Below are 57,671 nucleotides of genomic sequence, written 5' to 3'. Positions count from 1 at the left end.
AGTGGCATATGCATACCTTTGGGCAGGCGTTGAAAATGTAAAAGTTTTAAATGGTGGACTTGATGCTTGGAAAAAAGCAGGTTACGAAACAGAAACTAAAATAGAAAAAGCAACACCAGCAAAAGATTTTGGGACAACTGTTCCAGCACATCCGGAATATTGGATATCAATAGACAAAGTTCAAGAGAAATTAAAAAATGATTCAAACTTCCGTTTAGTAAGTATAAGAAGTAAAGAAGAGTTTGATGGTAAAACAAGCGGATATACTTATATAGACAGAGCTGGTGAACCTAAAGGTGCAGTTTGGGGACATGCAGGAAGTGATCCATATAATATGCAAGATTATATACACAAAGATGGAACTGTTATAACTGCTGAAGAAATGGAAAAGTTATGGTCAGATTCTGATATTACTAAAAAGAATGAACTTTCATTCTATTGTGGAACTGGTTGGAGAGCTTCAGTTCCTTGGTTAATTGGTTATGACGCAGGATGGGAAGGAATGACTGTTTATGATGGTGGTTGGAATGAATGGCAAATGAATAATAAACTTCCTGTACAAGTAGGAGATCCAAAGAGTGGTAATAGTGAATATACTACAGTAGATAAACTACCAACAGATAAAGCTTCAAAATAAATTATAGAATATAAGCACTGTATTAATTGCAGTGCTTATATTAAATTATAGGCAATGAGGTTGATATTTATATGGAAAAAGCAAAAAAGATTTTTTATATAGTAACTACGGTATTAGAGGTTTTGATGTTAATTGGAGCGTATATGGTAAATTACTTTACACAGAAGAAAATGGGAATGTTACGACATGTCGTGCATAAGAATTATGTTTGGGAAGAGCAATATCCTATAGCGAATATACAATATGCATCTATAATAGGACTTACTATACTAATGTTATTAGTACTAATACTTTATATGAAAAGAAAGAATATGTTAAAAAAAATAGTAACTACTATGAATATTACGATGGTTATACTAGTATTTTCTTTTACAGGATTTATATTAATATATTCAGCGGAAGAAATAAGAGCATTTTATTATATAACTGCTATATTTGGGTTAATTACATTGATTCAGATCATAAAAACCTTTATAGGAGTTATTTGGTATAAGAATGAAAAGTTATAAAAAAGCTATATGTCGGTGGAGAATTTATAATTACAGATGAAGGAATAAATTTTTTAGAGCAAAATGAATAAACTATAATGAATCATGCAAATGTGTTCGATGGAATAAAATGTTGATCTATATAAAATAAAATTATATATCTCAAAATAAAAATTTCACTTACATTAAAATTTTATAATATGATTATACAGAGGGTAGTTTTGATAACGTAAGCCCAGTTGTCAAAGCTACTTTTTTATTTTATTAAGGATGGCGAGGGTTTAATGTTTAAGGTTGATGATTATATAATGTATGGTATTACAGGGGTATGTAAGATTTTAGATATAACTAACAAGAAATTTATAAATGATGAGCGAAGAAAATATTATGAAAGAAGCTAAAAGATTATTAAATTAAGAGTTTGCAGTTATTTTAAGTATCTCTCTAGATTAAGTAACTTCATATATTTCAAGTCATATACCTAAATAAAGTATTTTAAACTATGTAGATATAATTGGAAGACTTTCAATTGATTTTGAGATAAGTTATCAGTTTAAGTCTGAAATATATTTGGTATATATTTAATAAATACGAATCGGAGGAGTAAAAATATGTTAGATGCAGGAATAAAAGCACCAGAAATTAAATTACAAGATAAAGAAGGAAACACAGTAAGTCTATCAGACTTTAAAAATAAAAAAGTAGTATTATACTTCTATCCAAAAGATAGTACACCAGGATGCACTAAACAAGCATGTTCATTTAGAGATAACTATGAAGTATTCAAGTCAAAAGATGTTGTGGTAATAGGAATTAGTAAAGATAGTATAAAATCACACGAAAGATTTGCACAAAAAAATGAATTACCATTTATACTATTATCGGATCCTGAACTTGAATCTATAAAAGCTTATGATGTATGGCAAGAAAAAAAACTATATGGAAAAGTAGGATTTGGGGTTGTTAGAACTACCTATATTATAGATGAAAATGGAATTATAGAAAAAGTATATGATAAAGTTAAAACTGATAAAAATGTAGGCGAGATACTAGAGTACTTAGGATAGATAACTTTTAATAAGGTAAATTAAAAATTTATGAGTACAATATTAAATATAGTCTTGGGTATGATTTTATGAATTTTATCTAATATTAAAATAAATTAAAAGGCATTGATTGAAATCAATGTCTTTTTTATTTTGAATAATCTAATTAGAAATTGAAAATTAAAGTGAGAAAAGTATTAACATATGTATTAAAATATATTTATACACTTTAACACATATAAATACAATTATAAAACAATTAAATTTTATTAAATGCATTCTATCCAATAAAATACAATTTATATATATAATAAACAATAAAATACAATTCTAAAATGAAAATTAATCAAATTCAATAAAAAAAGAGATAAAAAATATAAATTAAAATATGGCACAGATATTGCTTATATAAAAATACAGAAATATAAATGAAAAAATGGAGGGAGAAAACGATGGAGGCACTTTTTAATAGCGTAAACCAGTTTTTCGAATTTATAGTACCGATAGCAGATTTTTTATGGGATTTTCCAACTAATTTTGAATGGTATAAAAATATACCGATATTAGGTAATTTTGCATTTTCAATATTGTTTTTATTAGGTACAGGAGTTTTTTATACATTTAAGACAGGATTTGTGCAATGTAAATACTTTAAATCAGGAATAAAATCATTAGTATCAAGTAAATCATCTGATAAAGGTGTAAGTCCATTAGCATCATTCTTACTAAGCTCTGCTATGAGAATAGGTCCTGGTAATATAATGGGGGTAACAGGGGCAATATCAGTTGGAGGACCAGGAGCAGTATTTTGGATGTGGATATCGGCATTCTTTGGTATGGCAACATCTTTCTCTGAAGCAGTTTTATCTCAGATATTTAAAGAACAAGAAGGTGACAACTATGTAGGTGGACTTGCTTTCTATGGAAAGAAGATATTAGGTGATAAACGTATAGTAGGAATAATTATATCTTGTGTATTTATAATGTATGCCTTATTTAGCATCCCTGGGCAAACGTTTCACATGATAACTGGACTTGTTTCTCTAGCAGAAGGAGTAGCAGGTCAAACATTTGATAGACAATCTATAGTTTATTATGTAGTAGGTATAGCAGTAATAGTTACAGTTTTATGTGCGGTTATAGGCGGGATACATGGTGTTACAAATGTAACAGATAAGTTAGTTCCTGTTATGGCAGTTATATATAGCCTACTTATATTTGGATTAATTTTATTAAATATACCATTAATACCTAGATTTTTCACAGAAGTATTTGGTGGAGCATTTACTCCAAAGGCTGTATTTGGTGGGGCTTTTGGTATAGTTTTAGCTCAAGGTATTAAGAGAGGGCTTATGTCAAATGAAGCTGGACAAGGTTCAGTAACTCCAGCTGCGGCTATAGCAGAATGTAATCATCCATGTGAGCAAGGATTTGTACAATCATTAGGAGTATTTTTAGATACTATGGTAATTTGTACGATGACAGCGTTTGTTGTAGTTGTAGCACAAATATGGTCAGGAGATTCAGGAGTAGTATGGGAATCAATAAGAGAATCTAAGCTTACTGTATTTTTAACATCTGTACAACACTTAGTTCCAGGTGTAACTTTTGATAATATGGTTGCATCAGTAGTTTCTTTATGTTATGGGTTGTTCTCATTTACAACTATAATAGGGTTAATATTATTTGCAGAAGTATCAGCAAACTCTATAAGTAAGAATAGAACTTTTATAAAGATTATAAGACTTATAGGAGCATTATTCTTCGTTCCATTTGGAGTTTTAACAGTATTAGGTGGATTTGAGTTAGGAAACCTATGGTATATATCTGACTTTGTTGCTATAGTAATGGTTATGTGTAACGTACCTGCATTATTAATAGGAAGTAAGGTAGTATTAAAAGCACTTAAAAACTATGAAAATTCTAATGGAAATAGATTTGTCTCTACTGATATAGGTATAGAAACAGAATGTTGGAGAGTTAGTGAAGTGCTTGATAAGATAGGAAATGAGTAATTACATAAAAATAATAAGGATGCCTAATAGGGTATCCTTATTATTTTTTATTCAGTGTTATATAGTATAATTAAGATATATATTAGAACACTTGGAGGAAATATGAAAAAAGTTGTAGTAATAACTAATTTTGATAAAGTGGCAAATTTTCATAAGGATGTTTTAGAATATTTATTTGAAGGGAAAATAGAGGTTGAAACTTATTCATATGATAAAGGGTATATAGATTTTGAAATAGAAGCAGATTTATACTTAATATCAATATATTCTATATATGTAGAAGTAAAAAAATACATAAATCCAAGAGGTAAAGTTATAATAATTGGAACAACTATTAATGAGAAACAGTATGAAAAAATCAAGAAGATACCTAAAAATTCTAAAATAATGGTAGTAAACTATAGCCCAGAAATGACTATGGAAACAATTGCACTATTTAGACAAGTTGGATTAGATGAATATGATTTTGTGCCATATTATTTAGGGAAGGTAAATACTGTCCAAACTGATTTTGTGCTTACAACAGGAGAGGCGCATGTAGCACCACACTGGGTAGAAGATATTATAGATATAGATGATAGAACATTAGATATGAGTACAATTATAGATACAGCTATAAGTATAGAACAAGAAGATATTTTAAAGAGTAAAAAAATTATAAACCATTTTAAAAAATTAAAAAAACCATCAATAGGTATATCTAAGTTAATAAATGATACAAATGTGCTTGAAAGTAGATTTTTAGAGTTAATAAATGTTATAGATGAAGGTATTATAGTTACAGATGTTTACGGTCATATTTATACTATAAATGAAAAAGCAAAATCTATACTAAATCTAGGAAAAATGGATTTTGATAGAATGAATATAAGTGAGATAATAAATCACATATCTATAACTAGAGCAATAAAGAAGAAGAGATCTTTAGATGTTGAGTTAATTAAAATAAATAACTGTAATATATCATTTAAGGCAGTACCGGTGGAAACTGTGGGAGAAATTACTGGAATTATAATGATATTTGAAAGATTTGAAGAAAAAGAAAAAAGCCAACATAATTTAAGAAAACAATTAGTGAAAAAAGGATATGTAGCAAAGTACAATTTTGAAGATATAAAAGGTAGCTCAAAAGCAATCGAGGATATAAAAAAGAGAGCTAATAAAATGGCTAAATCAGATTTATCTATATTAATAACAGGAGAATCAGGGGTTGGAAAAGAGCTTTTTGCCCAATCTATTCATAATGCTTCATATAGGAAAGATTATCAGTTTGTTGCTATAAACTGTGCTGCTATACCGGAAAATTTACTAGAAAGTGAACTTTTCGGATATGATGAAGGTGCATTTACTGGTGCAAAAAAAGGTGGAAGAATGGGATTATTTGAAATTGCTCATAATGGAACGATATTTTTAGATGAAATTGGTGAAATGCCACTACATCTACAAACAAGGCTATTGAGGGTAATACAAGAAAGAGAAGTAATGAGGATATGCGGAGATAGAGTTATACATGTAGACATAAGGATTATAGCGGCTACTCATAGAAACTTAAAAGAATTAAGTAAACAAGGAAAGTTTAGAAGTGACTTATATTACAGATTAAATGTATTACCATTAAAAATTCCACCTTTAAGAGATAGAGGGAATGATATTTTAATATTATTTAATCATATCAAAGCTAACAAAGGATTAGTATATGAGTTAAGTAAAGAATCAGAAGCATTTTTATTAAATTATAAGTGGGAAGGGAATTTAAGAGAACTTATAAATTGTATAGAGTTTTTGAATTATATAGATAAAGATGTAATAGAGTTAGAAGATTTACAAGAATACTTTTTAGAAGATGAAGATTTAATAAAAGAATATAATGAAAATACAATAGCTTATTATGATGAAAATAGTAGTTTTGATGAAGGAAAAAAATTTATTCTAAGATGTATGAAAGAAGCTATGCTTCAGTTAAGAGGTATTGGTAGACCAGCTATATTAAAAAAAGCTAGGGAAGAAAATATATATATTAGTGAAGTTGAAATAAGAAAGATATTATTGGAATTAGAGTTAGATGGTATTGTTGCGATAGGTAAAGGACGAGGTGGAACAAAACTTACTCAAAAGGGAATAGAAACAATTAAATCAATGAAAGATATATTATAAAACAATATAATACAATTAATACATAAAAATACAATTAAATAATTAAAAACATAAGAAACATGCATAAAAATAAATTCTAAATTGAATTATTAAATATGGCATGTTTTTTGCTTGTAATAAATTATAGAAAATTAAATATTATGGAGGTATTTATAATGAGATACAATTTTGATAAAAAGGTAGATAGAATAAAAAATAACTCGGCTAAATGGGATGAGATGGGAAAAAACTTTGGTTGTAATGAATTACTTCCTATGTGGATAGCTGATATGGACTTTGAAACAGCACCAGAAATATTAGAAGAAATGAAAAATAAATTAGATCAAAAAATATTTGGATATGTATCAAGACCAGATTCATACTATCAAAGTGCAATAGACTGGACAAAGAAAAGATATAACTATGATATAGATTTATCTACAATAATACACTCTCCAGGTGTTATACCAACTATATCTATAATATTAAAATACTTTACAAAAGATACAGATAAAATAATGATACAAACACCTGTGTACCCACCATTTGCAGGAACTGTAAAAAATAGTGATAAGATATTAGTTGAAAATGAATTAGTACAAGATACTGATGGAAACTGGCATATAGACTTTGAAGATTTTGAGGCTAAGGCAAAGGATAAGAATTTAAAGTGGTTTATATTATGCAATCCTCATAATCCAGTAGGTAGAGTTTGGAAAAAAGAAGAGTTACAAAAAATGGCTAATATATGCTTGAAATATAATGTAAGAGTTATAGCAGATGAGATATGGAGAGATTTAGTTTATAAAGGACATGAGTTTATAGCATTTACTTCATTATCTAAAGAAGTAGAAGATATAACAATTACATGTTTTTCAGCGACCAAAACATTTAATATAGCTGGATTACAAGCATCATTTGCAGTATTCCCAAGAAAAGAAGAATTAAGTTTATTTGATGCTAAGTTAGCAGCATTAGATATAAGACGAAATAATCCGTTTAGCTTAGTTGCTATGGAGGCTGCATTTAACAAAGGTGAAGCATGGCTATGTGAGTTATTAGAGTACTTAGAAGATAATGTTAACTTAGTTATGGAGTATGTAAATGAGAATATGCCAGAAGTAAAAATAACAAAGCCAGAGGGAACATACCTAGTATGGTTAGATTTTAGGGGATTAAATTTAAGTAATGAAGAAATATCAAAAGCTCTTATAGAAGAAGGAAAGGTTGCATTAAATGGAGGCAGTTTATTTGGAAATACAGGTTCAGGATTCTTTAGAATGAATATAGCTTGTTCAAAGGACATGGTACAAGATGCTTTAGAAAGAGTAAATAAGGCTGTTAAATATATTAATAAATAAGTATGTGGAATATTTTTTAATGAAGCAAAAAAGGAATTATTAACTTCTAGAAGTTAATAATTCCTTTTTATATTTAAATAACATAACTTAAACACAGAAACAAATTAATAGCATTATTTATACTTATATATTCTTATAATTTATTAAAAATATTATTGGCATTTGACAATAACTACTAGTAATGCTACTATTTAATTAGCATATGCTAATAATAAGGGGTGGGAGATGAAGTTATGGCTAATTGTAATACATGTCCATCAAATGAAAAATGTTCAAGGGACAAAGAAAGTTGTATGATAGAGAATAACGAATTAAATAACGTAAAGAAAATTATTGGTGTTATGAGTGGAAAAGGTGGAGTTGGGAAATCATCAATTTGTTCACTTATTGCAAAATCACTAAAACGTAAAGGATATAGTGTAGGTGTACTAGATGCAGATATAACAGGTCCAAGTATTCCAAGGTTATTAGGAGTTAGGGATAAAAAAGTATCTTATATAGATGAAAATATTTTACCTGTTGAAAATCATGACGGTATAAAAGTAATGTCATTGAATTTAATGACAGATAATGAAGATGATCCAGTAATATGGAGAGGTCCTATGATATCAGGTGTAGTAAAACAATTTTGGACAGATGTTATTTGGGGGGATTTAGATTATTTACTTATTGATATGCCTCCAGGGACAAGTGATGTTGCATTAACTGTAATGCAATCAATACCTATAGACGGAATAGTTATGGTATCTATACCACAAGACCTTGTATCTATGATAGTTTCAAAGGCTGTAAATATGGCAAGGAAAATGGACATAAACATTTTAGGTGTTATTGAAAATATGAGTTATATAAATTGTGAAGACTGTGGGAAAAAAATAAAATTATTTAACGGAGAAAGTACAAATAAATTCTTAAATGAAATGAATTTAAAACTTTTAGGAGAACTTCCTATGCTAAATAGTATAAGCAACTTAAGTGAAAATAAAACTGAAGATGAAGAACTTAAGTCAATTTTTGATCTAATATCAACAATTATAATAGATGATTTAAAACAATAAATAGGAGATGAGGGTGTTATATGAAAATAGCAATTTCAGCAAAGGGAAAAATTAATGAAAATACATCAGATACAAGGTTTGGCAGATGTGAATATTTTAAAATTTATGATACAAATAACAAACAAGTTAAAACAATCAGTAATAAAGGACAAAGTGCTAGTGGTGGGGCAGGGATAGCTACATCTAATCAATTAATAGAAGAAAATATAGATGTGATTATAACAGGAAGTCTTGGACCGAATGCTTTTAATCTTGTTGAAGGGGCTGGAATAAAAGCATATAAGTGTCAGTCTATATCTATAGATTTAGCTCTTGAAAAATATAATAATGGAGAACTTGAAGAAATAAAATCATGCAAAGCCTCACACCAAGGATAAAGTTATTAGATTGGAGATGAATAGATATTGAACATAGCTGTGCTTAGTGGAAAAGGTGGTACAGGAAAGACAACAGTATCGACTAATCTAGCACTTGCATTAAAAGCAAATTATATAGATTGCGATGTAGAAGAGCCAAATGGGTTTATATTTTTGAAGCCTACTATAAATAAAGAAGAAAAGGTCATGGTTGAATATCCTATTATAGAAAAAAATAAGTGTACACATTGTGGCAAATGTGCAGATGTATGTCAATTCAATGCTTTAGCAAAAGTAAGAGATAATATTATTTTGTTTGAGAAGCTGTGTCATAGTTGTGGGTCTTGCTCGATTTCATGTAAGTATGATGCTATAACTTATGATAAAAGAGAAATTGGAAAAATAGAAATTGGTACAACAAATAATACAGATTGTAGTAGAGGGACTTTAAACATAGGAGAGCCAATGGCAGTACCTATTATAAAAAAGCTTTTAAAGAATCTACATAAAGGAGTTAATTTAATTGATTGCCCTCCAGGAACTTCATGTAATGTCGTTAATACTTTAAGTTTTGCTGATGTTGCTATACTTGTAACAGAGCCATCACAATTTGGGTTACATGACTTAAAAATGGCTATAGAACTGGTTAAAAATTATAATATACCTTTTGGAATAGTTATAAATAAAGATGATGGAAAAGACAATATAGTAAAAAAATACAGTGAGAAAGAAAATATTAACATAATAGGAACAATACCATATAACAAAAATACAGCTAGGTTATATTCTAAAGGAGAAAGATTATATGATGACTTAAATCATAAAGTAATTTTTGATAATCTTTCAGATAGAATAAGTGAGGTGTTATCTTGGAATTAGTTGTTTTAAGTGGAAAAGGTGGAACAGGTAAGACGACGATTGCAACAGCGCTAGGAGAACTTTCAAAAGATGTAGTAAGAGTAGATTGCGATGTAGATGCACCTAATTTTTACCTGTTTTATGAAGGTAAAGATATAAAAAAAGAAGCTTTTGTTGTTGGAAAAAAGGCTTTAATAGATAATCGTATATGTAAAAAGTGTGGAAGATGTGAAGTAGTATGCAAATTTTCGGCAATAGAGGATTATAAAATAAATCAATTTCTTTGTGAAGGCTGCGGAGCTTGTACATTAGTTTGTACATATGATGCAATACAATTAAAAGATGAAAAGGTTGCAGATATATTTTTGACTGAATTAAATGAAGGTATAATTTCAAGAGCACAGATGGAAATAGGAAGTGACGGCTCAGGAAAATTGATTACACAATTAAGAAAAAATGGAAATAGTGCTAATGAAGATGGAAAGTTAACTATAGTCGACGGTTCACCTGGAATAGGATGTTCAGTTATATCATCTATAACTGGAAGTGATGCAGTATTAATTGTTACAGAGCCAACAAAGTCAGGACTTAAAGACTTAAAGAGAGTAGTAAAATTATGTGAACACTTTGATATCTACACTATGGTGTGTATAAATAAATATGATATTAATAATGAAGTATCTATAAAGATAGAAGATTTTACAATATACAAAGGTTTAAAATTGGTTGGTAAAATTCCATATGACAATATAGTTATGAAATCTATAAACGAGTTAAAACCTATAACTAATTATAGCGATAGTATAGCTAAGAGTGCAATTGAAGATATGTGGAATAATATAAAAAATAATATAAAAATTTATTAAATTTCAAGGAGGAAATTAAAATGAAAATAGCAGTTGCAAGTGAAAGAAACCATGTAAGTGGACATTTTGGTCATTGTGAAGGATTTGAAATATATGAATTAGATGGAAATAAAATATTAAAAAAAGAATTTGTAGAGAATCCAGGACATAGACCAGGATACTTACCTGTATTTTTAAAAGAATTAGACGTAAATGTTGTAGTTTCTGGTGGTATGGGAGAAACAGCACAACAACTTTTTGCGGATAATAATATAGAAGTAATAGTTGGAGCAAGTGGACCAAGTGATGATGTAATAAAAATGTATATAGATGGAAATTTAAAATCAACAGGAAGTATATGCAAAGAACATGCACACGAAGGTCATTGTAATGACTAAATTTATAAAACTTTAAAGTTACTTACACAGTTGTAAATAGCAAAATAAGTATATATTAAAATCTATATTATATCTACTTTAAATGATTGAAATGTAAGAGTATAATTGATATAAATAGTCAAATATGAATTTTTATTGATTAAACTTAAGATAAAAATTAGAGGTAGATAATAGCTTAGATAAATGATTTAAATATTATGTTTATACAACTATATACCACGTGTAGGGAGGAATTAAGGTGGCAAGACCAACAAAGGTTAGAACAGTAGAGTTTTTTCCAAAAGATACATATTTTGCTCCAATAGGGAAGCCAAAGTGTGAAATAGAGGAAATAAATTTAAAGCTAGAAGAACTTGAAGCGATGAGACTTAAAGATATTGAAGGGCTTAATCAAGAAGAATGTGCAAAGAAGATGAAGGTTTCTAGACAAACATTTCAAAATATTATAGATGCTGCTAGAAAAAAAGTAGCAGTTGCTTTAACTCAAGGAAATGCTATAAAAATAGATGGTGGGAATTATAGATCAAAGCACTGTAAGTTTAAATGTATTGATTGTGGAAATATTTATGAAATAAATTATGAACAAGATAAAGAGAAATGTCCTTCTTGCAAATCAGAGAAAGTCCTTTGTAGTAAAAAAGCAGATATTTGTAAAAAATGGTGTGATAAAAGAGAGTAATTAATATAAATATGCAACATAGTAAACTATACACAGATTTTACAATTTATAAGAAGCTTAAGCATATAAATGTTTTTAGCTTCTTTTTTATGTAATATAAAAGTATAGATCTAAAAAGTGGCTTATTTTTAAGGCACTTTTTAGATCTATACTTTTAAGTATTTAGCTACAGTTTTTTACCTAAACAAGCCATATAAATTACAAATTCATCCTCACCATTTAAATTTAGCATATTATCAATTATGTCTTGGTCATAAATTCCAATTGCACAAGTACCATAGTCAAGAGACTCTGATGCTATATAAAGGTTTTGACAAACATGACCAATATCTATAAGTATTTTTTTATGAGCTGCTATACTGAATCTATGTTCACTTCTATATGGAATACAACTCCAAGCGAATACAACTGCGCTTTTAGATACAAAATCTTGAACAAAAGGCTGGTTTGGAGTTGCTTTATTTATTTCATCGTTTATATTTTCTAAAGTTTTTACAAATAGAAGTTTATGTTCCAAAGGTAAATATCTATAAATTCCACATCTTAAATCATCAACATTATTTATTATTAAATATGTTTCAAATGGATGAGTGCATCCAGCAGAAGGTACTGTTCTTAGTGCACTGAATTTATTTTTTACATTTTGAATTCCTTGAGTAGACCAAAGTAAATATGAAAGTTCACCTAAATTTATTTTTTCATTACTATATTTTCTTATACTTCTTCTATCATTTATACAATCTAGTACGTTAGGTTTAACTAAAATATCTTTACTTACAGGAGGTAATTCTATTAAATCTGAATTTGAATCATATTCTTTTTGAAAAGAAGGAGCAGGTATTCCTTTTTGTTTATCTGTTTTTATATGCTTTAGTATTTCAAAATCAGATTTAAAAAAGTCTCTATTTTGTTTGATTTTATCCATAAATGTCTCCTTATTAAAATTTATATTTTTTATGCTTATCGTAACATATATTTATTTATACGGTATGTGATTATAATCACAAGAGTTTTGTTAGATATCGAACAAAAATTGTGGAGGTAATCTTTAAAATTCGTATCAATTAATGAAATATATTAAAATTGATACCTAAAAAATATTTTTATCAATATTTGAGACTAAGGAAAATTTAATAAATAAAGAATATAGATTATAATAGTATCTATTATTATTGATTCGTGCTATAATGAATATTGTAGAGATACAAAACAAATCAAGAATATCTTGATGCAGGTTTAATAGGAGAAGTTATATGAATAACGGAATAGTAAAATGGTTTAATAATGAAAAAGGTTTTGGATTTATATCAGTAGAAGGTGGAGATGATGTTTTCGCTCATTTCTCAGCTATACAAACAGATGGATTTAAATCATTAGAAGAAGGTCAAAAAGTAAGCTTTGACATAGTTAAAGGTGCTAGAGGACCTCAAGCAGAAAACATAACTATATTATAATATATACATTGTTTTGAAAAAGATTCTTTGATGAATCTTTTTTTATATGTAAAATAACATAAAGCGTTAATCATAATATTATAAATATTAATTAATATAGAAAATAATTCAAACTTAGAACTTACCTTACTAATAAATTAAAAATATAGCTATATATTAGTAAAAAAGTACAGCTTTAGAAATACGCGCCCAGTTAAATGGGTTGAGTTCTATTTTTCGAATATAAAGTAAAATGGGAGGTATAAAAGTATGTACAAAATTGGAGAATTTATTATTTATGGTAATGATGGAGTATGTGAAGTAGAAGATATAGGAACACTTAATATTTCAGGTATTAGTAAAAAGAGAGATTATTATACACTTAAACCAGTATATGAAAATGGAAAGATATATACACCAACAGATACAAGTGTGTTTATGAGAGCTATTATTACATACGAAGAAGTCCAACAACTGATTGAACTTATTCCTTCTATGAAAGAAATGGAATGTAATGAGAAAAACTCAAGGTTATTACAATCTCACTATAAAAAATTTATGGAAACACATGAATGTGTAGATTTATTGGCTGTAATATCTGGTATTTATACTAAGAAAGCTAATGCAACAACTAAGGGAAAAAAACTTGGTCAAATAGATGAAAAATTCATGAAAATAGCTCAAGGCTTAATTAATGATGAATTTTCAGTTGTTTTAGGAATACCTAGGGAAGAAGTAGAAACCTATATCAAAGAAAAAATAAATAATTGAAAATAAATAAAAGACATTTATATAGATTGTAATTAGAGTAAATATAATTATATTATAACAAAAATGGAATTTACAAAATTTTACGGACCAAGAAAATAGTAGATATTATTTTGATGGTTCATTTTTATAATCAGGATAAAAAAGAGTATTGACTTAGTCATCAATACTCTTTTTTATTTTATTTATAAATAAAACAGTATCAGCTAAAAAGTAACAAAAAGTAACAAAGGAATAAATTATATAGACGAAATAAATCAAAAATGCAATACTAATATAATGTAAACGGGCTTAATTAGATTAAAAAATTCAGGGAGTTAGGAGAACAGTATGAAAAAATTAGTTTATATACTTATGCCTATTACAGTGGGTGTAATATTTGTATTATTAATAAATATATTTTTAGATTTTGAGATAAAAGGTTTATTAAAAGAAAAAGATTTAACTAAGATAATGAATGACCCGATAAGTGATACAAAAGATAAGGGTAGTATAGCAAATAATTATTTTTTATCAAAAAAAGATATTCTTATGATGGGTTCATCTGAATTAAGTTCAGCTATAAAGAGACAGCATCCAACCAATTACTTCAATACAAATAGGAGTAAAAATGGTTTAGCAGCCATAGGAAGACCATTCACTCAAAGCCTTCAACATACAGCAACATTAGGGAGTCTAAATCCAGAAATCAAGGATAGAAAAGTTGTTTTATTAGTATCTATGCAATGGTTTATGGATAAAGAAGGTGTTAGTGGAGAACACTATCAACTTAGATTTTCTCCATCGCAATTTTATAACTTCCTAGACAGTAATAAATTATCTAAAGACAGTAAAGATAAGTTAGTTGCTAGAAGTGAGAATCTTTTAAGCACATCTAATGAATATAAACCAGAATATGTTTATTCGAAACTATACAATTCAAATGATTTTACATCAAAAACTGAAAAGTTTTTACTAAAACCATACTTTGAGCTAAGAAAATATTTTGTAAGACTTAAAGAAAAAGGATTACTTTACAAAAAATTATTACGTTCAGAAAATGCAAAATCATATAAAGAAAAAGGTAAAATTGATTGGGAAAAAGAAAAAAGTTTAGCTATAGAAGAGGCTAAACATAGAGTAGGTAATAACGAGTTAGCTATCGATCAATATTATTATAATGAAAACTTTAAAGAGGGTATAGATAAATTTAAAGATAGATATAAAGATGTAAACTTATTAGAATCGGTAGAGTTTAAGGATTACGAACTTGAGTTACAAGTATGTAAAGAATTAGGAATAAAACCAGTAGTAGTAGTTCTGCCCTCTATGGATAGATATTATAACCTAACTGGTATATCGAAAGAAGAAAGACATGAATTTTACGATAAAGTAATAGATGAAGCTAAAAAATATGATTTTGAATCAATTGATTTAAGAGATAAAGAAACTGAAAAGTATTACTTAAGAGATGTTATGCATCTTGGAACGAAAGGGTGGGTAGATCTTTGTGAAAAACTATATAAAAAGTTTGACCAATAATAAAGAGTTAATGATGAGTGTTTGTTTTACTATTATTATAATATTAGCCATATTAATATTAATATTTACTCCATTTAAGCAAATACCATTTGTATATAATGAATTTTAATAAGGAGATATAACTATGAAAATTATTGGAAGCATAAAAAAACATGCAAAAGATGATATAATTGCAGCTATTTATGAAGGTGAAAAACTTTCATATAAAGATTTAGATGCTTATTCAGAAGCTATTGACCTATATTTAAAATATGTACATGGTGATGAAAAGAACGAGTTAACTAACATAAAAAATAGTACATTAATAAAGAAAGAATTATCAAAATACTCGCCACAATATATAATACCTAGAAACAAAGCTGTTATAGATGAATTCCCTATGAATGCAAATGGGAAAATAGATGGAAAGAAACTAATGGGTGACTTATAATGACTTTTTCACAATACGGAGATTACTTCTACCTTTATATATTATTATTAACATTAATACCAGCAGTAGTATTAGGTTTACTAGGTAAAAACATAAAATATTATGGAATAATAGCAAGTATATTCATGATATTTATAATCGTAGGAAGAGACGTTAGTCTTTTATATTTCACGATGTTTATGATATTTGAAATATGTCTAATAAAAGGATATTTTTATATAAGACAAAAGACTAAAAATAAATATGTTTACTGGGTATTCTTATTCAGTTCAATGCTTCCTATAATAATAAATAAACTTTCATCACATACATCATTTGGAGTGATTGGTTTTATAGGAATATCATATTTAAACTTTAGAACAATACAAATGATAATCGAAATTTATGATGGGGCAATAAAAGAAGTTAATTTACTAAAAACATTATACTTTATAATATTCTTCCCAACATTAAGTTCAGGTCCAATTGATAGGTCAAGAAGATTTGAGTCTGACTTAGAAAAGAGTATACCGAAGGAAGAGTATATAAATGACTATCTAGTTCCTGGATTTGGTAAAATATTAATGGGAGTTGGATATAAATTTGTTATAGCATTTTTAATAAATACTTATTGGATGTCAAAGATTCCATCAGAAATTAATTTTGTTAATTCAATAAATTATATGTACGCATATAGTTTATATTTATTCTTTGATTTTGCAGGATATAGCTTATTTGCAGTAGGAACAAGTTATATACTAGGGATCAAAACACCGGACAACTTTAACAAGCCATTTATAAGTAAGGATATGAAAGAATTTTGGACTAGATGGCATATAAGTCTTTCAAGATGGTTTGGAGATTATATTTTCTCAAGATTTGTAATATCTTCTATGAGAAAGAAAAGATTTAAAAAGAGAGCTACAGCAGCACATGTTGCTCAAATGATAACAATGATAACTATGGGATTTTGGCATGGTTTAACATGGTATTACATTTTATATGGTGTATATCAAGGGGTAGTACTTATCCTAACAGATATATATCAAAAGAAATCTAAATTTTATAAAAAGCATAAGAAAGAGAAATGGTTTGAAATTGTGCAAATTGTAATAACTTTTAATATTGCATGTTTTGGGTTACTGATTTTCTCAGGATACTTTAATAAATAAAGAGATATAAAAAATAGAATATAGATTAAAAACAGGTACTCGTAAGAGTGCCTGTTTTTTATACAATTAAATTCCTTATAAAAATGTATGGTCAGTTATATTACTTTTTTGTCTAATTTATAAATTATTTGTAAATATCTGCATATTTAAAATATTAAATAAACTTACAATATAAGAAATTATTTTACAGAATATCTAAAGTTTTTAACTATTTGTCCGTATAAAAAAGAGGCGAACTATTTGAGGTTATAAGAATAATTGGGAAATTACAATTGTTAGAATATGACATCAACAATATCAACATGCACTTCAAAAATTATGGAAGTGTACCGGAATATAAGAATCATTTGTGATTTAAAAATATAAATCATAAATATTAAAATAATATAGCTCTACATGCTATTAAAATGGGAATTTATTTAGAGCTTAGACATCTAAGGAAAAGACAACGTTGGCTATTTGAACTTATTATTTAAATAGAAAAAATTATTGTATGATGTAGAAAAATTATGACAAAAAAATTGCGGGGAGGAATATGTAATGAAGAATTTAAAAATAGGCAAAAAGCTAATCGTAGCTTTTGGTATTTTGTTAGTGCTTACATCGTTTTCAAGTTTTTATACAATAAGTAAATTAAAAGAATCAGAAAAATTCAGTCAACAGTTATTTACGGGGCCTTATGTAACGACAACTGAATCTATGGGGATTCGTAGAGATTTAGTTGCTGTTGGAAGATATCTAGGTAATGCAATCATGGAAAAGAACCTTGAATTATATAAAGCTAAAATGACGGTCGAATTTGATAGTATTGCAAAAAGACTTAAAAATATTAAATCAGCTTTTAACGGAGATCAAAAACTTGTTGATAATCTTGAACAATCAATACAAAGTTTAAAACAAGAATGTGATAAAGTTCTTGAGCTTATAGGTCAAGGTAATTACGAAAAAGCAGTAGAAATAACAGAGCCAAACACTCCATATTTTAATGCATACGACAAGTGTGTTGATTATGCAATATCTTTTAATGAACAAGTAGAGGCTGATGCTATTAAATTTAACAAAGGAATAAAAGAAACATCAACAAGAGCAACGTTTGCTTCTATAGGAGTTAGTATATTTACTATAGTATCAGGTATAGCTATATGTTTATATATTACGAATAGATTAAAGAATCCAATCAAAGAGATAGAAGAAGCTGCAGAGAAAATGGCTGTTGGTGACTATAATATTGATATTGATTATGAATCAAAAGATGAATTAGGATCTTTAGCAAATAGTATGCGTAAAATGAGTAATACAACTAAAGAAATTATAAATGATTCAGTTCGTGTATTAGGAGAAGTTGCATCAGGTAATTTCAATATTGAAACTGAAGTTGAATATACAGGGGTATTCAAGGAAATTGAAAAATCAGTATATAGAATAACTAATGATTTAAGTGAAACAATGTCACAAATAAATGTAGCTGCGGAAGAAGTTGGGGCGGCATCAGATCAAGTTGCTAGTGGATCACAAATGTTATCACAAGGTGCTACTGAACAAGCAAGTGCAATCCAAGAATTATCTGCAACTATTATAGAAATATCTGACAAAATCAAAGATACTGCAGATAACGCTAGAAAAGCTAATTCTTTAACAGTAAGTTCAGCTCGTCAAGTTAAAGATGGAAATGAACAAATGAAGCAAATGGTCAAAGCAATGGAAGAAATTTCATTTACTTCTAATGAAATAGGAAGAATTATAAAAACGATAGATGATATAGCATTCCAAACAAATATATTAGCATTAAATGCCGCTGTAGAAGCAGCTAGAGCAGGTTCTGCTGGTAAAGGATTTGCTGTTGTTGCTGATGAGGTAAGAAATCTTGCTGCTAAGTCAGCAGAGGCTGCTAAAAATACAGCAACGCTTATCGAAAATTCAATAGAAGCAGTTGAAAAAGGAACTAATATTGTAGATAGTACAGCTGAGTCACTTCAAAAGATAATAAATACAACTAGTAGAACTACTGTATTAGTTGATGATATAGCTAAAGCATCTGAAGAAGAGGCAAGTGCAATAACTCAAGTTACATTAGGAGTAGAGCAAATTTCAGAAGTAGTGCAAACTAACTCTGCAACATCAGAAGAAAGTGCTGCTGCTAGTGAAGAATTAAGTGGACAAGCGCAAATGCTAAAATCACTTATTGAAAACTTTGAATTAAAAGATACAAATGGATCTAGAAGAAATATAAGTTTCAATAGCGATGAAACTGATTATTTTGCAACAAATGAATAATATAGAAACTTTAGACATTTGATTCGGACATAATTATTAAATAAGGCATTTTATAGATAGTTTTAAAAAGAGGTTAAATATTTAAATAATACCTAAAGGTATTTGGGAGGAATAAGTGTGAGAAACTTAAAAATTGGTAAAAAATTAGGATTATCTTTTTTGATTTTGATGATGATAACATCATTTGCAAGCTTTTATACGCTATTTAACTTGAAAAAAGCAGGAAACTTAAGCCATGATTTATTTAAAGGCCCTTATGAAGTAACAAAAGAATCAATGGCTATTCGTTCATATGTAAGTTCTATTGGAAATAATATTAGTAATTCAATCTATGCAGATCATGTTGCAAAAGATAATAAGGTAGTAATTTTAAATGCATTTGAAAATGTTGAGAAAAGTATAAAAGTAATTCGTGAGTCTTCTAGAACTGAGGAGAAGTTAATTAAGCCTCTTGAAGATTCAGTATCTGAATTAAGAAAAGAATTTGAAAGAATTTATGCAGTTATAGAAGGTGAAGGATATAAAGAAGAAGCAAAAGAAATAGAAACTAAAGCAGAGGGGCAGCTTGTACAAGTTTATAATAAATGCGCAAAAGATGCACTTAATCTTTATGAAGATGCAGAGGTCAAAGGCGTTGAATTTGATAAACAAGTACAATCTACTGTAAAAATAGCATTTTTTATTTCTAGCGCAATTGTATTAATTAGTATTATAGTAGCAGTTGTTGTAAGCATATCTATAACAAAAAGTTTAGGAGATCCAATTAAAGAAATAGAAAAAGCTGCAAATAAAATGGCTGAAGGTGACTTTGATATTAACATTGACTATGAATCAAGGGATGAATTAGGATCTTTATCAAATAGTATGCGTGAAATGAGCAACAAAACTAAGGAAATTATAAATGATACAGTTAACGTTTTAAGTGAAGTTGCATCAGGTAACTTCAACGCTGAACCTGAAGTAGAATATATAGGTGTATTTAAAGATGTTGAGCAATCAATAAATAAAATAACGAATGATTTAAGTGAAACAATGTCACAAATAAATGTAGCTGCAGAAGAAGTAGGAGCGGCATCCGATCAAGTAGCTGGTGGATCACAAATGTTATCACAAGGAGCTACTGAACAAGCAAGTGCAATTCAAGAATTATCTGCAACTATTATAGAAATATCTGACAAAATCAAAGATACTGCGGATAATGCTAGAAAAGCTAATTCTTTAACAGTAAGTTCAGCTCGTCAAGTTAAAGATGGAAATGAGCAAATGAAACAAATGGTTAAAGCAATGGAAGAGATTTCATTTACTTCTAATGAAATAGGAAGAATTATAAAAACAATAGATGATATAGCATTCCAAACAAATATATTAGCATTAAATGCCGCTGTAGAAGCAGCTAGAGCTGGTTCTGCTGGTAAAGGATTTGCTGTTGTCGCTGATGAGGTAAGAAACCTTGCTGCTAAATCAGCAGAGGCTGCTAAAAATACAGCTACATTAATTGAAAACTCAATAGAAGCAGTTGATAAAGGAACTAAGATTGTGGATAACACAGCTGAGTCACTTCAAAAGATAATAAATACAACTAGTAGAACTACTGTATTAGTTGATGAAATAGCAAAAACATCTGAAGAAGAGGCTAGTGCAATTACTCAAGTTACATTAGGAGTAGAGCAAATTTCAGAGGTAGTGCAAACTAATTCTGCAACATCAGAAGAAAGTGCTGCTGCTAGTGAAGAACTAAGTGGACAAGCACAAATGTTAAAATCACTTATTGAGAATTTTGAGTTAAAAGATATAAATAATTCAAGAAAAAATATAAATTTCAATAGTGATGAAACTGATTATTTTGCTATGAATTAATATTAATGATACGTAACAGTACGTTATAATTTATAAATTTAAAAAATGGAAGCCTTTATGCTTCCATTTTTGAGAATTCAATTTAAATATAAAATAAATAGCAATCTATTATATTTAATTAATAAAAGGAGAAAAGATATGAGCGGAGTAGATTCTTTAACTGAATTTTATGTACACGAAAATATGCAGTTATTAGAGCAATTAGAAGAAATTTTACTTGTAGACCAGTTAGATACTGGTGGATTAGGAAAAGAAGCAATTGAAGAAATCTTTCGTGCAATGCATACGATTAAAGGCTCTTCGGCCATGATGGGATATGATAGTTTAACAAAGCTTACTCATAGTATAGAAGATGTTTTTGATGAAATACGTAGTGGGCTTGAACTTTCTAGCAGTAAGTGGGAAGAAGTCATTGACGTTGTATTAGCAATTATTGATTTTCTAAAAGAAGAAATGTTAAATGTACAAGATGGATTGCTTCCAGAGGCAAGTATCGATGAATTACATGAAAGAGCTTCACATTTATTACATAATGACGATGAAGATAATGATGAAAGTAAAGAACTAGAAATAGAATTACCTAAAGATACTGAGAATAATTCAGATACACAAATAGCCGGCGAAAAACAACTTTGTATAAAAGTTTTATTCGAAAGCGGATGTGGTATGGAAGGTATTAGAGCGCTTGGTGTAGTTACTAATATTCAAAATTTATGTGCTATTTCAAAAACTATACCTGAAGATTTAATGATGGACTGTGATGATATTATAGTTAAAGATGGCTTTACTGTATATATAAAAACAACGGAAGAAAAGTCTGTAATTAAAAAGGCTGTTGAAGAGACTATGTTTTTAAAAAGTTTTGAAATCACTGAAGTTGTAGAAGAAACTCAGCAACAAGATGTTTCTAATGTAGAGGTATCAAATGATAGTCAAGATTCTGTAGATAAAGAAGTAGAAGTTATTAATGAAGTATTAGAGCAAAATGTCAAAGAAGAGATTGTACAACAAGAAGCACCTAAACAAGAAGTTGTACAACAAGAAGTACCAACTAAGAAAAATGAAGAAGTAGAAATCGTTAATAAGGCATTAAAAAAAGAGACTAAAGAAGAAGGTAATCAACAACATGTACATAATAAAAATAGTTATTTAACTGTAAATATTAATAAGGTTGATACACTTATGAATTTAGTTGGAGAAATTGTAACTACTGAATCTATGGTAGAAAAACAATCGCAATTAGAAAACTTTGATCCAGATAGCTTTGAAAAACAAGCAAGAAGATTGCATCAATTAACAAACGAATTACAAGATGTGGTTATGTCTATTCGTATGGTTCCGATATCTTCTACATTTACTAAAATGCAAAGAGTTGTAAGAGATATGAGTAAAAAGACTGGTAAATCAGTAGAACTTAAATTAATTGGTGAGCAAACTGAGGTAGACAAAAATATTTTAGAAAATATTTCAGATCCTTTAATGCATATGATAAGAAATAGTATGGACCATGGTATCGAGACACCTGAAGAACGTAAAAAAACTACAAAACCAGAAAAAGCAACTGTTACATTAGAAGCAAAAAATACTGGTGGAGATGTTGTAATTATTATTAAAGATGATGGTCGAGGATTGGATAAAGAGACTATTGTTAAAAAGGCAATTGAAAAAGGAATTACAAGTAAAAGTATTGAAGAAATCAGCGATAAAGAGGCTTATAACTTTATATTAGCACCAGGATTTTCAACAAAGAGCGCTGTAAGTGAGTACTCTGGACGTGGTGTAGGTATGGACGTTGTTTATACAAACATACGTAAGTTAAGAGGTTCTATTAGTATAGATAGTGAAAAAGGAAAAGGTACTATGATTGTACTTCGTATTCCATTAACACTTGCTATTGTAGACGGTATGAAAGTAAAAATAGATGATGAAATATATATTATTCCATCACTTAATATAAAAGAAGTATTTAGACAAGGTGCTTATGAAATTGTTCAAAATCCAAATGGAGAAGAACATAGTATCATTAGAGGGAATTGTTATGAAATACGCAGATTATCAAATATATTAGAAATAAATGAAACTAAATCTGATGAAGGTATTATGATTTTAGTTGAATCTGAAATGGGAAATGTATGTATGATTGTAGATAGTATTATAGGACAACAACAAGTTGTAATTAAGCCAATACCTACATTAATAACACAGTTTGAAAAAGTTCAATCTTATATGTCAGGTTGTTCTATTTTAGAAGATGGTTCTATTAGTTTAATATTTGATGTAAATGCCATTATAAATAGGTAAATGGCACTAGTTAATAAAATCGACATAATTACTATAGACGAAGCTGCCAAAATTGCTTAAAAATTATGGGGAAACTGTGTAGTAATATAGCACAAGCATTAAAAAGGAGAAATAGTCTATGGAAGATAATAAAAATATAAAAGTGTTGGTAATCGATGATTCTAGCATGTTTCGACGAATTGTATCAAAGTATCTTCAAGAACACCCAGAGTTGGAAGTTGTGGCAACAGCTAAAGACCCATATGATGCTAGGGATAAGATAATAGAGTTTAGACCGGATGTATTAACACTTGATATAGAAATGCCGGGTATGAACGGAATTGAATTCTTAAAAATTATAATGAATCAGTGTCCTATTCCTACAATTGTTATTAGTGGAGCTGATGGAAGATGTTTTGAAGCCATAAGTGCTGGTGCTGTTGGCTTCGTTGAAAAGCCAAGTTCGAGTACTATGAACGAATTTTCTAACGATTTGGCATCAAAAATTAAAGAAGCTTCAGTTGCTAAATTGGATAAAAAGAAATATTCAAAAATGAATTCTTCTCAAGTTAATAACTCGGTACAAAGAAAGAGTACATTTAACAGTGAAAATATAAGAAGAAGAAATGATAAAGATATTATTGCAATAGGAGCATCTATGGGTGGTGTAGAAGCTGTTGCTAAAGTAATAAGTCAATTACCTTTAGGATTACCACCAATTGTAATTACTCAACATATGCCACCAGTATTCACTAAAAGGTACGCAGAGCGCTTAAACAAAGAATGTGTGATAAATGTATTAGAAGGAAAAGATGGACAAGAAGTGTTAAGTGGACATGCATACATTGCCCCTGGTGGATTACAGATGGGTATTGCAAAGAAAAATAATAAATATGTATTAGAAATCAAAGAAGGAGAAAAGATTAGTGGTCATTGTCCTTCAGTAGATTATTTATTTCAATCTGTAGCAAAAGTAGCAAAAGAAAATGTTATAGGTGTTATTTTAACTGGAATGGGTTCTGACGGAGCTAAAGGATTACTTGATATAAAGGAAGCTCACGGATATACCATTGGTCAAAATAAACATTCTTGTGTCGTTTATGGAATGCCAATGGCTGCGAAGAACCTTGGAGCAGTTGAAAAAGAAAGCTCTTTAGAAATGATTCCAAATGTAATATTAAATCAGCTAAAGAGAAGACAATCAACAGTAAAATCTAAAGATTAGATAGAAAGTAGGTATGTATGAAATTTGAATGTGATAAATTGAATGTATTTCGTGAAATTAGTAATATAGGTTCAGGTAATGCATCAAATTCATTAGCTATGATGTTAAATGAGCTAGTTGATATAGGTCTTCCTAAAAGTGATATGGTTAATTTTTCAGATATAACTAATAGTTATAGCTCTCCAGAAGAGTTAGTTGTAGGAACTGTTTTACAACTTTCAGGAGATATGGAAGGTTTTATTATGGTTATTATGAAAATTGATTCAGCACTGAATTTATTATCAAAAATTACTGGAAATGAAATTACATGTGATAGAAATGATTACAACTCAGTTTGCGAAGAATTAAATTCAATAGGTGAAGTTTGTAATATACTTTGTGGAACATATTTAACTGCAATATCAGATATGACAGGTTTAAGTATAAATCCATCAATTCCTTACTTTAGTGTAGATATGGTTATGGCAATTATGAATTTACCTATTTCATTATATGGTCCAGTAGCTGACACAATTTTATGTATTGAAACAGACTTTTTCACTACAGACCACAAAATTGATGGAAAATATTATTTTATTCCTAAAGTTGAATCATGTAAAAAACTGTTATCTTCATTAGGCTTTGTTGATTAGGAGACTAGCTAATGGAAAATATAATAGTGGGTATAGCGGACTTTAATATTGTAAAGGCACCTAATCAAATTAAGACCATTGGACTTGGATCTTGCTGTGGCGTGGTAGTTTACGATGAAATAAATAAAATCGCTGGATTAGTTCATATTTTGCTTTCTGACTCGAGACATGACAAAAGCATAGTAAACAAGGCAAAGTATGCAGATACGGGTATTACTTTATTACATGAAGAAATGAAAAAAGTTGGTGCAAACCCTAGATTTATGAGAGCAAAGCTAGCTGGTGGTGCACATATGTTTAGTTTTAAAAATACACCTAATAGTATATTTACTATTGGCGAAAAAAATGTAAAGGCATGTAAAGAAACATTAGCTAAGCTAAATATTCCTATTGTTTCTGAAGATGTACTAGGTTCTTGTGGAAGAACTATTGTTTTTGATACTGTTACAAGTAAGTTACGTATCAAAAGCGTTGGAAAAAATGAAAAAGTCATTTAAAAGGATGGTGTATTATTTATGAATGCAAATGATGAGATAATAGACAATAAAATAGATGATTTGTATATGGTATTTGTTATAAATAATCAAAAATATGCATTATCATCAAAATATATTATAGAAATTATTGAAATGTTACCCATAACGAAAGTTCCATTCCTTCCTAAGTATATGAAAGGGATTATAAATTTAAGAAGTACAATTATCCCTGTAATGGATGCTAGGATGAGATTTGATATGGATCCAATTGAATATAATGAGAGAACTTGTATTATTATAATTGAAAATAACATGGATCAAATCGGATTAATAGTTGATGCTGTAAATGAAGTTATTCATATTTCACCTAATCAAAGTATGAAAATGAATTCAGATAAAGATGAATCTAAGCAAAACTTCATAAAAGGCGTTAGTGAAATAAATGATGAAATCCAGTTAATACTAGACTGTGACTCATTAGTACAAATTGTAGAGGATATAAACGATGGAATTAACGAATAAAGACTTTGTACGATTAAAAAACTTTATGTATAATAATTATGGGATAAATTTGGAAAAAAAAAGAACGTTAATTGAAACACGACTAGTATTGATGGTAAAGCGTTTAGGATTTCCTGATTTTAAAAGTTATGTAGATAGTTTGATGCAAGATAAAACAGGAGAGCAAGTATCAGCTTTAGTAGAAAAACTAACAACGAATTTTACATATTTTATGCGTGAGGAGCAACATTTTGAGTTCTTAAAAGAGGAAGTATTATTGCCTAATTTAAAAAAACCACCAATTGGAGGAATAAAAATTTGGTCTGCAGCTTCATCTACGGGAGAAGAACCATATTGTATTGCCATGTTAGTATCGTCTATCTTGGGGAAAAGCTCAAAATTAAGAGTGTCTATAACAGCATCAGATATTTCTAATAATGTATTGAAGCAAGCAAAAGCAGGTATTTATTCTGAAGATAAAATATCTAAATTACCAGAATTATGGGTGAAAAATTTCTTTCAAAAGGTAAATGATAAAAATTATGCAATTACTAAAAATGTTAAAGATTTAGTTGAATTCAAATATTTTAATTTAAATAACTACATAGGTTGGGATAAGCGTAAATACGATGTTATTTTTTGTAGAAATGTTATGATTTATTTTGATAATCCTACAAAGCAGGCATTATGTAAAAAACTGTATGAAGCTCTTAAGCCAGGAGGATATTTAATAATTGGGATGTCAGAGAATTTATCTAATTTAAAAACAGATTTTGAACGTGTAAAACCATCAGTATATAGGAAAAAATTATAATTGATGAAAATGGAGGAAATATTATGAAAAGAGTATTAATAGTTGATGATGCAGCATTTATGCGTATGTCTATTCGCAATATGCTTCAAAATTATGAATTTGAAATAGTTGGAGAAGCAGAAAATGGTTTAATGGCAATTGAAAAATATCAAGAATTACAACCAGATATAGTAACAATGGACATAACTATGCCAGAAATGGATGGACTAGAAGCGCTAAGAGAGATCAAAAAGATTGATCCAGGTGCATCAATTGTCATGGTATCAGCATTAGGACAAGAAGCGAGAATGAAAGAAGCAATTATCTACGGAGCAAAAGGATTTATTGTAAAGCCTTTTAAAGAAGAGATCATTGTATCCGCTTTATCTAAACTGTAATTTATTTTATAATAGGTAATTGAGTTTAGATTATATATAAAGGCTTAGTATCATAAAAGTAAGATGTTTATGCATCTTACTTTTATGATACTAACCAAATTGTAGCAAGATATCTATATGATACATCAAACCCCCTATTAGTTTCTAATTTAGAAGTTAATAGTGGATTTGATGTGTGCTTGTTATAAGCCACTTAAACGCCACTTGAACATAAACAAGAAATAATTATGAATATAAAGGAAGAGAAGATCTAGAGAGGAGATATGATAGAATATGATGAACCAGGATGTAAGTATATATAACTTTAAAAAACCACAAAGATATTCTACAGACAATATGAGATTTTTATCTGTAATATCAGATGAATTTTGTAAGAGCATAAATCTATTCGTAGCTTATGAATTAAGAAGACCAAATATAGTATGTAAATTAGAAAGAATAGAACAAACAAACTATGAAGAATTTATTAACATGATATCAAATGAGTCTGTAATTATTGAACATGCAATACAACCATTAGTAAAAGGTCTTATATATCAATTAGATAAAAGTGTTGCACTTTCATTTATAGATTTAATACTTGGTGGGGATGGAATAGTTGATAATAGTAAAAGAGAACTTACTGAAGTTGATAGAGAATTAATATCATATATAGGAAATGAATTTTTAACAAAAATGCATATCTTTGAAGGATGTGAATCTAGAGAAGTTTCTAATGTTTATACTAACGCGGGATCTAGTGGAAAATATCCAATAAGTGAATCGGTTATTATTTCTCATATGAAAATGATGGATGGCAATGAAGAAATAGGTAAAATGAGTTTTTGTAATCCATATAGTTGTTTAGAGCCTGTAGTAGATCAATTAGAGCCAAAAAGACTTTTTATAGGTAAGGACAAAGAATATGATTTTGAATTTACAAGTGCAATATATAAAAAAATTGATGGTGTAAAAACTGAGTTAGTTGCATGCCTAGGAAATGCAGACGTAAGAGTAAACGACCTTCTAAAGCTAAAATTAGGAGATGTTATAACCTTAGATAGTAAAATGAGTGAAGAAATAGACCTTTTTGTAGGAGGTTCAAAATCATTTAAATGCAAGCCTGGTCTTATTAAAGATAAAAAGGCTGTTGTTATAACTGGTGACACGAAAAAGGAAGCATAGATTAATATAAATGAAAAACACATTGATGATTTTATCAGTGTGTTTTTTATTTATATTTTTATAGAAATTTTTGTCTAAAATTTGGATTTTTTCTAGAATTAAAGAGTTAAATAAAATTATAACGAAAAGAATATTTTATACAAATATAAAGAAAATACATAACTATCCGTATAGTAAGAAAATAAACTACTTAAAGTAGTAAAGCTATAACAATCAAATTACATGGAGGACAGTATGAAAAACTTAAAAATAAGTAGAAAGTTAAGTATATCTTTTATTGTTTTATTAATGCTTGCAACATTTGCAAATTTTTATACAATATCAAGTTTAAGAAAATCAGAACGTTTGACTAATCAATTATTTAATGGGCCTTATGATGCAACAACTGAAACTATGGGAGTTCGTAGAGATGTAGTTGCTATAGGAAGAGGAATGGCTAATTCAATTATCAGGGAAAATCCTTCAAAATATAGAGATGAAATTATGGGTAACTTTGATAGTATTGAAAAAAGAATTAAATCTATTAGAGAGTCTTTTAGCGGAGATAACAAAATGGTAGATAATCTTAAAAATTCTGTAGATAAAATAAAACAGGAGTACAATAAGATTTATGATCTTATGTTAAAAGGAGATTATAAGACGGTGAAAGAGGTTACAGCTGAGAATACACCTTATTGGAATATATATGATGAGCTTAGAGATACTTCAATAGCTCTTAATAAAGAGGCAGAAGCTGAAGGAATTGAATTTAATAAAGGTGTAGAAGACGCAACTAAAAAATCTACCTTTATTTCTATATCTATTAGTATAGTTAATATAGTTGTAGGAGGAGTTATATGTCTATATATTACTAATAGCATAAGAAATCCAATACAGGAAATAGAAGAAGCTGCAGATCAAATGGCTGTTGGAGATTATGATATTGATATCAGCTATGAATCAAAAGATGAACTAGGATCTTTAGCAAATAGTATGCGTAAGATGAGTAACACAACTAAAGAAATTATAAATGATACAGTTCGTGGCTTAGGAGAAGTTGCATCAGGTAATTTCGATATTGAACCTGAAGTAGAATTTATAGGAGTATTTAAAGAAATCGAAAAATCGATAAATAAAATAACTAATGATTTAAGCGAAACGATGTCACAAATAAATGTAGCTGCGGAAGAAGTTGAAGCTGCATCAGAACAAGTGGCAAGTGGATCACAAATGTTATCACAAGGTTCTACTGAACAAGCAAGTGCAATCCAAGAATTATCTGCAACTATTATAGAAATATCTGACAAAATTAAAGATACTGCAGATAACGCTAGAAAAGCTAATTCTTTAACAGTAAGCTCAGCCCGTCAAGTTAAAGATGGAAATGAACAAATGAAACAAATGGTTAAAGCAATGGAAGAGATTTCATTTACTTCTAACGAAATAGGAAGAATTATAAAAACAATAGATGATATAGCGTTCCAAACAAATATATTAGCATTAAATGCCGCTGTAGAAGCAGCTAGAGCTGGGGATGCAGGTAAAGGATTTGCTGTTGTTGCTGATGAGGTAAGAAATCTTGCTGCTAAGTCAGCAGAGGCTGCTAAAAATACAGCAACGCTTATCGAAAATTCAATAGAGGCAGTTGAAAAAGGAACTAATATTGTAGATAGTACAGCTGAGTCACTTCAAAAGATAATAAATACAACTAGCAGAACTACTGTATTAGTTGATGATATAGCTAAAGCATCTGAAGAAGAGGCAAGCGCAATAACTCAAGTTACATTAGGAGTAGAGCAAATTTCAGAAGTAGTACAAACTAACTCTGCAACATCAGAAGAAAGTGCTGCTGCTAGTGAAGAACTAAGTGGACAAGCGCAAATGCTAAAATCACTTATTGAAAACTTTGAATTAAAGGATTCAAATAAATCTAGAAAAAATATAAATTTCAATAATGATGAAAAAGATTATTTTTCAATGAATGAATATTAATAAATATAGCAAAATTTATTATTTAAAAATGAAAAATAAATTAATATAAAGTACAAAAAAGTATTATCATAGTAATTGGTAATACTTTTTTGTAAAATTTTAAGAAATCTATTTGAATAGCATTTACGAGAAAGACAGGTATTTAATTGTAATTAAAATAACTAATGTATCTATTTTTAGTATTTATATAATTATATTATGAAAAATTAATATTTAACAAAAAGGTTTGACATGAAACTATTATAGGTATATAATTAGTTTGACATAAAACTAATTATATAAGAGGAGAAATACATAATGGCAAATTTAGATTTTATATACAATCGTAAGAGTGTAAGACAGTTTAAAAATACACCAGTTCCAAAAGAAGATATAGTTGAATTATTAAAGGCTGGGACATATGCACCATCTCCAAAACATCAGCAAAATTGGCATTTTGTTGTATTACAAAATAAAGATATAATAAATGAAATGGCAGATATAGTAGCTAAAAGCCATGAAAATATAGGACAACTTGCAAAAAATGAAAAAGACTTTAAAAAGCATATGAGTGTTATAAAATACTATACATGTTTTAGATATGCTCCAGTAGTAATATTAGCATATTCAAGTGAATATAAAATGATAGAATATAAGATATTAAAAGAAAATAATGCACCTCAAGAAATTCTTGATGTATTAGTATCACCTCAGTCAGCAGCTCAAGGTATAGGTGCTGCAGTAGAAAATATTTTATTAGCTGCAACTGAAATGGGTTATGGAACTTGTTACATGACAGGTCCCACACATGCTAAAACTGAGATAGAGAAGCTTATAGGATTTAATAAAGAAGGATACGAACTAATGTCTATGATTTCTTTAGGAGTAGCAGAAGACAATACTCCAAATCAACCACCTCGTAAACCATTAGAAGAGGTTGTAACGTTTATAGATTAATATTTAAATATATAAGGCATCTACAAAATAATATTGTAGGTGTCTTTTTATATTTAAATAAAATTAATAAAAATTCATATAAAAATATAAAAAATATTATACTAAAAAAGTTGTAATAACAGTGTAAATTATGATTACAAAATTGTAAACAGTGATTACAACAGTGTAAATTTTTATATTAAAAATTTATGATATAGTGAAGTTAACAATAGAATTAAAAAGATTTTTGTCGAAATACGGAGTGTCATGAAAATTTTATCTAATGATTTTAAGAGATTATAAAAATTTGGAGGTGAGTATAATTACGGAGTAGTTGCTAAAGATAAGATTGATATTCAAATATACAAAATAATCGATAAAAATATATTATAAACAGAATATAAGGCTAGGGTTTAGGCATGAAAATTAGAAGAAAAATACGTGATAAGATAATAAAATCTACTCTTATATTAGTAGGTTTAGTTTTTGTGGGTTTAGTAAGTAGTAGATATATAACTTCTCAAGCTAAAGACAGTTTTAATAGCGCAATTGAGAATTCTAAGATCATATCAAGTGGTGTAGAGTTAATCAAAAAACTTGAATTTAAAGATGTTATAGAAGTTGAAAAGAAAATAGATGATATGAATAAGAAAAAAGATAATGTGAATAAGAAAAAAGATATAAAGGATAAAGATTTAAAACAGATATTTGAGAATTCTGTAATAATGGGAGATTCAATATCAGAATCTTTAATAGAATATAACATATTAAATAAATCCTCTGTAGTAGCATATAAAGGAAGAAATACATCAACTGCTAAAAAAGATGTAAATTTAGCTGTCAATTTATACCCATCTAATATATTTATGGCCTATGGAATGAATGACATACCATACTTTAGAGGAGATGCTAATAAATTTATCTTATCTTATGAAAAACTAATACAAGATTTAAAGTCAAAATTACCTAAAAGTAAAATATATATATGCTCAATTTTACCCGTACAACAAAAAGTTATAGATGAGGATAAGTTCTATTATAAATTAGATGAATTTAATAATGCCCTTAAAGATATGTGTAATAGACTAGGGCTAACTTTTATAGAGAGTAAAGATATAGTAGTTAAAAATCCAAATCTATTTGAAAAAGATGGAGTGCATATGAAAATAGGTTTCTATCCATTATGGCTAAGAGTTCTTTTAGATAAATCAAATTTATAAGTTAATGAGGATAAAGAAATGAAAATACATATAAAAAAAATGTTAGCAATTATGGTTATAAATGTATCAATATTTACGATGGGGTGTTCAAGTGAAATAAATGTGTCTATAAATGATATTGAATCTAATTTAATTAAAAATATTGATACTGAAAGCATGGAAAAAGGCAATCAAAAAACACTTAGAAGATTTTATGGAATAAATCCAGATGATTTGGAAGATTTTGTTTTATATACTCCTAAGTCTAATATGGATGTAGATGAAATGTTAGTCTTAAAGGCAAAAGACTTGGAAAAGGTAGATTTTATAGAAGAAAGCATAGAATCTAGAGTAAACAGGCAGATAGAGAATTTTAATGGATATGGTGTAGACCAGGTTGGGTTATTAGATAATTATGAAATAAAGATAGAAGATAAATATGTTTTTTTCGTAGTATCAAATAAAGCTGAAGAAATTAAAGAAGAATTTATCAAAAGTATAAAAAATAAATAAGGAATGTGAGCAGTTATGGTTTTTAGCAGTATTATTTTTGTATTCACTTTTTTACCGATAAGCTTATTATTATATTATATTACTCCCAAAAATATGAGAAATTTAATATTATTATTAATAAGCTTAGTGTTTTATGCATGGGGGGAACCTGTGTATGTTTTATTAATGATATTTACAACAATATTTAACTTTATAATGGGTAGAGTTATAGACAGCAACAAAAGAAATGTTAGCTGTAAAAATATATTGATATTTACAGTATTAGTAAATATATTTATTTTAGGATTCTTTAAATACTATGGATTTTTAATTGAAAATATAAATATGTTATTTGGCTTAAATATAGTATATAAGCAGTTACCACTTCCTGTAGGAATATCATTTTATACATTTCAAACATTATCTTATATAGTAGATGTATATTTAGGAAAAGTAAAAGTTCAGAAAAGTTTAATCTCACTTGGATTATATGTAACTATGTTTCCTCAGCTAGTAGCAGGTCCAATTGTAAGATATCAAGATATAGATAGACAGCTTAATTATAGAGAAGAATCTATTCCTAAGTTCGGTTTAGGCGTAGATAGATTTTTAAGGGGGATATGTAAAAAAGTTTTATTAGCTAATAACATAGGTATGGTATGGACAACTATCCAATCTTCAAATATAGATAATATATCTGTGTTAACATCTTGGATAGGTATAATAGCTTATACATTCCAGATATATTTTGATTTTAGTGGTTATTCAGATATGGCCATAGGTCTTGGAAAAATGTTTGGATTTGATTTTATAGAAAACTTTAATTATCCTTATATATCAACTAGTGTATCTGAATTTTGGAGAAGATGGCATATATCGCTAGGATCATGGTTTAAGGAATATATATATATACCTTTAGGAGGAAATAGAGTAAGTAAATTAAAAAGTATAAGAAATATATTTGTAGTTTGGCTACTTACAGGGTTATGGCATGGTGCTAGTTGGAACTTTATAGTTTGGGGGCTTTATTATGGAACTATATTATTTATAGAAAAAACTATATTAAATAAATTGCTAAAAAGAATACCAAAACCACTAAGACATATTTACACGATGGTTTTAATTATGATAGGTTGGGTTTTCTTTGGAAGTGAAACTTTAAGTTATGCTTTAGATTATATAAGTGTTATGTTTGGATTATCTGGAAATAATCTAGTAGACTCGACAGGTTTATACTATTTATATACTAACTTAATATTATTTGTAGTGCTATTACTGTGTTCAACACCTATAGTAAGTAAAATATTTAAAATAATAATAAAAAAAGGAAAAGTTGTAGGCTTATCAATAGCTATATTTGTTAATATATCAGTAATGATATTATCTATATCTTATTTAGTAAATGAGACGTACAATCCTTTCTTATACTTTAGATTTTAAGGACATTAAAGGAGGATTATTATGAATAAAAAAATATATGAAAATAAAAATACTAAGATATACTATATAATAATGAGCTTTATATTTATAATATTGCTCATTGTTATAGTAGCTTTTAATATACTAAAAAAAGATATAAATTTTTCTGATTCTGAAAATAGAATATTAGCTAAAAAGCCTAAGTTTACACTTGAAAGGTTAGTAGAAGGAAAGTTTGCAAAAAAATATGAAAAGTATAAAGTAGATCAATTTATAAATAGAGATTTATGGATAGAAGTCAAAACAAGCTTTGATAAAATGTTAGGAAAAAATAAATCCAATGGTGTTTATTTAAGTAAATATAATTATTTAATTGAAGAATTTAAAGAGCCAAATTCAAAGATTATAAAATCTAATTTGGATACTATAAATAAATTCTCAGATAAACATAAAAATATAAAACAACATTTTATAATAGCGCCCAATGCAATAGAAATATTAGAGAATAATCTTCCTATATTTGCACCTACTGTAAGTCAAAAAAAATATATTGATGATTTCAAAGATAAATTAAGTAAAAATGTGAATTTTATAGATGCATACAAGGCATTAAAAGACCATAATAAAGAGTATATTTACTATAAGACAGACCATCATTGGACGACTTTAGGGTCTTATTATACCTTTTTAGAAGCAGCGAATAGCATGAATCTTAATATAGAAAAAATTAAGTATGATGTAAAAAAGGTATCAGATAGTTTTTTTGGAACTTTATCTTCTAAAAGTGGATATAAAGTAAAGGAATCGGATTACATAGATGTTTATATACCTGAAAATAAAAATGATGAATATGTAGTTAACTATGTAGAGGAACAAAAAAAGTCTGCATCTTTTTATGATAGCTCAAAATTAAGTGTAAAAGATAAGTACTCAGTATTTTTAGGAGGAAATCATCCTCTAACTAAAATAAAAACAACATCTAAAGAAGATAGAAGGCTTCTTATATTCAAAGATTCATATGCAAATAACTTTATACCATTTTTAACACCTCATTTTAAGGAAATAGTAGTTGTAGACCCAAGATACTACTATGATGATATTGATAAATTAATTGAAGAGGAAAAGACAACAGACATTCTCTTTTTATATAATGCAAACACGTTTTTCTTTGATACATCTTTAGAGTTAGTTTTAAATAATAAATAATAGTATAAGTACTATAGATATATCTATGGTACTTTTTATTTTATTAAAATATAAGTTAGATAAAAATAGATAATTATAATATACATAAAATACAATATTAAAAATAAAGCTTAAAACTGTTAATAGAAGTTTATTAAATATAGATATTACAGGTATAATTAGATTAAACGAATTTATAAGTAAATAATTCAAAAATAGACAATATAATAACAGATTAATTTATATGTAAATAAAAAGTAAGAATAATATAATATTTTATAGAAAAAGAAAATGAAATCTAATTTCAATTTCATATTGACAAATAAAATAAATATTAATAATATTAATTTAGGAGGTATTATTCATGAATAAGAAAACCGAATACAAAACAAAGCAAAGAGAGATAATCTTAGATTATTTAAAAGAAAATAAAGATAGACATGTAACAATAGATGACGTATTTAAATACTTAGAGGAGCAAGGTAATAAGGTAGGAAGAACGACAGTATATAGATACATGGAAAAATTAACGAATGATGATTTACTAAGAAAGTATTACATTGAGGAAGGTGCAGGGTCATGTTATCAATACATAGGAGATCATGAAGATTGCCATCAGCATTTTCATATGAAATGTACAGAATGCAAAGAGTTAATACATCTAGAATGTTCTTATTTAGAAGATGTAAATAATCATATCTTAAAAGAACATAACTTTATAATTAATAATGCAAAGACTGTCTTCTACGGTATTTGTAATAATTGTAGAGGCAAGTCAGAAAGGTAGTATAAAATGAAGAAAATTACTGTTATTGTATTGTCTACAATTTTAATGATATCTTCTATATTAACAGGGTGCACGAATACAAAAAATAAGGAAGATTATAAAAATAAGACAATTTTAAAAAAAGATAAATTAAATATAGTTACAACTTTATTCCCTCAATATGATTTTGCTAAACAAATAGCTGGGGATAAGGGAGATGTTAAATTACTTTTATCGCCAGGTCAAGATAGTCACTCTTTTGAGCCTACTCCTGAAGATATCATAACAATTCAAAATGCAGATGTATTTATCTACAATGGTGGTGAAGCAGAGGCATGGATTGATAAAGTAATAGATTCTATAGATACAAAAAAAGTAAATACTATTAAGATGATGGATTATGTTAAGGCTGTAAAAGAAGAGGAAGTAGAAGGCATGGAACCTGAGGATGAACATGATCATGAAAAGGAAGCGTTAGAACAAAAAGGTGAAAATAATAATCAAGATCATGAAGATGAGGAAGAATATGACGAACATATTTGGACTTCTCCTAAAAATGCAATAAGGATGGTAGAAGGTATTAAAGATACTTTAGTTAAAGTAAATAATGTTAATTCAAAAGATTACAACACTAATTATGAGAAGTACATAAAGGAACTTGAAAAATTAGATAAGTCACTTACAGATACTGTATCTAAAGCTAAAAGAAAAATGCTTGTTTTTGGAGATAAGTTTCCATTTAGGTATCTTGTAGATGATTATGGATTAACATATAGAGCAGCTTTTAATGGGTGTAGCACACAAACAGAACCTAGCATTGAAACAGTTACATATTTAATAAACAAAGTAAAAGAAAATAAGATACCTGCCATTTATCATATTGAAATGAGCAATAAAAAAATAGCTAAAACAATTAGTGAAGAAACAGGAGCTAAAGTACTATTACTACATTCCGCGCACAATGTTACAAAGGAAGAATTTAATAAAGGCATTACATATATAGATATAATGAATAACAACATTACTAACCTAAAGGAAGGCTTAGAATAAATATGAACTTAGTAGAATGTAAGAATATAAGTTTTTCATATGAAAATAATGTTGTAGTAAAAAATGTTAGTTTTAAAGTTTCAAAAGGTGATTACTTATGTATAATTGGTGAAAATGGTTCTGGGAAAAGTACGTTGGTAAAAGGTATATTAGGGTTAATAAAGCCATATAAAGGAAATATTTTCATAAGTGAAGAATTAAAAAAAACAACTATTGGATATATTCCTCAGCAAAGTGATATTCAAAGAAATTTTCCAGCCACAGTCTATGAAGTTGTATTATCTGGATGTATAAAAAGAAGTAGCATATTTCCGTTTTATAGCAAAGAAAATAAAGTATTAGCTTGTGAAAGCATGAGAAAATTAAAAATATTAAATTTGAAAAATAGATGTTATAGTGAATTATCAGGAGGGCAACAACAGAGGGTTCTTATTGCAAGAGCTTTATGTGCTACAGATAAGTTAATCATAATGGATGAACCTATAACTGGATTAGATCAAAAATCTACACTAGATATGTATAATATGATAGATAATTTAAATAAAGAATATGAACTTTCTATTATTATGGTATCTCATGATATAAAAACATCTCTAAACTACGCTAATAAAATATTACATATGAGCAATGAATTGTTGTTTTTTGGTGATGTAAAAGACTATAAACAAAGTGAAGTTGGAAAGAGATTTTTAGGTGGTGGAAGTAATGATTAATGTAGTTTCAGAGATGGTATCTTATCCATTTGTTTTAAGAGCTATGATAGTGGGGATTTTAGTGTCACTATGCTGCTCTTTATTAGGTGTAAGTCTAGTTTTAAAAAAATATTCAATGATTGGTGAAGGATTATCTCATGTTTCTTTTGGAGCAATATCTATAGCAGTAGCTTTAGGTGTTGCACCATTAAAGCTATCAATACCAGTCGTTGTTATAGTAGCCTTCTTATTACTTAGAATTAAAGAAACTAGTAAAATAAAAGGTGATTCTGCTATAGCAATTATATCGTCTAGTTCATTAGCTATAGGTGTAATATCAATAGCGTTGACAACTGGAATGAATACAGATGTATGTAACTATATGTTTGGAAGTATTCTAGCAATGAGTAAAGATGATGTGTATTTAAGTGTAATTTTATCTATAGTAGTATTATTTTTATTTACAATTTATTATAATAAAATATTCTCAATTACTTTTGATGAAAATTTTGCACAATCAACAGGCATAAATGTATCTTTTTATAATATGATGATATCAATTCTAACTGCTATAACTATCGTTCTTGGGATGAGGATGATGGGAGCTATGCTTATATCAAGTTTAATTATTTTTCCAGCGATAATATCAATGAAAATATTTAAGAGCTTTAAAACAGTAGTTATTAGTTCAGGGGCGGTATCAATATTATCATTTTGCATAGGTATGGTTATATCATATAAACTATCAACACCTACTGGAGCTAGTATTGTAATAGTAAACATAATTATTTTTGTACTAGCTACAATATTTGAGAAGATAAAATGTAGTAAAAGGAGTTAAAAGATGAAAATAATAAAGCGTTTGTTAATATTATTATTTTTATTATTGCTTACTGGATGTTCAAATTCTGAAGTAAAAGTAAATAGTCAAAAAGAAGTAGTTGCTACAAATGATGATATGGTAATAGAAATCAAAGAAAAAATGTTTATAGCGCAACTTGATGATGTTTTTACTAACCCAAATGACTATATTGGAAGAACTATTAAAATAGAAGGGTTTTATGATCCACTTGAAATGGATGGAAGAACCATTAACTATGTTTCTAGACGATCTCCAGGATGCTGTGGAAATGATGGAATAGCATGCATTGAATTTATAGGAGATAAAAAAATGCCTAAGCCGAATGATTGGATAGAAGTAATTGGTAAAATAGAAGAATACGAAGATGAGTCTGGAAAAAGCGTTAGAATTCGTTTAGGTACACTAAATGTTAAAACTGAAAGAGGGGCTGAATTTGTAAGTCAATAGATTTACACTCTTAGGATTTAGAACTATAATTTAAAAAGGTATTAGCTATAAAGCTAATACCTTTTTATTTGGGTATGTCTGAAATAAATATTGATAAGCTAATATGTATTATATATATCATTACCTATTTATTTCGGATTTACTAACTAAATAAATAAAATTCATAAGAACATATTTTGTAAAATACGAATGTTATTTACTTAACTAAATTTACTTAGGGGTAGTAAATTTAGGGGAAAAGATTCATCGATATATTTTAGCATATTTAATTTATAAAAATATCGAAAGTGGACTGAAATGCGTTTTTTTTGGACTGAAATATAAACTTTAGGGAAGAAAAAATGATTATGTAAACTATTTTAATTGTAATACAATTTAAAATAAAAACATTTTAAAGGTAACGCAAAAAGTAACAAAAAATAACAAAACGATGAAAACTATTGATTAAGTAAAATAAATGTGCAATATTATATAAGTGATTAAAAAACAATGTTTAATATTAAACATTGTAAAATAGAGTATTTAAATAATTATTAGGAGCTGAGAATGAAAAAAATAGGTTACGTAGTTATGCCACTTATATTAGGTATGATATTTGTATTAGGGATAAATAATTTTTTTGATTTAAAGATAAAAGATTTATTAAAAAATAAAGATTTAACTACGATTATGAATGATTCGTTAAGTGATATAAAAGATAAAGGAAGCATAGCAAATAATTATTTTTTAGAGAGAGAAGATGCTCTTATATTAGGTTCTTCTGAGTTAGGTCATTCAACAAAACAACACCCGACATACTATTTCAACACCAATAGAAGTAAACGTGGTGTAGCAACTATAGGAAGGGCATACACTCAAAGTTTGCAAGATGCAACAATATTAGGGAGTTTAGACCCAGATATTAAAGATAAAAAAGTAGCTTTACTAATATCGATGCAATGGTTTATGGATAAAGAAGGAGTAACTGAAGGGCACTATCAATTTAGATTTTCTCCATCACAATTTTATAATTTCTTAGATAATCCCAAAATATCTAAAGAAAGTAAAAGTAAACTAATTGCTAGAAGTGAAGAACTTTTAAAAGGATCTGCTGAATATAAAGCAGAATATGTTTATGCAAAATTATACAATTCAAATGATTTTATTTCAAAAACTGAGAAGTTTTTATTAAAGCCATATCTTGAGCTAAGAAAATATTTCGTAAGACTTAAAGAAAAGGGTCTACTTTATAAAGAATTAGTATCGTTAAATGATGCTAAAAAACACACACCAAAAGGAACCATTGATTGGGAAAAAGAAAAAGCTAAAGCAATAGAAGATGCTAAAAAAAGAGTAGGAAATAATGACCTTAATATTGATAAAGGTTACTACAAAAAGTATTTTAAAGATGGGCTAGACAAAGTTAAAGGTAGATATAATGATGTTAATTTACTAGAATCTAGGGAAATTAAAGATTATGAGCTTAAATTAAAAATATGTAAAGAATTAGGAATAAAACCTGTAATAGTGATGTTACCTTCTATGGATAAATACTACAATTTAACAGGTATATCAAAAGAAGAAAGACATGAACTTTACGACAAAATAATATCTATATCTAAAAGTTATGGATTTGAAGTTATGGATTTAAGAGATAAAGAAACAGAAAAATATTATTTAAGAGATGTAATGCATCTTGGAACGAAAGGATGGGTAGATGTTAGTGAAAAGTTATATGAAAAGTTTGATCAGTAATAAAGATCTAATAAAGAGTATTTGTTTCACTCTAATTATAATAATAGCAATATTAATATTGATATTTACACCATTTAAACAAATACCATTTGTATATAATGAATTTTAATTAAGGAGATATACCTATGAAAATTATTGAAAGTATAAAAAAATATGCTAGTACTGATAGAATTGCAATAATCTGTGAAGGTGAAAAACTTTCATATAGAGATTTAAATGAGTATTCAGAAGCTATTGCCGTATATTTAAAATCTATACATGGTGATGAAAATATACCTGCTGTAGTATATGGAAATAAGGAAAATATGATGATGCCTTGTATGATAGGTGCTTTAAAATCTGGTAGAGCATATGTTCCTATTGATACAAGTTTTCCAATAGAAAGAGCAAAAGCTGTAATTGAAGAAGTTAAGCCAAAAGTTTTATTTAACTTTGGTGAAGATGTTGAATTTGAAGACGTTATAGTAATAAATGAAGAAAAACTTAAAGACTTAATAAAAGAATATAAAGATCAATCAATATCTAGTGAAAATTGGGTAAAAGAAGATGAAAATGCATATATATTATTTACATCAGGAAGTACAGGTAAACCAAAAGGTGTACAAATAAGTTCTTATAATTTAGATAGCTTTGTAGACTGGATGAGTCCTTGTCTAAAAGTAGATGGAAGCGAAAAAGTTATGATGAATCAAGCTGCATATTCATTTGACTTATCAGTTACAAGTATATACCCTGGTTTAGTAAATGGAGCAACATTATTTTCAATATCTAAGAAGGTATTGGCAGACTATAAATTATTATTTAATGAGCTAAACAAATCGAATATGTCAGTATGGGTATCAACACCATCATTTGCAGGTGTTTGTTTATCTGATGCAAGCTTTAATCAAGAGATGATGCCAAATCTTGAATCAATGATATTTATAGGTGAAGTTTTACCTAAAAATGTTGCTAAAGAGCTTATAGAAAGATTCCCAAAAATAAGAGTTATAAATGGATATGGACCAACAGAAGCAACAGTTGGTGTAAGTGTAAATGATATAACTTTAGAACATATTGAAGATGAAGTAAGTTTACCAGTAGGATATCCTATGGATAATTGTAGAATTAAAATAGTTGATGAAGATGGGATAGAAGTTAAAGACGGAGAAAAGGGTGAGATTATAATAATAGGTCCATCAGTTTCAAAAGGTTACTTTAATAATAAAGAAAAAACAGATGAAGTATTTTATGTTGATGAAATAAACAATGTAAAGCATAGAGCTTATAAAACTGGAGATATTGGTTATATGAATGAAGGCAGAATCTATTATTCTGGAAGAGTTGATTTCCAAGTTAAGTTAAATGGATATAGAATAGAAATAGAAGATATAGAAAATAACCTAAGAAAAGTTGATAATATAAAAAATGCAATAGTAATTCCTATATACAAAAATGATAAAATAGCGTATTTAAAAGGTATAGTTCAGTTAAAAGAAAAGAATGAATTAAGTAACATAAAAAATGGTACATTAATAAAGAAAGAACTATCAAAATATCTACCACAATATATGATACCTAGAAATGTAACTGTTATAGATGAGTTCCCTATGAATACAAATGGGAAAATAGATAGAAAGAAATTAATGGCTGAGTTATAATGACTTTTTCACAATACGGAGATTACTTCTACCTTTATATATTATTATTAACATTAATACCAGCAGTAGTATTAGGTTTACTAGGTAAAAACATAAAATATTATGGAATAATAGCAAGTATATTCATGATATTTATAATCGTAGGAAGAGACGTTAGTCTTTTATATTTCACAATGTTTATGATATTTGAAATATGTCTAATAAAAGGATATTTTTATATAAGACAAAAGACTAAAAATAAATATGTTTACTGGGTATTTTTATTCAGTTCAATGCTTCCTATAATAATAAATAAACTTTCATCACATACATCATTTGGAGTGATTGGTTTTATAGGAATATCATATTTAAACTTTAGAACGATACAAATGATAATCGAAATTTATGATGGGGCAATAAAGGAAGTTAATTTACTAAAAACATTATACTTTATAATATTCTTCCCAACATTAAGTTCAGGTCCAATTGATAGGTCAAGAAGATTTGAATCTGACTTAGAAAAAAGTATACCGAAGGAAGAGTATATAAATGACTATTTAGTTCCTGGATTTGGTAAAATCTTAATGGGAGTTGGATATAAATTTGTTATAGCATTTTTAATAAATACTTATTGGATGTCAAAGATTCCATCAGAAATTAATTTTGTTAATTCAATAAATTATATGTACGCATATAGTTTATATTTATTCTTTGATTTTGCAGGATATAGCTTATTTGCAGTAGGAACAAGTTATATACTAGGGATCAAAACACCGGACAACTTTAACAAACCATTTATAAGTAAGGATATGAAAGAATTTTGGACTAGATGGCATATAAGTCTTTCAAGATGGTTTGGAGATTATATTTTCTCAAGATTTGTAATATCTTCTATGAGAAAGAAAAGATTTAAAAAGAGAGCTACAGCGGCACATGTTGCTCAAATGATAACAATGATAACTATGGGATTTTGGCATGGTTTAACATGGTATTACATTTTATATGGTGTATATCAAGGGGTAGTACTGATACTAACAGATATATATCAAAAGAAATCTAAATTTTATAAAAAGCATAAGAAAGAGAAATGGTTTGAAATTGTGCAAATTGTAATAACTTTTAATATTGCATGTTTTGGGTTACTGATTTTCTCAGGATACTTTGCTAAATAAGGAGGAATAAAAATGAGACAAGTAGTTATAGAAATATTTGAAGAAGTATTAGGATATGATGATTTAGAAAATAATCAAGATTTAAACTTATTTGAAGAAGAGCTATTAGATTCATTAGCTATAATAGAAGTATTATTAGAAATTGAAGGAAGATTAGGTATAGAGCTTCAACCAACGGATTTAGAAAGAAGCGATATGGCAACTGTAAATAACTTAGTTAAGTTTTTAGAAACAAGAAAATAATATAAAATTACTAAGTGAACACAAGTAATTTTATAAGTAATTAAGCTTATTTAAATTAAAAAAGATATTATCATAAATTTATGATAATATCTTTTTATTTATATTAAACTTAAATTAGTAAAATGGGCTTATTTAAATTCAGCAATACCACAAGGAGGAATTTTAAACATATTATATCCATTATGTAAAATGATATTTTCGTCATATATAATATTTCCTTCACAATTATATACAATTAGATGCTTATTGATAGGATCTGTATTAATATTCAAGTGCAACATTGAGCTATAAGTTCCGTTTACAAATACCATATTATTGTATATTTTATCTATATTTATTACTTCATTACTGTGGTAAGTACATACAAAAGTATCAGCATTATAACCAGTCAGTACGTTATATCTACAATGAGGATTTAGTGGCATAAATTTACCATTTATGAATGCATCTCTATATTTATTCCAAAAATCACAGTAGAACTTAAGCATATTATACTGATTTTTGGGAAGCTCATCTATTAGCATTGAAATTTGAGGTACACTAAATAATATATTTATAAACTGTAATGCAGCACTTTCTAAAGTATCTTTAATATTCCACATTATCATATCTGAATGAACAGCAGAATCTCCAGCAAGTAGTCTTATATCACAGATTCTAATGCGGTTTTCTAAATCATCTAAAGGACAGTCAACAGCTCTAAATATATTTCCGTAAGTTCTCATCATTGGACCATTGTATGTTTGTCTAAACTCAAGCATAATATCTGGCTTTAATATTTTTAGCCTACTTATACAGTCCTTTAATAATCTATCTGAAGCATCAGCAATAGATTCATAATCACGTCTTTGATCATTTGGATTGCCACTAAATGGAGTAACAACAAATTCATCAACGAAATCTAACTTAAATCCATCTAAATCCCATTCTTTTAAAGCGTTTTCGTAAATACCTATAATATATTCTCGAACTTCAGGGAATCTAGGGTCAAAAACATGCCACTCTCTTTCATTTTCAGGATCTATAAGCATATCTTTAAATCTATTAAATACACTTGATTTTTTACCTACAAAAGGAACACTGTACCAGAATAATATGTTCATATCTTCGTTATGAACATTGTCAATAAATTTTTTCATATCTTTTATTTTAGATGTTGCTACATTCCAATCACCACAGTAAGCATAGCCACGATTATTATCATTTGTCTGCCAACCGTCATCTATAATTATAGATTCACAACCAAGTTCTTTAGAAAGTATGCATTGATTTAGTATTTTCTTCTCATCAAGTAGTTGGTGGAAGCTATACCAAGAAGAATACATTGCTTTTTTTGCAAGATATGGGACTGATGCTGGCCTATTGTTATCTAAAGTTTCCCACCATTTGGTTACTTTACTAAGAGCTTCGTAGTAAGGAATTTTATTTGAATCAATTCTTAATGTTAATGAGTAAGAATCTCTTGAAATATTACAATTATCAAATAGTGTTAATTGGTACTCATATTCTGCATCCTCTTCACAAATAATAGACTTAAAATCTATAGTATTTAATGTATCAGATAATGCTAGTGTAAATCTATTTTCATTGTTATATGTCATTAATGTTTCAACTGGAGCACCTGTAAATCCATTACACGTATGAAGGTTATTAAACCAATCAAGATTTAATGCTTTTAACATATGGATTTTAGGATTCCATTTATAATGGATATCAATAGCAGGTACTGATAGTGTTAGTGTAAGTTTAGAAAAAACTTTTTTATTTTCACTTTTTAGATTAATTGTTATATATTCTATACCATCATCAACTCTATATAATTTCTCAATATCAATATTTGATGTATCTCCCAATATTTTTAAATTATATTTATTCATATAAATATCCCCCTCATATTGTATTACTATAAATCTAACTTTGTAATTTATAGTAATACAATATGAGGGGGATTTAAATGTGTTTTTTTGATTATTTTAAATGTAGTTTTTTATATATTATAATTATTTAAATATTAATTTTTAATTTATATTTTTTAGGTGATACACCTATAACTGATTTAAAAGATTTACTAAAGTAAAATGGATCAGAATATCCACAAAGCTCAGAAACTTCTTTTACAGTAAATTCAGTATTATTAAAGTATTCACATGCTTTTTCTAACCTATATCTTGTGAGATAAACAATAGGAGGTATACCTACTTCTTTTTTAAATAAACGGCTAAAGTATGTAGGGGATACTGAGAATAAATTAGCAATATCATTAATATTAATATCTTCAGAAAAATGTTTTTTTATATATTCTTTAGATGACTCAATCATATCGTTCATATAGTTACTTTTTAAAGTGTTTTTATTATAGTCATCTATAAATTCGTTGAAGATAGTTTTTATATTAGACTCAAGCTCATCGTAGTTATTAGATGATGAGATACACTCATCGATTTTAATATCGATATCAGAAATATTATACTCAGATAGAATATAAGCATTGCAAATATTTATTAATGATTTTAGGCACTTGTCAATCTCTAATTGAGTTGCATTATTTTGTTCTAAAGTTTTTACAAGATCAAGGCATATATTGATAAAATTATCTTTTTGATTATTTTGAATCATAAATTTAATGCTTTTTTCCATACTATCTGTAAGAAAAACTCTATGATTATGAATGTATATTTCGCTTTTGGAACAATCTAAAATATTTGATTGTGAAAATACTATTTTCTTTTTTAATACAGTCCTAACTATCTGGCTGGTGATACCGATATTATCGATATGTTTAATAGGCCTACTTAAACCAACAGTCAAAAATATATTTTCTTTATTACATATAGAGATCATTTCATCACATAACAATCTAATTTTATCAGCAGATTCATGATTACTTGCCCATATCCCAACTATTTCATTACAATGTTTACCTTTAGTTAAAAACATTTTATCATCAGCGTCAAGATAATTTTTAGACAGACTCATTAAGTCTATAGTAGTTAAAATTTTAGTAAATGGTGTATCAAAATCAATTGTAAAACTTGAGTATGGACCAGCTATAAATAGTATTACATAATAATACTTATAATCAAAGTTAGTGTTTATTGTAGGTTTATCAGTAACTGTTGAGTTTATTAATTTATCTATAATATGTTGTTCATAATCTTTTTGCTTCATTGAAATTTTTGACTTTAAATTATTTAATATTTTTTTTATATCATCTATTAATATTGGTTTTAAAAGGTACTCATCAACACCAACTTTAATAGCAGCTCTAGCATATTCAAAATCTTTATAACCACTAATTATTACAAAACGGGTGTCAATATTTTCATTTTTAGCTTTTTCTATCATTTCAATTCCGTTTATGATAGGCATATTTATGTCTGTAAATACTATATCAGGCTTTAAATTAATAATTTTTTCATATGCATCAGCTCCGTTAATTGCTGTAGCTACAATATTAATATCGTTATCTATTTTAGAAATTTTGTTACATAAATCCTTTAATATGAGTTGTTGATCCTCAGCTATAATTACATTAATCAATATTAATCATCCTTTCAATTGTAATTTTACATCCATTGTCATAGGATACTTTAAATGAAAAGTCTCCTTCGTAAAAAATTGCTAATCTTGAATAAATATTTTTAATACCGAGACCACCAATTGATAAGTTTTTATAAGAGTCTAAATATTTATTGCCCTCATATTTTTTTATAAAATCATCTAAATCCCTCAAAGCTTCCTTAGTAAAACCAATGCCATTGTCAATAATAGTAATCTTATAGAATCCATTAATTAATTTGCAATTTATTGAAATATGCCATGGTGGAGTACAAGTACTAAATGCATGTTTAAAGCAATTTTCAACAATAGGTTGAATTGTTAATTTAGGTATAATAAAATCGTATGTTTCGATATCAATGTTAATGTCATAGTCAAAAGCATCAACATGAGAGATCTTCATTAATTCTAAATAATTTCTAGTATGATTAATTTCGTCAATTAGTTTTGTTTCCTGATGCTTTGATGTTATATATCTCATCATAAGAGATAATTCTTGGCACATCTTTTGAGTTACTTCACTGCCATAAATATCGCTAGCGGCACTAATTGAATTTAGTGTGTTGTATAAAAAATGTGGATTAATTTGAGCTTGAAGTGCAATGAAACTAGCTTCCATTTCCTTAATTTGAGATTCGTAAGCTAAGGACATTGAATCTTTAAGCTTTTCCAACATATTATTAAAAGAATCATTTATAATTTTAAATTCATCAATTCCGTTATCTTTTATAGAGAGTTTCATTTTACTACCAGAATTAATAGAGTGAATATAATCAATTAATTCATTTAGTGGTTCTAGAAGCTTTTTAAACATAAAAAAGCAAATTCCTAATATGGTACATAGTATTATCAACGTGATTATGAATGTTAAAACTAAAGAATCAAAGTTTTGTTTATTAATATAACTACTATTAGATACTAGCATAATATTTAAATTAGTATAATCAGATTTTTTCATTAGGTAATTATAAGTCTTATTATAATCTTCATATATATCTTTATTTAAATTTTCTTTTATATTGCTTAATTCCTTATCATCTATGATTTTGAAATAGTTTTTTAGTGGATAAACTACATTAAAATCATTATCAAAAATAATTATTTCTTTATTATCTTTAAAAGATTCTTGAGTACATATATTATCAACCACACTATAAGGTATTTGTGCTTCAATAATTGTATCTTTTAGCAATAGATTATCAGAGAAGTTTCCATAAACAGATATCACAGGTTTAAGGTTTGGTGACCAAGGGCTCATATGTGATCCGAGCATAATTCTCGAAGAATGATCACTCAAATTATTTAAATAGTTATTATTAGAAAGAGACTTTTTTATGTAATTAAGATCATTTAAATAGTATCCTGAGTAATAAAAATAATTTTTTTTAGAATTATATAAAAATACATTTGATATATTAGGAAAAAACAAAACAGTTCCTAAATTAGATTCAATTATCTTTTTTTGTTCTATAAACTCGAGTGAATTTTGTGATATGTCAGGGTTATTGATAGTATACAATGAATTTTTTAATTGAGAATTATAAATTAATGATGATATAGCAGTGTCCATTTCATTATATAGTAAGTCTATTTGTGCTGAAATATTTTCAAGTATAATCCTAGAGTTATTAGTTTCATTAATCTTTAAATTTTTTGATGTATGGTATCTGTATAATAAGAAGCTTAAAAAAACTATTGTAGTTATAATCAATGTAATATTTATAGCTAATTTATATTTAAATCCAGATTTTTTCATATTAAATACCCTCTGCATATTTGTTGTAGGAAAATGTTTACTGAAATATTCTAACATAATAATTTGAATAATTAAATGAATGCAAGAAAATACATTAAATATTTATAGAAAAGTACATTTTTATTAAGTACTTATATTTATATAATTAAAGTAAGGAAATTATATAAGAATTAAATTGAGGGGGGATTTGAGATGAACAAATTATTAAAACGAAGTATTTCTTTACTTACAACAGGATTAGTATCACTTTCAATGGTAGCTTGTGGGTCTACAAATGATAAAGAAGGTGATAGTTCAAGTTCAGCTAATGGGAAAACGATTACTTTAGGAATGAAAGCAACTCAGTTAGAAGTTTCAAATATGAATTATCATAAAGAAAAGTGGGAAGCTAAAACTGGTAATAAGCTTGAAATTCAAGCAGTTGATGATAATCAGTTTGAACAATTAATGCTTACAAAAATGACTTCAGGTGGAATGTGGGATATGTTTATAGGAGATACAGGAACACAATCTACAAAATATAATCATGAAAAAAACTTAGTTGATCTTTCATCAGAAAAATGGGTTAGCAACTTAAGTGATATAGGTAAAGATTTTGTTACTCATACAGATGGCAAGGTATATTGTATGCCATTGGGAGGAATAAATTCATTTGGAATAGCTTACAACAAAGAAGTATTTGAAAAAAATAATATAGAAATTCCTAAAACTTATAAAGAATTTGAACAAGTATGTGAAAAATTAAAGAATGCAGGTATTACGCCAATGTATGTTTCAATGGGGGATGCTTGGACTGTAAATCAAATAATAAATGGAGAATGGCCAAATATATTAGCTAAAAATCCTGGGTTATTAGAAAATTTAAATAATAATGAAATAAGATGGGATGAAGTTCCTGAATTTGTTAACGTATTTGAAAGAATTAAGGGATGGGTTGATAAAGGATATATAAATAGTGACTTAAGTACAGCAAGTTATGAAATGGCACAAAAATCAGTAGGTTTAGGTCAATCAGCAATGATGTATATGGGAGATTGGGCAGACCCTGAGTATATAAAAACTGAGCCATCAGCAGAAGGTAAAATAGGAATGTTTGCAGCACCAAGTGAAGATGGAAAAAGCTATTTAGCAGCAGCAGGACCTGGAGGATTATATGTTTCAAAAGAATCTAAAAACTTAGATGTAGTAAAAGATTTCTTAAATTATATGACTTCAGAAGATACTATTAAGTATGATATAGATAAGAGGGCTTGTACATCTGTATGGAATGATATAACTAATGAAAATGTTAGTACTACATTAAAAGATTCTCAAGTTTATTTTGATGAAGGCATGAGCCAAAAACATTATAACCAAACTTATGTAATAGTACCACCAGCAGAATCAGAAAGTGCATTACTTTCAGTTTTATTAGGACAAAAATCTCCTAAGGAAGCAGCTAAAATTTGGAGTGATGAAATAATTAAAAATGGAAAGCAACTTGGACTTGAAGGATTTACAAAATAAAATAATATAACAAAAGAATTTCGCTAGCGGTTTCGCTAGCGAAAATTCTTAAAAGGAGAGTGAGTAATGTGAACAAACTAGAAAAGAAATATTACCCAATGTATTTGATAATACCTGCACTAGTTGTGTTTACAATTTTTTATGTGGGCTCCCTAGTAGGAGGTATTATATTCTCATTTACTAATTGGAATATATATAATTTTAATAATCCTCAATTTATAGGATTTGAGAATTTTAGAGACTTATTTACTTCAATAAGCTTTTTACCAGCACTTAAGAATGTAACTATATTTGCAATAATAACGACTATAGTTAAAGTTGGATTAGGACTATTAATAGCATTATTATTAAATAATAAATTTAAAGGAAGAAATTTATTTAGAGCAGTATCATTTTTACCTTGTACAATAGGAACTTTAGTTATAGGTTATGTATTTAGTTTTATACTGCAACCAGATACTGGAGTATTAAATCAATTTCTTATCTCAATAGGACTAGAATCCATTGCTCTTAATTGGTTAGGGGATCCCAAAATTGCGCTATATTCAGTAGCGGCTGTTGAATCGTGGATATGGATAGGATTTAATGTAGCTATACTTCTAGCAGGATTACAATCTATACCGGAAGAAATTTACGAAGCAGCTCGCATAGATGGAGCAAATGCTTTTCAAAGATTTAAAAAGATAACATTACCATTTTTAAGACCTACAATTAATACGACGATAACATTATGTATTATAGGTGGATTTAATGTATTTGATATAGTAATGTCTATGACTAATGGCGGACCAAATGGAGCAACGCAGGTTATAAGTAAGTTATCTTATGATGCTATGAGATCTGGAACAATGGGATATGCATCAGCTATAAATGTAATACAATTAGTATTAATTGTAATAGTAATAACACCACTTTTAAAATTATTGAAACGAGGTGAGGAAATATAATGGAAATAAGTAGAGCAAACAAAACATCTATTTCAAAAATTGCAATATACACAGCTTGTGTCGTTATGTCATTCCTTGTTTTATTACCATTATATCTGGTATTACTTAATTCTTTTAAGACAGTTCCAGAATCAGCTGTAGTAGGATTAAGTATGCCAGAGAAATTTATGTTTGAAAATTATCCTTATGTTATAAAAGAAGGTAAGTTATTGAGAGCATTCTTTAATAGCGTACTTATAACGGGAAGTACAGTTTTTATAACTGTTATATTTGGATCACTTGCAGCATTTATAATAGCTAGAAGGAGTGATAAGATAACAAAGTTTATAAGCAATTATTTTATACTAGGTCTTATAGCTCCGATAGCATTAATTCCAGAAGTGGCTATAATTAAAGCTTTAGGGTTAAGTGGAAGCTATTTGTCTGTAATTTTGATACATGTTTCAATCAAACTTCCACTAAGTATTATGCTTTATACAGGTTTTATGAAGGGAATTCCACAATCATTAGATGAAGCTGCTATGTTAGATGGATGTTCACCAATTAGAATGTTTTTTAAAATTATATTTCCTTTACTAAAGCCAGCAACATTTACTAATATAATAATAATTTTCATGGGTGTATGGAATGACTTCCAAATCTCATTATATTTTATAACAGATGGTGCAAAAAATACACTGCCTATGGGAATTTATAACTTCGTAGGATATATGACTTATAAATGGAACTATGTTTGTGCATTTATTATATTAACTATACTACCAATATTAATAATTTATTTATTTGCTCAGAAATATATAATAGATGGAATGATTGCTGGATCAGTTAAATAAAAATTAGTTCTTTCATGTAAAAAGACGTTATATCCAGGATTAAATAACTAAAATATATTACTTATACTGATATAAGTTTAGGAGGAATAAATATAGTGAGACTTAAAAATGCTTTAAAAAAAGTAGTGTCTTCAATCATAACATTAGGAATGGTAACATCTATTATCGGTGATGCAAATGCTTTATCTAAAAGTACAAAAAGTCCACAAATTACTGTTGACTATAATACTAATATAGGAACTGGAAATAAATATATATTTGGAGGATCAGGAGTACCTTCATCTGATGAAGCTACAGCTTGGTCTTCTATGAATAGCAAAATGGGAGTTAAGTTGGTTAAGATACAAATTGATTTATCAAAACTTTATCCAAATGAGGATGGAAAGGTAGATACTAATGTTAAGGAAGAGTATTTGCATGTTGCATCAGGTCAGTTTACAAGGGCTAGAGGAGCTGATATGGGTATTATGTTGGAGTTTGTAAATATACCATCTTGGTTAGACATTAATAATGATAAAAAATATGATGATGAAGTTAAGTATACTTCAATGATTAAAGAATTCTTAAATGATTCAGTTGAATACAAAGATATAATCAAGTTTGTTGAAATAACACCAGATGAATCATTAAACTCATCAGATTTTGTTGAAGTTTATTATACAACAGCAAAGGCTATTAGAAGTTTAGGAGCTAATTATATTATTGGTGGCCCAGGATATACTCTAACAGGTGTAAATGATATTAACTTAGGTAAAATACATGATTTATTAACTGGATATAATAATGAATCAGATAAAAGCCTTTTACAGTTTATATCTTTGAGAGCATACAATGTAGATGTTAATAATTATAAATATGACTATTTTGGGGAGTTTAAAGAAGGTAGGAAAAAGATTCGTAGATGGTCAAATAATACAAATATTCCTTTATTTATGACAGGATGGACTACAGTATCAAAAGATGCTAATATCCCAGATGCTAATATTACTGGAAATAGTGGAATAAAGCAACAAGCTAATGCCTTATTTAAAGCAATGAGAGATGGTTGGGATTTGGTACTTTTCAATAGTACAACATCATCTAAGAATTCTCTAGCAAGTTATTCATATACAATGAATGGAGATAATATTTCATTAAATCCATTTACAAAGGCATGGAATCTACTTTCAAATAAACTTGGTCTAGGAAGTGGAGAATTTAAGGTAGTTTCAACTGACATGGGAAGTAGTTGGATAGTTGATGACTCTATTGCAATGGTAAATAGTAAAAATGAATCTATAATCTTAGCAAATAACTTTGGAAATGAAAAAACGGACGTTAATATAGAATTAAGAAATGTACCATATGAAGATGGTAATGTTGAATTAGAATGTTATGCTGCAAAAGATGGTATATCAACAAATACAGCATATGCAAAAATTTCGGCAAATGTTGTTAATGGAATTATAAATGCTACGATACCTTCGATTCCATCAGATGGAGCAACGGGCATAATAGTTAAAGGTGGAGTTAATAAGAATTTACCAGCACAAACTATTTATGAATTTGAAAGTCAAGACAATCATTTTGGTGGGGATACAGAAATTACATGGCAAAGTGGAGCTTCTTTTAATAGAGTTGTAAAGAACTTTGGAGGATCAAATAATTTTGTTACTTTAAATAAAATAGAAGCTGGTGGTTCAGGAAAATATACAGCTAAGCTATATACAGACTCTAAAAACTCAAAAATAAAGGTATCTGTAAATGGAGAAGAGCCAATAACAGTTGATGGAAGTGATGCTACTATATCAAACTCTGTAGATTTTGATATAGACTTAAATGCAGGTAACGAAAATAATATAAAATTATATACAGAATCAGGAGAGTTAAGACCTGATAAATTAGTATTAGTAGCAAAAGATATAAAGTTATCAATTGGATTTCAAAACTTAAATACACTTTCATCGATAGTAGAGGGGAATGATAAAAAGTATGTACTTCCATTAGCACGTAAAGATTTTAACGTTGATGGTAGGATATTCCCAGATAATGTGGCTAATTCTTACGACCTTGAATATAAATCAAGCGATGAAAATATTGTAAAGGTGAATAATCAAGGATTATTAACTCCTTTATCAGTAGGAGAAGCTGAAATTACAGCTAATATAGTAGGTAATACAGAAGTTAATAATAAATTTAAAATAGTAATTGAAAACGCAGTTTCAGGAATTTCTGTAACTCCAAAAACAATTACACTAAAGCAAAATCAAATAACTAAAATATCTGCGAAAGTGTTACCTGAAAATGCAGAAAATAAAAATATAACTTGGAGTATATCTAATTCAGATCTTGTTGAAATAGAAAGCAGTAATAATAATGAAGCTACTGTTAAAGTTATTGGAGAAATTGGAAGTGCTATATTAACTGCAAAAACAGAAGATGGTGGATATGAAGCAACTTGTTCTATAACAGTTACTAAGCCAGAATCAGCAGGAGAAATAAATATAGACTATTCTAATACAATTTCAAATGGTTCACCAGGAATATTTGGTGTAACCCATTATCCGAACTTAAATAAGAAAGATAGCGATATTGGAGACCATTCAAAAGTTTGGGAAATGTTAAGAGATGACATGGGAGTAAAGTTTATGAGAGCAGATGCTCGCCTTCAAGAAATACTTCCAGTTTGGACTAAGACTCCAAATACAAATTGGTCATCAAATTCTGATATAAAACCAGGACAACCAAATTATGTAGAAGCAGATTATTATTATGTGACAGGTCCAGATGGAGTTAAAAGACAGTTTTCTGTACAAGGATATAGAGAAGATATGGATCATTTCTCAGAAACTGGACAATATCTAAATGGTATGTCAAATCCAGATAATTGGAATACAGAAAGACTTATGAATTGGGTAAAAAAAGCTGATGAAATGGATTTTGAAGTAATGGTTATGACATTTCAAATACCAGAATGGTTAGCATCTGGTTATCCATTACCAGGTGCACCTCATACTGAAAAAGCATGTAATAGCGCACCAAAGGATTGGGAGATATTTAGAGATATAATTCAGAAAGTATACAAAATGGTTAAGCCATATGCAGACTACTATGAATTTTTAAATGAGCCACATTGGTATGTTCCAAAAGGTGGAGAACAAAGAAGGCCAGACAAAACACTATACCCAAATACAAATAAAGTTAACTTAATAGCAGCAGATACTATGTATCAAGCAATTGATGCTATATATGAATTAGAAGGTAAAAAGCCAGTTATGAAGCTAGGCGGAGGTGCCGATGATAGTTGGGGTGGTGACTATGGAGTTTTAGGAACTATATTCTCGAGTGAATATAGCAAAGAATGGCAAGATAGAGTTGAATTTGTATCAATTCACAAATACGGAGAAAGACCAGCAAATCAGAGTACTTCAAATGATGGAGCGAATAGTAGAAATTTTAAATATTGGTTAAGACAAAAAACAGGTAAAGATATACCAATATTCTTAAATGAATATAATGCAAGTACAGGTCAGCCGCATGAATATCATACTGGATCGAAGAGTATGTCATATCATGGTAGAATAATGATAGATATGATGCTTGATGGATATGAGGGTGGAGGTTACTATACATGTTATCCAAGTGATGTACCTATGGATGATTACGAAGCAAGTTCAGGTTGGATAGAAAGAGGAAAGGGTGTATATGCTTGGAACAATGGTAATCCAACATTAGCAACATTTACAAAAACTTGGAATTTACTATCCAAAAAACTAGAACTTGGTAATGGAGAGTTTAAAGTAAAATCAGCAGATATATCAAAAAGTGAGATAAGTGATGGTATAGGAGCAATTAATGCTAACGGAAAACCAGTTGCATTTTTAACTAATTATTCATCTAATGAATATGGAGATATTATTGTGAATATGAATAAATTACCATATTTACAAGGAGAAAAAGTAACTGCAAAAGTATATTCTATGACAACTGATTCAACAATAGATATAGATCCAGTTGTAGTAGAAGAAATTGTAAAAGAAGATAGTTCAATAACTGTTAGAGTAGATTCTATAGGAGCAAATGGAGTATTAGGAATTATATTAGAAGGTAATACAATAGATATAGCTGATAAAACAATAGAATTTGAATCATATTTAAATAAGTTTAATGGATTAGCGAAAATTGAAAATAATAATTCAGCTTCAAATGGAAGGGTTGTAACAAAAATCTCAGGAGGAGATACTAATTCAGTAGATACATTAATTGATGCAAAAGTTAGCTCAGAATATACAATTTCATTACAATATAATACTTCTCAAGAAGTAGAGCTAAGTTACATAGTTAATGATGGAGAAGTAAAAAAAATAAATCTTCCTACAACTTCAGGAATTGGAAAAGTTGAAATTAAATTACCACTTTTAGCTAGTAACAACACAATAAGATTTTATAACGAATCAGATATAAATATTATATTAGATAAAATGGAAATTCAATAATGTAAATTAACAATAATAAAGTTAAATCCTTGACCGTAGATATCAAAATAAAC

Annotated in this window: 51 protein-coding genes (1 of these 51 cut by a window edge); 47 read left to right on the top strand and 4 right to left on the bottom strand. The window is 27.9% G+C overall.

From position 1 onward, the window contains the following. The 13 genes from JNUCC81_RS16450 to JNUCC81_RS16390 form a co-directional block, all read left to right on the top strand. Positions 1-637 carry the 3' portion of a sulfurtransferase gene (locus tag JNUCC81_RS16450; protein WP_454094456.1) on the top strand. The gene continues 428 nt to the left of window position 1, outside the view, so the window shows 637 of its 1,065 coding nt (coding positions 429-1,065); the start codon falls outside the window, past its left edge; it ends in the stop codon at positions 635-637. A gap of 71 nt (positions 638-708) precedes the next feature. Continuing rightward, positions 709-1,146 (top strand): hypothetical protein, encoded by a 438-nt coding sequence (locus JNUCC81_RS16445; protein ID WP_454094455.1) that lies wholly within the window; start codon positions 709-711, stop codon positions 1,144-1,146. Between the two features lie 263 nt (positions 1,147-1,409). Further along, on the top strand, positions 1,410-1,526 hold the full coding sequence (locus tag JNUCC81_RS16440) for a CarD family transcriptional regulator (RefSeq protein WP_454094454.1): 117 nt from the start codon (positions 1,410-1,412) through the stop codon (positions 1,524-1,526). Positions 1,527-1,736: 210 nt separating this feature from the next. Further along, a complete protein-coding gene (gene bcp, locus JNUCC81_RS16435) occupies positions 1,737-2,192 on the top strand; it encodes a thioredoxin-dependent thiol peroxidase (protein ID WP_454094453.1) in 456 nt (151 codons plus the stop codon). A 431-nt stretch (positions 2,193-2,623) separates the two neighbouring features. Then, positions 2,624-4,186, top strand: a complete 1,563-nt coding sequence (locus tag JNUCC81_RS16430) for an alanine/glycine:cation symporter family protein (protein WP_454094452.1) — start codon at positions 2,624-2,626, stop codon at positions 4,184-4,186. 102 nt (positions 4,187-4,288) lie between these two features. After that, on the top strand, positions 4,289-6,340 hold the full coding sequence (locus JNUCC81_RS16425; RefSeq protein ID WP_454094451.1) for a sigma-54 interaction domain-containing protein: 2,052 nt from the start codon (positions 4,289-4,291) through the stop codon (positions 6,338-6,340). Positions 6,341-6,495: 155 nt separating this feature from the next. Continuing rightward, entirely contained in the window at positions 6,496-7,680 is a 1,185-nt protein-coding gene (locus JNUCC81_RS16420) for a MalY/PatB family protein (RefSeq protein ID WP_454094450.1), read from the top strand. Positions 7,681-7,913: 233 nt separating this feature from the next. Continuing rightward, positions 7,914-8,738 carry an Mrp/NBP35 family ATP-binding protein gene (locus JNUCC81_RS16415; RefSeq protein WP_454094449.1) on the top strand — a complete coding sequence of 275 codons (825 nt, stop codon included), beginning with the start codon at positions 7,914-7,916 and terminating at the stop codon, positions 8,736-8,738. A 20-nt stretch (positions 8,739-8,758) separates the two neighbouring features. Continuing rightward, a complete protein-coding gene (locus JNUCC81_RS16410) occupies positions 8,759-9,115 on the top strand; it encodes a NifB/NifX family molybdenum-iron cluster-binding protein (protein ID WP_454094448.1) in 357 nt (118 codons plus the stop codon). 27 nt (positions 9,116-9,142) lie between these two features. Continuing rightward, positions 9,143-9,973, top strand: coding sequence for a P-loop NTPase (locus JNUCC81_RS16405; protein WP_454094447.1), 831 nt, complete (start codon positions 9,143-9,145; stop codon positions 9,971-9,973). After that, the gene (locus tag JNUCC81_RS16400; RefSeq protein WP_454094446.1) at positions 9,964-10,818 is read left to right on the top strand and encodes an ATP-binding protein; all 855 of its coding nucleotides are present in this window, start codon (positions 9,964-9,966) and stop codon (positions 10,816-10,818) included. Before JNUCC81_RS16405 ends, JNUCC81_RS16400 begins: the two co-directional genes overlap by 10 nt. Positions 10,819-10,838: 20 nt before the next feature. Continuing rightward, positions 10,839-11,195, top strand: a complete 357-nt coding sequence (locus JNUCC81_RS16395) for a NifB/NifX family molybdenum-iron cluster-binding protein (RefSeq protein ID WP_454094445.1) — start codon at positions 10,839-10,841, stop codon at positions 11,193-11,195. 238 nt (positions 11,196-11,433) lie between these two features. Then, complete coding sequence (locus tag JNUCC81_RS16390; RefSeq protein ID WP_208333977.1) at positions 11,434-11,874, top strand: DUF134 domain-containing protein; 441 nt, start codon at positions 11,434-11,436, stop codon at positions 11,872-11,874. A gap of 166 nt (positions 11,875-12,040) precedes the next feature. Here the strand turns inward: JNUCC81_RS16390 and JNUCC81_RS16385 are convergent, their stop codons facing one another. Continuing rightward, entirely contained in the window at positions 12,041-12,799 is a 759-nt protein-coding gene (locus JNUCC81_RS16385; protein WP_454094444.1) for a SagB/ThcOx family dehydrogenase, read from the bottom strand. Positions 12,800-13,127: 328 nt separating this feature from the next. On the opposite strand from JNUCC81_RS16385, the gene JNUCC81_RS16380 reads away from it, so the two are divergent. From JNUCC81_RS16380 to dltC, 30 genes are all read left to right on the top strand, one after another. Continuing rightward, positions 13,128-13,328: a cold-shock protein gene (locus JNUCC81_RS16380; RefSeq protein WP_208333979.1), complete on the top strand. Its 201-nt coding sequence runs from the start codon at positions 13,128-13,130 to the stop codon at positions 13,326-13,328. A gap of 249 nt (positions 13,329-13,577) precedes the next feature. Further along, entirely contained in the window at positions 13,578-14,078 is a 501-nt protein-coding gene (locus JNUCC81_RS16375) for a CarD family transcriptional regulator (RefSeq protein WP_454094443.1), read from the top strand. A 327-nt stretch (positions 14,079-14,405) separates the two neighbouring features. Next, complete coding sequence (gene dltD / locus JNUCC81_RS16370; protein ID WP_454094442.1) at positions 14,406-15,596, top strand: D-alanyl-lipoteichoic acid biosynthesis protein DltD; 1,191 nt, start codon at positions 14,406-14,408, stop codon at positions 15,594-15,596. A gap of 124 nt (positions 15,597-15,720) precedes the next feature. After that, entirely contained in the window at positions 15,721-16,026 is a 306-nt protein-coding gene (locus JNUCC81_RS16365) for a hypothetical protein (protein WP_454094441.1), read from the top strand. Continuing rightward, positions 16,026-17,177, top strand: coding sequence for a D-alanyl-lipoteichoic acid biosynthesis protein DltB (dltB, locus tag JNUCC81_RS16360; RefSeq protein WP_454094440.1), 1,152 nt, complete (start codon positions 16,026-16,028; stop codon positions 17,175-17,177). The genes JNUCC81_RS16365 and dltB (JNUCC81_RS16360) overlap by 1 nt, the downstream gene beginning before the upstream one ends. A 540-nt stretch (positions 17,178-17,717) precedes the next feature. Further along, positions 17,718-19,451 carry a methyl-accepting chemotaxis protein gene (locus JNUCC81_RS16355; protein WP_454094439.1) on the top strand — a complete coding sequence of 578 codons (1,734 nt, stop codon included), beginning with the start codon at positions 17,718-17,720 and terminating at the stop codon, positions 19,449-19,451. A 117-nt stretch (positions 19,452-19,568) separates the two neighbouring features. After that, positions 19,569-21,308, top strand: a complete 1,740-nt coding sequence (locus JNUCC81_RS16350; RefSeq protein ID WP_454094438.1) for a methyl-accepting chemotaxis protein — start codon at positions 19,569-19,571, stop codon at positions 21,306-21,308. Positions 21,309-21,446: 138 nt separating this feature from the next. Further along, positions 21,447-23,609 carry a chemotaxis protein CheW gene (locus tag JNUCC81_RS16345; RefSeq protein ID WP_454094437.1) on the top strand — a complete coding sequence of 721 codons (2,163 nt, stop codon included), beginning with the start codon at positions 21,447-21,449 and terminating at the stop codon, positions 23,607-23,609. Between the two features lie 118 nt (positions 23,610-23,727). Continuing rightward, a complete protein-coding gene (locus tag JNUCC81_RS16340; RefSeq protein ID WP_454094436.1) occupies positions 23,728-24,813 on the top strand; it encodes a protein-glutamate methylesterase/protein-glutamine glutaminase in 1,086 nt (361 codons plus the stop codon). Positions 24,814-24,830: 17 nt separating this feature from the next. Then, a complete protein-coding gene (locus JNUCC81_RS16335) occupies positions 24,831-25,445 on the top strand; it encodes a chemotaxis protein CheC (RefSeq protein WP_454094435.1) in 615 nt (204 codons plus the stop codon). Between the two features lie 26 nt (positions 25,446-25,471). Then, entirely contained in the window at positions 25,472-25,942 is a 471-nt protein-coding gene (locus tag JNUCC81_RS16330) for a chemotaxis protein CheD (protein ID WP_353654945.1), read from the top strand. 18 nt (positions 25,943-25,960) lie between these two features. Continuing rightward, on the top strand, positions 25,961-26,443 hold the full coding sequence (locus JNUCC81_RS16325; protein WP_208333987.1) for a chemotaxis protein CheW: 483 nt from the start codon (positions 25,961-25,963) through the stop codon (positions 26,441-26,443). Beyond that, complete coding sequence (locus JNUCC81_RS16320; RefSeq protein WP_454094434.1) at positions 26,427-27,236, top strand: CheR family methyltransferase; 810 nt, start codon at positions 26,427-26,429, stop codon at positions 27,234-27,236. Before JNUCC81_RS16325 ends, JNUCC81_RS16320 begins: the two co-directional genes overlap by 17 nt. A 65-nt stretch (positions 27,237-27,301) precedes the next feature. After that, complete coding sequence (locus JNUCC81_RS16315) at positions 27,302-27,613, top strand: response regulator (RefSeq protein ID WP_454094433.1); 312 nt, start codon at positions 27,302-27,304, stop codon at positions 27,611-27,613. Positions 27,614-27,886: 273 nt separating this feature from the next. Beyond that, positions 27,887-28,777 (top strand): flagellar motor switch protein FliM, encoded by an 891-nt coding sequence (locus JNUCC81_RS16310; RefSeq protein ID WP_454094432.1) that lies wholly within the window; start codon positions 27,887-27,889, stop codon positions 28,775-28,777. A 234-nt stretch (positions 28,778-29,011) separates the two neighbouring features. Continuing rightward, a complete protein-coding gene (locus JNUCC81_RS16305; RefSeq protein WP_454094431.1) occupies positions 29,012-30,748 on the top strand; it encodes a methyl-accepting chemotaxis protein in 1,737 nt (578 codons plus the stop codon). Positions 30,749-31,045: 297 nt separating this feature from the next. Beyond that, positions 31,046-31,684 (top strand): nitroreductase family protein, encoded by a 639-nt coding sequence (locus JNUCC81_RS16300; RefSeq protein ID WP_454094430.1) that lies wholly within the window; start codon positions 31,046-31,048, stop codon positions 31,682-31,684. 398 nt (positions 31,685-32,082) lie between these two features. After that, complete coding sequence (locus tag JNUCC81_RS16295; RefSeq protein ID WP_454094429.1) at positions 32,083-32,883, top strand: GDSL-type esterase/lipase family protein; 801 nt, start codon at positions 32,083-32,085, stop codon at positions 32,881-32,883. A gap of 18 nt (positions 32,884-32,901) precedes the next feature. Next, entirely contained in the window at positions 32,902-33,375 is a 474-nt protein-coding gene (locus tag JNUCC81_RS16290; protein WP_454094428.1) for a DUF4358 domain-containing protein, read from the top strand. A 150-nt stretch (positions 33,376-33,525) separates the two neighbouring features. Further along, a complete protein-coding gene (locus JNUCC81_RS16285; protein ID WP_454094427.1) occupies positions 33,526-34,794 on the top strand; it encodes an MBOAT family O-acyltransferase in 1,269 nt (422 codons plus the stop codon). A 21-nt stretch (positions 34,795-34,815) separates the two neighbouring features. Continuing rightward, positions 34,816-35,979 (top strand): DHHW family protein, encoded by a 1,164-nt coding sequence (locus JNUCC81_RS16280; protein WP_454094426.1) that lies wholly within the window; start codon positions 34,816-34,818, stop codon positions 35,977-35,979. A 343-nt stretch (positions 35,980-36,322) separates the two neighbouring features. Then, positions 36,323-36,745 carry a Fur family transcriptional regulator gene (locus JNUCC81_RS16275; RefSeq protein ID WP_454094425.1) on the top strand — a complete coding sequence of 141 codons (423 nt, stop codon included), beginning with the start codon at positions 36,323-36,325 and terminating at the stop codon, positions 36,743-36,745. A 6-nt stretch (positions 36,746-36,751) separates the two neighbouring features. After that, positions 36,752-37,774, top strand: coding sequence for a metal ABC transporter substrate-binding protein (locus tag JNUCC81_RS16270; protein ID WP_454094424.1), 1,023 nt, complete (start codon positions 36,752-36,754; stop codon positions 37,772-37,774). Between the two features lie 2 nt (positions 37,775-37,776). Next, positions 37,777-38,487, top strand: coding sequence for a metal ABC transporter ATP-binding protein (locus JNUCC81_RS16265; RefSeq protein WP_454094423.1), 711 nt, complete (start codon positions 37,777-37,779; stop codon positions 38,485-38,487). Then, positions 38,480-39,307 carry a metal ABC transporter permease gene (locus JNUCC81_RS16260; protein ID WP_454094422.1) on the top strand — a complete coding sequence of 276 codons (828 nt, stop codon included), beginning with the start codon at positions 38,480-38,482 and terminating at the stop codon, positions 39,305-39,307. The genes JNUCC81_RS16265 and JNUCC81_RS16260 overlap by 8 nt, the downstream gene beginning before the upstream one ends. A 3-nt stretch (positions 39,308-39,310) precedes the next feature. Next, positions 39,311-39,775: a TIGR03943 family putative permease subunit gene (locus JNUCC81_RS16255; RefSeq protein ID WP_454094421.1), complete on the top strand. Its 465-nt coding sequence runs from the start codon at positions 39,311-39,313 to the stop codon at positions 39,773-39,775. A gap of 546 nt (positions 39,776-40,321) precedes the next feature. Then, positions 40,322-41,509 (top strand): D-alanyl-lipoteichoic acid biosynthesis protein DltD, encoded by a 1,188-nt coding sequence (gene dltD, locus JNUCC81_RS16250; protein WP_454094420.1) that lies wholly within the window; start codon positions 40,322-40,324, stop codon positions 41,507-41,509. A gap of 125 nt (positions 41,510-41,634) precedes the next feature. Then, the gene (dltA, locus tag JNUCC81_RS16245; RefSeq protein ID WP_454094419.1) at positions 41,635-43,149 is read left to right on the top strand and encodes a D-alanine--poly(phosphoribitol) ligase subunit DltA; all 1,515 of its coding nucleotides are present in this window, start codon (positions 41,635-41,637) and stop codon (positions 43,147-43,149) included. Then, positions 43,149-44,300, top strand: coding sequence for a D-alanyl-lipoteichoic acid biosynthesis protein DltB (dltB, locus tag JNUCC81_RS16240; protein WP_454094418.1), 1,152 nt, complete (start codon positions 43,149-43,151; stop codon positions 44,298-44,300). Before dltA ends, dltB (JNUCC81_RS16240) begins: the two co-directional genes overlap by 1 nt. Before the next feature lie 12 nt (positions 44,301-44,312). Beyond that, positions 44,313-44,543, top strand: coding sequence for a D-alanine--poly(phosphoribitol) ligase subunit DltC (gene dltC, locus JNUCC81_RS16235; RefSeq protein WP_042276428.1), 231 nt, complete (start codon positions 44,313-44,315; stop codon positions 44,541-44,543). Positions 44,544-44,671: 128 nt separating this feature from the next. Here the strand turns inward: dltC and JNUCC81_RS16230 are convergent, their stop codons facing one another. From JNUCC81_RS16230 to JNUCC81_RS16220, 3 genes are all read right to left on the bottom strand, one after another. Beyond that, a complete protein-coding gene (locus JNUCC81_RS16230; protein ID WP_454094417.1) occupies positions 44,672-46,420 on the bottom strand; it encodes a glycoside hydrolase family 36 protein in 1,749 nt (582 codons plus the stop codon). A gap of 127 nt (positions 46,421-46,547) precedes the next feature. Next, positions 46,548-48,083, bottom strand: a complete 1,536-nt coding sequence (locus JNUCC81_RS16225; RefSeq protein WP_454094416.1) for a response regulator transcription factor — start codon at positions 48,081-48,083, stop codon at positions 46,548-46,550. Then, positions 48,076-49,857: a sensor histidine kinase gene (locus JNUCC81_RS16220; RefSeq protein WP_454094415.1), complete on the bottom strand. Its 1,782-nt coding sequence runs from the start codon at positions 49,855-49,857 to the stop codon at positions 48,076-48,078. The genes JNUCC81_RS16225 and JNUCC81_RS16220 overlap by 8 nt, the downstream gene beginning before the upstream one ends. A gap of 192 nt (positions 49,858-50,049) precedes the next feature. Between JNUCC81_RS16220 and JNUCC81_RS16215 the strand changes: the two genes are divergently transcribed. The 4 genes from JNUCC81_RS16215 to JNUCC81_RS16200 all read left to right on the top strand — a co-directional run bounded on the left by JNUCC81_RS16215 (position 50,050) and on the right by JNUCC81_RS16200 (position 57,618). Beyond that, positions 50,050-51,363, top strand: coding sequence for an ABC transporter substrate-binding protein (locus tag JNUCC81_RS16215; protein ID WP_454094414.1), 1,314 nt, complete (start codon positions 50,050-50,052; stop codon positions 51,361-51,363). Between the two features lie 143 nt (positions 51,364-51,506). Continuing rightward, complete coding sequence (locus JNUCC81_RS16210; protein WP_454094413.1) at positions 51,507-52,310, top strand: carbohydrate ABC transporter permease; 804 nt, start codon at positions 51,507-51,509, stop codon at positions 52,308-52,310. Further along, a complete protein-coding gene (locus JNUCC81_RS16205; protein ID WP_454094412.1) occupies positions 52,310-53,143 on the top strand; it encodes a carbohydrate ABC transporter permease in 834 nt (277 codons plus the stop codon). The genes JNUCC81_RS16210 and JNUCC81_RS16205 overlap by 1 nt, the downstream gene beginning before the upstream one ends. Positions 53,144-53,238: 95 nt before the next feature. Beyond that, positions 53,239-57,618, top strand: a complete 4,380-nt coding sequence (locus JNUCC81_RS16200; RefSeq protein WP_454094411.1) for an Ig-like domain-containing protein — start codon at positions 53,239-53,241, stop codon at positions 57,616-57,618. Positions 57,619-57,671: the final 53 nt, after the last annotated feature.

It is taken from the genome of Faecalimicrobium sp. JNUCC 81 (assembly GCF_053667625.1).
Note: the sequence above shows the minus strand (reverse complement) of the source record. Positions and strands in the feature narration are given on the sequence as shown.

Excerpts from the sequence above, each read along its gene's own strand:
- JNUCC81_RS16345 (WP_454094437.1), top strand. The coding sequence starts at position 21,447 with ATGAGCGGAGTAGATTCTTTAACTGAATTTTATGTACACGAAAATATG.
- dltA (WP_454094419.1), top strand. The coding sequence starts at position 41,635 with ATGAAAATTATTGAAAGTATAAAAAAATATGCTAGTACTGATAGAATT.
- JNUCC81_RS16365 (WP_454094441.1), top strand. The coding sequence starts at position 15,721 with ATGAAAATTATTGGAAGCATAAAAAAACATGCAAAAGATGATATAATT.
- JNUCC81_RS16385 (WP_454094444.1), bottom strand. The coding sequence starts at position 12,799 with ATGGATAAAATCAAACAAAATAGAGACTTTTTTAAATCTGATTTTGAA.
- JNUCC81_RS16305 (WP_454094431.1), top strand. The coding sequence starts at position 29,012 with ATGAAAAACTTAAAAATAAGTAGAAAGTTAAGTATATCTTTTATTGTT.
- dltD (WP_454094420.1), top strand. The coding sequence starts at position 40,322 with ATGAAAAAAATAGGTTACGTAGTTATGCCACTTATATTAGGTATGATA.
- JNUCC81_RS16440 (WP_454094454.1), top strand. The coding sequence starts at position 1,410 with ATGTTTAAGGTTGATGATTATATAATGTATGGTATTACAGGGGTATGT.
- JNUCC81_RS16410 (WP_454094448.1), top strand. The coding sequence starts at position 8,759 with ATGAAAATAGCAATTTCAGCAAAGGGAAAAATTAATGAAAATACATCA.
- JNUCC81_RS16265 (WP_454094423.1), top strand. The coding sequence starts at position 37,777 with ATGAACTTAGTAGAATGTAAGAATATAAGTTTTTCATATGAAAATAAT.
- JNUCC81_RS16445 (WP_454094455.1), top strand. The coding sequence starts at position 709 with ATGGAAAAAGCAAAAAAGATTTTTTATATAGTAACTACGGTATTAGAG.
- JNUCC81_RS16335 (WP_454094435.1), top strand. The coding sequence starts at position 24,831 with ATGAAATTTGAATGTGATAAATTGAATGTATTTCGTGAAATTAGTAAT.
- JNUCC81_RS16415 (WP_454094449.1), top strand. The coding sequence starts at position 7,914 with ATGGCTAATTGTAATACATGTCCATCAAATGAAAAATGTTCAAGGGAC.
- JNUCC81_RS16295 (WP_454094429.1), top strand. The coding sequence starts at position 32,083 with ATGAAAATTAGAAGAAAAATACGTGATAAGATAATAAAATCTACTCTT.
- JNUCC81_RS16425 (WP_454094451.1), top strand. The coding sequence starts at position 4,289 with ATGAAAAAAGTTGTAGTAATAACTAATTTTGATAAAGTGGCAAATTTT.
- JNUCC81_RS16205 (WP_454094412.1), top strand. The coding sequence starts at position 52,310 with ATGGAAATAAGTAGAGCAAACAAAACATCTATTTCAAAAATTGCAATA.
- dltB (WP_454094440.1), top strand. The coding sequence starts at position 16,026 with ATGACTTTTTCACAATACGGAGATTACTTCTACCTTTATATATTATTA.
- JNUCC81_RS16315 (WP_454094433.1), top strand. The coding sequence starts at position 27,302 with ATGTCTATTCGCAATATGCTTCAAAATTATGAATTTGAAATAGTTGGA.
- JNUCC81_RS16300 (WP_454094430.1), top strand. The coding sequence starts at position 31,046 with ATGGCAAATTTAGATTTTATATACAATCGTAAGAGTGTAAGACAGTTT.
- JNUCC81_RS16220 (WP_454094415.1), bottom strand. The coding sequence starts at position 49,857 with ATGAAAAAATCTGGATTTAAATATAAATTAGCTATAAATATTACATTG.
- JNUCC81_RS16340 (WP_454094436.1), top strand. The coding sequence starts at position 23,728 with ATGGAAGATAATAAAAATATAAAAGTGTTGGTAATCGATGATTCTAGC.
- JNUCC81_RS16355 (WP_454094439.1), top strand. The coding sequence starts at position 17,718 with ATGAAGAATTTAAAAATAGGCAAAAAGCTAATCGTAGCTTTTGGTATT.
- JNUCC81_RS16270 (WP_454094424.1), top strand. The coding sequence starts at position 36,752 with ATGAAGAAAATTACTGTTATTGTATTGTCTACAATTTTAATGATATCT.
- dltB (WP_454094418.1), top strand. The coding sequence starts at position 43,149 with ATGACTTTTTCACAATACGGAGATTACTTCTACCTTTATATATTATTA.
- dltC (WP_042276428.1), top strand. The coding sequence starts at position 44,313 with ATGAGACAAGTAGTTATAGAAATATTTGAAGAAGTATTAGGATATGAT.
- JNUCC81_RS16380 (WP_208333979.1), top strand. The coding sequence starts at position 13,128 with ATGAATAACGGAATAGTAAAATGGTTTAATAATGAAAAAGGTTTTGGA.
- JNUCC81_RS16310 (WP_454094432.1), top strand. The coding sequence starts at position 27,887 with ATGATGAACCAGGATGTAAGTATATATAACTTTAAAAAACCACAAAGA.
- dltD (WP_454094442.1), top strand. The coding sequence starts at position 14,406 with ATGAAAAAATTAGTTTATATACTTATGCCTATTACAGTGGGTGTAATA.
- JNUCC81_RS16420 (WP_454094450.1), top strand. The coding sequence starts at position 6,496 with ATGAGATACAATTTTGATAAAAAGGTAGATAGAATAAAAAATAACTCG.
- JNUCC81_RS16290 (WP_454094428.1), top strand. The coding sequence starts at position 32,902 with ATGAAAATACATATAAAAAAAATGTTAGCAATTATGGTTATAAATGTA.
- JNUCC81_RS16275 (WP_454094425.1), top strand. The coding sequence starts at position 36,323 with ATGAATAAGAAAACCGAATACAAAACAAAGCAAAGAGAGATAATCTTA.
- JNUCC81_RS16280 (WP_454094426.1), top strand. The coding sequence starts at position 34,816 with ATGAATAAAAAAATATATGAAAATAAAAATACTAAGATATACTATATA.
- JNUCC81_RS16430 (WP_454094452.1), top strand. The coding sequence starts at position 2,624 with ATGGAGGCACTTTTTAATAGCGTAAACCAGTTTTTCGAATTTATAGTA.
- JNUCC81_RS16395 (WP_454094445.1), top strand. The coding sequence starts at position 10,839 with ATGAAAATAGCAGTTGCAAGTGAAAGAAACCATGTAAGTGGACATTTT.
- JNUCC81_RS16255 (WP_454094421.1), top strand. The coding sequence starts at position 39,311 with ATGAAAATAATAAAGCGTTTGTTAATATTATTATTTTTATTATTGCTT.
- JNUCC81_RS16320 (WP_454094434.1), top strand. The coding sequence starts at position 26,427 with ATGGAATTAACGAATAAAGACTTTGTACGATTAAAAAACTTTATGTAT.
- JNUCC81_RS16325 (WP_208333987.1), top strand. The coding sequence starts at position 25,961 with ATGAATGCAAATGATGAGATAATAGACAATAAAATAGATGATTTGTAT.
- JNUCC81_RS16260 (WP_454094422.1), top strand. The coding sequence starts at position 38,480 with ATGATTAATGTAGTTTCAGAGATGGTATCTTATCCATTTGTTTTAAGA.
- JNUCC81_RS16215 (WP_454094414.1), top strand. The coding sequence starts at position 50,050 with ATGAACAAATTATTAAAACGAAGTATTTCTTTACTTACAACAGGATTA.
- JNUCC81_RS16375 (WP_454094443.1), top strand. The coding sequence starts at position 13,578 with ATGTACAAAATTGGAGAATTTATTATTTATGGTAATGATGGAGTATGT.
- bcp (WP_454094453.1), top strand. The coding sequence starts at position 1,737 with ATGTTAGATGCAGGAATAAAAGCACCAGAAATTAAATTACAAGATAAA.
- JNUCC81_RS16230 (WP_454094417.1), bottom strand. The coding sequence starts at position 46,420 with ATGAATAAATATAATTTAAAAATATTGGGAGATACATCAAATATTGAT.